The 56,629-nt window shown below is 61.2% G+C and carries 57 protein-coding genes and 1 other RNA gene (1 of these 58 cut by a window edge); 7 read left to right on the top strand and 51 right to left on the bottom strand.

What is annotated here, in order from left to right:
• The 5 genes from ACFPB1_RS03170 to ACFPB1_RS03150 form a co-directional block, all read right to left on the bottom strand.
• Positions 1-1,129: the 5' portion of an adenosylhomocysteinase gene (locus ACFPB1_RS03170; RefSeq protein ID WP_379221831.1), read on the bottom strand. 140 nt of this gene lie to the left of the window's left edge; the window shows 1,129 of its 1,269 coding nt (coding positions 1-1,129); its start codon is at positions 1,127-1,129; its stop codon lies beyond the left edge, outside the window.
• A 17-nt stretch (positions 1,130-1,146) separates the two neighbouring features.
• Positions 1,147-2,778: a bacillithiol biosynthesis cysteine-adding enzyme BshC gene (gene bshC, locus ACFPB1_RS03165; protein ID WP_379221829.1), complete on the bottom strand. Its 1,632-nt coding sequence runs from the start codon at positions 2,776-2,778 to the stop codon at positions 1,147-1,149.
• A 146-nt stretch (positions 2,779-2,924) separates the two neighbouring features.
• Positions 2,925-3,320, bottom strand: a complete 396-nt coding sequence (locus ACFPB1_RS03160; protein ID WP_379221827.1) for a DUF3397 domain-containing protein — start codon at positions 3,318-3,320, stop codon at positions 2,925-2,927.
• A gap of 23 nt (positions 3,321-3,343) precedes the next feature.
• The gene (locus tag ACFPB1_RS03155) at positions 3,344-4,288 is read right to left on the bottom strand and encodes a ketopantoate reductase family protein (protein ID WP_379221825.1); all 945 of its coding nucleotides are present in this window, start codon (positions 4,286-4,288) and stop codon (positions 3,344-3,346) included.
• Positions 4,289-4,405: 117 nt separating this feature from the next.
• Complete coding sequence (locus ACFPB1_RS03150) at positions 4,406-5,053, bottom strand: RsfA family transcriptional regulator (RefSeq protein WP_379221823.1); 648 nt, start codon at positions 5,051-5,053, stop codon at positions 4,406-4,408.
• 268 nt (positions 5,054-5,321) lie between these two features.
• On the opposite strand from ACFPB1_RS03150, the gene ACFPB1_RS03145 reads away from it, so the two are divergent.
• Positions 5,322-5,558, top strand: coding sequence for a DUF2626 domain-containing protein (locus ACFPB1_RS03145; protein WP_090638377.1), 237 nt, complete (start codon positions 5,322-5,324; stop codon positions 5,556-5,558).
• A gap of 91 nt (positions 5,559-5,649) precedes the next feature.
• On the opposite strand, the gene ACFPB1_RS03140 is transcribed toward ACFPB1_RS03145, so the two are convergent.
• Positions 5,650-6,825, bottom strand: a complete 1,176-nt coding sequence (locus ACFPB1_RS03140; protein WP_379221821.1) for a class I SAM-dependent methyltransferase — start codon at positions 6,823-6,825, stop codon at positions 5,650-5,652.
• A gap of 105 nt (positions 6,826-6,930) precedes the next feature.
• Between ACFPB1_RS03140 and ACFPB1_RS03135 the strand changes: the two genes are divergently transcribed.
• Positions 6,931-8,016, top strand: a complete 1,086-nt coding sequence (locus ACFPB1_RS03135; RefSeq protein WP_379221819.1) for a hypothetical protein — start codon at positions 6,931-6,933, stop codon at positions 8,014-8,016.
• Positions 8,017-8,051: 35 nt separating this feature from the next.
• Here ACFPB1_RS03135 and ACFPB1_RS03130 read toward each other — a convergent pair whose 3' ends face one another.
• Positions 8,052-9,395 (bottom strand): extracellular solute-binding protein, encoded by a 1,344-nt coding sequence (locus ACFPB1_RS03130; protein WP_379221817.1) that lies wholly within the window; start codon positions 9,393-9,395, stop codon positions 8,052-8,054.
• 154 nt (positions 9,396-9,549) lie between these two features.
• Here ACFPB1_RS03130 and ACFPB1_RS03125 point away from each other — a divergent pair, with 154 nt between their 5' ends.
• Positions 9,550-10,059 carry a hypothetical protein gene (locus ACFPB1_RS03125; protein WP_379221815.1) on the top strand — a complete coding sequence of 170 codons (510 nt, stop codon included), beginning with the start codon at positions 9,550-9,552 and terminating at the stop codon, positions 10,057-10,059.
• On the opposite strand, the gene ACFPB1_RS03120 is transcribed toward ACFPB1_RS03125, so the two are convergent.
• A complete protein-coding gene (locus tag ACFPB1_RS03120; RefSeq protein ID WP_379221813.1) occupies positions 10,056-11,387 on the bottom strand; it encodes a PhoH family protein in 1,332 nt (443 codons plus the stop codon). The genes ACFPB1_RS03125 and ACFPB1_RS03120 overlap by 4 nt on opposite strands.
• Positions 11,388-11,502: 115 nt before the next feature.
• Between ACFPB1_RS03120 and ACFPB1_RS03115 the strand changes: the two genes are divergently transcribed.
• The gene (locus tag ACFPB1_RS03115) at positions 11,503-12,039 is read left to right on the top strand and encodes a YhcN/YlaJ family sporulation lipoprotein (protein WP_379221811.1); all 537 of its coding nucleotides are present in this window, start codon (positions 11,503-11,505) and stop codon (positions 12,037-12,039) included.
• Positions 12,040-12,103: 64 nt separating this feature from the next.
• Here the strand turns inward: ACFPB1_RS03115 and ACFPB1_RS03110 are convergent, their stop codons facing one another.
• The 7 genes from ACFPB1_RS03110 to ACFPB1_RS03080 all read right to left on the bottom strand — a co-directional run bounded on the left by ACFPB1_RS03110 (position 12,104) and on the right by ACFPB1_RS03080 (position 17,549).
• A complete protein-coding gene (locus ACFPB1_RS03110) occupies positions 12,104-12,556 on the bottom strand; it encodes a pyridoxamine 5'-phosphate oxidase family protein (protein WP_379221809.1) in 453 nt (150 codons plus the stop codon).
• Positions 12,557-12,635: 79 nt separating this feature from the next.
• Positions 12,636-13,640 carry an LCP family protein gene (locus ACFPB1_RS03105; RefSeq protein ID WP_379221807.1) on the bottom strand — a complete coding sequence of 335 codons (1,005 nt, stop codon included), beginning with the start codon at positions 13,638-13,640 and terminating at the stop codon, positions 12,636-12,638.
• 14 nt (positions 13,641-13,654) lie between these two features.
• Positions 13,655-13,927, bottom strand: coding sequence for a hypothetical protein (locus tag ACFPB1_RS03100; RefSeq protein WP_379221805.1), 273 nt, complete (start codon positions 13,925-13,927; stop codon positions 13,655-13,657).
• A 4-nt stretch (positions 13,928-13,931) separates the two neighbouring features.
• On the bottom strand, positions 13,932-14,237 hold the full coding sequence (locus ACFPB1_RS03095) for a YlaH-like family protein (protein ID WP_379221803.1): 306 nt from the start codon (positions 14,235-14,237) through the stop codon (positions 13,932-13,934).
• Positions 14,238-14,369: 132 nt separating this feature from the next.
• Positions 14,370-16,211 carry a translational GTPase TypA gene (gene typA, locus ACFPB1_RS03090; protein WP_379221801.1) on the bottom strand — a complete coding sequence of 614 codons (1,842 nt, stop codon included), beginning with the start codon at positions 16,209-16,211 and terminating at the stop codon, positions 14,370-14,372.
• 88 nt (positions 16,212-16,299) lie between these two features.
• Positions 16,300-16,782 carry a hypothetical protein gene (locus tag ACFPB1_RS03085; protein WP_379221799.1) on the bottom strand — a complete coding sequence of 161 codons (483 nt, stop codon included), beginning with the start codon at positions 16,780-16,782 and terminating at the stop codon, positions 16,300-16,302.
• Positions 16,783-16,877: 95 nt separating this feature from the next.
• Positions 16,878-17,549: a TerC family protein gene (locus tag ACFPB1_RS03080; RefSeq protein ID WP_379221797.1), complete on the bottom strand. Its 672-nt coding sequence runs from the start codon at positions 17,547-17,549 to the stop codon at positions 16,878-16,880.
• A gap of 192 nt (positions 17,550-17,741) precedes the next feature.
• Here ACFPB1_RS03080 and ACFPB1_RS03075 point away from each other — a divergent pair, with 192 nt between their 5' ends.
• Entirely contained in the window at positions 17,742-18,446 is a 705-nt protein-coding gene (locus ACFPB1_RS03075) for a TerC family protein (RefSeq protein ID WP_379221795.1), read from the top strand.
• 131 nt (positions 18,447-18,577) lie between these two features.
• Here ACFPB1_RS03075 and thiI read toward each other — a convergent pair whose 3' ends face one another.
• The 6 genes from thiI to ACFPB1_RS03045 form a co-directional block, all read right to left on the bottom strand.
• Complete coding sequence (thiI, locus tag ACFPB1_RS03070) at positions 18,578-19,798, bottom strand: tRNA uracil 4-sulfurtransferase ThiI (protein ID WP_379221793.1); 1,221 nt, start codon at positions 19,796-19,798, stop codon at positions 18,578-18,580.
• 3 nt (positions 19,799-19,801) lie between these two features.
• On the bottom strand, positions 19,802-20,971 hold the full coding sequence (locus ACFPB1_RS03065; RefSeq protein ID WP_379221791.1) for a cysteine desulfurase family protein: 1,170 nt from the start codon (positions 20,969-20,971) through the stop codon (positions 19,802-19,804).
• Between the two features lie 191 nt (positions 20,972-21,162).
• Complete coding sequence (locus tag ACFPB1_RS03060) at positions 21,163-21,864, bottom strand: transglycosylase SLT domain-containing protein (protein ID WP_379221789.1); 702 nt, start codon at positions 21,862-21,864, stop codon at positions 21,163-21,165.
• Between the two features lie 195 nt (positions 21,865-22,059).
• Positions 22,060-22,470: a hypothetical protein gene (locus tag ACFPB1_RS03055; RefSeq protein WP_379221786.1), complete on the bottom strand. Its 411-nt coding sequence runs from the start codon at positions 22,468-22,470 to the stop codon at positions 22,060-22,062.
• Between the two features lie 6 nt (positions 22,471-22,476).
• On the bottom strand, positions 22,477-22,689 hold the full coding sequence (locus tag ACFPB1_RS03050) for a DUF1540 domain-containing protein (protein ID WP_379221784.1): 213 nt from the start codon (positions 22,687-22,689) through the stop codon (positions 22,477-22,479).
• A gap of 53 nt (positions 22,690-22,742) precedes the next feature.
• Positions 22,743-23,243, bottom strand: coding sequence for a YpuI family protein (locus tag ACFPB1_RS03045; protein WP_379221782.1), 501 nt, complete (start codon positions 23,241-23,243; stop codon positions 22,743-22,745).
• A 197-nt stretch (positions 23,244-23,440) separates the two neighbouring features.
• Here ACFPB1_RS03045 and ACFPB1_RS03040 point away from each other — a divergent pair, with 197 nt between their 5' ends.
• The gene (locus ACFPB1_RS03040) at positions 23,441-25,318 is read left to right on the top strand and encodes a S8 family peptidase (RefSeq protein ID WP_379221780.1); all 1,878 of its coding nucleotides are present in this window, start codon (positions 23,441-23,443) and stop codon (positions 25,316-25,318) included.
• An 83-nt stretch (positions 25,319-25,401) separates the two neighbouring features.
• Here the strand turns inward: ACFPB1_RS03040 and rnpB are convergent.
• The 28 genes from rnpB to ACFPB1_RS02900 all read right to left on the bottom strand — a co-directional run bounded on the left by rnpB (position 25,402) and on the right by ACFPB1_RS02900 (position 51,454).
• Positions 25,402-25,810: RNase P RNA component class A (rnpB, locus tag ACFPB1_RS03035), an RNA gene on the bottom strand.
• Between the two features lie 120 nt (positions 25,811-25,930).
• Positions 25,931-27,052, bottom strand: coding sequence for a Nif3-like dinuclear metal center hexameric protein (locus tag ACFPB1_RS03030; RefSeq protein WP_379221778.1), 1,122 nt, complete (start codon positions 27,050-27,052; stop codon positions 25,931-25,933).
• Positions 27,016-27,807, bottom strand: a complete 792-nt coding sequence (locus tag ACFPB1_RS03025) for a tRNA (adenine(22)-N(1))-methyltransferase (RefSeq protein ID WP_379221775.1) — start codon at positions 27,805-27,807, stop codon at positions 27,016-27,018. Before ACFPB1_RS03025 ends, ACFPB1_RS03030 begins: the two co-directional genes overlap by 37 nt.
• Before the next feature lies 1 nt (position 27,808).
• A complete protein-coding gene (locus ACFPB1_RS03020) occupies positions 27,809-28,297 on the bottom strand; it encodes a hypothetical protein (protein ID WP_379221773.1) in 489 nt (162 codons plus the stop codon).
• A 459-nt stretch (positions 28,298-28,756) separates the two neighbouring features.
• Positions 28,757-29,884 carry an RNA polymerase sigma factor RpoD gene (gene rpoD, locus ACFPB1_RS03015; protein ID WP_379221771.1) on the bottom strand — a complete coding sequence of 376 codons (1,128 nt, stop codon included), beginning with the start codon at positions 29,882-29,884 and terminating at the stop codon, positions 28,757-28,759.
• A gap of 33 nt (positions 29,885-29,917) precedes the next feature.
• On the bottom strand, positions 29,918-31,765 hold the full coding sequence (gene dnaG / locus ACFPB1_RS03010; RefSeq protein WP_379221769.1) for a DNA primase: 1,848 nt from the start codon (positions 31,763-31,765) through the stop codon (positions 29,918-29,920).
• 41 nt (positions 31,766-31,806) lie between these two features.
• Complete coding sequence (locus ACFPB1_RS03005; RefSeq protein WP_379221767.1) at positions 31,807-32,277, bottom strand: YaiI/YqxD family protein; 471 nt, start codon at positions 32,275-32,277, stop codon at positions 31,807-31,809.
• Between the two features lie 77 nt (positions 32,278-32,354).
• Entirely contained in the window at positions 32,355-33,173 is an 819-nt protein-coding gene (locus tag ACFPB1_RS03000; protein WP_379221765.1) for a pyruvate, water dikinase regulatory protein, read from the bottom strand.
• Positions 33,174-33,331: 158 nt separating this feature from the next.
• Positions 33,332-35,413, bottom strand: a complete 2,082-nt coding sequence (gene glyS, locus ACFPB1_RS02995) for a glycine--tRNA ligase subunit beta (protein WP_379221763.1) — start codon at positions 35,411-35,413, stop codon at positions 33,332-33,334.
• Positions 35,406-36,293, bottom strand: coding sequence for a glycine--tRNA ligase subunit alpha (gene glyQ / locus ACFPB1_RS02990; RefSeq protein ID WP_379221761.1), 888 nt, complete (start codon positions 36,291-36,293; stop codon positions 35,406-35,408). The genes glyS and glyQ overlap by 8 nt, the downstream gene beginning before the upstream one ends.
• 329 nt (positions 36,294-36,622) lie before the next feature.
• Entirely contained in the window at positions 36,623-37,369 is a 747-nt protein-coding gene (gene recO, locus ACFPB1_RS02985) for a DNA repair protein RecO (RefSeq protein ID WP_379221759.1), read from the bottom strand.
• Between the two features lie 32 nt (positions 37,370-37,401).
• On the bottom strand, positions 37,402-37,551 hold the full coding sequence (locus ACFPB1_RS02980) for a YqzL family protein (RefSeq protein WP_379221757.1): 150 nt from the start codon (positions 37,549-37,551) through the stop codon (positions 37,402-37,404).
• A gap of 105 nt (positions 37,552-37,656) precedes the next feature.
• Positions 37,657-38,583, bottom strand: a complete 927-nt coding sequence (gene era / locus ACFPB1_RS02975) for a GTPase Era (protein WP_379221755.1) — start codon at positions 38,581-38,583, stop codon at positions 37,657-37,659.
• 41 nt (positions 38,584-38,624) lie between these two features.
• The gene (gene cdd / locus ACFPB1_RS02970; protein ID WP_379221753.1) at positions 38,625-39,062 is read right to left on the bottom strand and encodes a cytidine deaminase; all 438 of its coding nucleotides are present in this window, start codon (positions 39,060-39,062) and stop codon (positions 38,625-38,627) included.
• A 21-nt stretch (positions 39,063-39,083) separates the two neighbouring features.
• A complete protein-coding gene (locus ACFPB1_RS02965; protein WP_379221751.1) occupies positions 39,084-39,434 on the bottom strand; it encodes a diacylglycerol kinase family protein in 351 nt (116 codons plus the stop codon).
• A gap of 1 nt (position 39,435) precedes the next feature.
• On the bottom strand, positions 39,436-39,933 hold the full coding sequence (gene ybeY, locus ACFPB1_RS02960) for an rRNA maturation RNase YbeY (RefSeq protein ID WP_379221748.1): 498 nt from the start codon (positions 39,931-39,933) through the stop codon (positions 39,436-39,438).
• Positions 39,930-42,176: an HD family phosphohydrolase gene (locus ACFPB1_RS02955; RefSeq protein ID WP_379221746.1), complete on the bottom strand. Its 2,247-nt coding sequence runs from the start codon at positions 42,174-42,176 to the stop codon at positions 39,930-39,932. Before ACFPB1_RS02955 ends, ybeY begins: the two co-directional genes overlap by 4 nt.
• Before the next feature lie 369 nt (positions 42,177-42,545).
• Positions 42,546-43,520 (bottom strand): PhoH family protein, encoded by a 975-nt coding sequence (locus tag ACFPB1_RS02950; protein ID WP_379221744.1) that lies wholly within the window; start codon positions 43,518-43,520, stop codon positions 42,546-42,548.
• 6 nt (positions 43,521-43,526) lie between these two features.
• Complete coding sequence (gene yqfD / locus ACFPB1_RS02945) at positions 43,527-44,720, bottom strand: sporulation protein YqfD (RefSeq protein WP_379221741.1); 1,194 nt, start codon at positions 44,718-44,720, stop codon at positions 43,527-43,529.
• A 12-nt stretch (positions 44,721-44,732) separates the two neighbouring features.
• Positions 44,733-45,011, bottom strand: a complete 279-nt coding sequence (gene yqfC, locus ACFPB1_RS02940; RefSeq protein ID WP_379221739.1) for a sporulation protein YqfC — start codon at positions 45,009-45,011, stop codon at positions 44,733-44,735.
• A gap of 144 nt (positions 45,012-45,155) precedes the next feature.
• Positions 45,156-45,734, bottom strand: coding sequence for a hypothetical protein (locus ACFPB1_RS02935; RefSeq protein ID WP_379221737.1), 579 nt, complete (start codon positions 45,732-45,734; stop codon positions 45,156-45,158).
• A gap of 46 nt (positions 45,735-45,780) precedes the next feature.
• Positions 45,781-46,767, bottom strand: coding sequence for a flotillin-like protein FloA (gene floA, locus ACFPB1_RS02930; protein WP_090638482.1), 987 nt, complete (start codon positions 46,765-46,767; stop codon positions 45,781-45,783).
• Positions 46,768-46,782: 15 nt separating this feature from the next.
• Positions 46,783-48,156, bottom strand: a complete 1,374-nt coding sequence (locus ACFPB1_RS02925) for an NfeD family protein (RefSeq protein WP_379221734.1) — start codon at positions 48,154-48,156, stop codon at positions 46,783-46,785.
• Between the two features lie 80 nt (positions 48,157-48,236).
• Positions 48,237-49,586: an MATE family efflux transporter gene (locus ACFPB1_RS02920; protein ID WP_379221732.1), complete on the bottom strand. Its 1,350-nt coding sequence runs from the start codon at positions 49,584-49,586 to the stop codon at positions 48,237-48,239.
• Between the two features lie 134 nt (positions 49,587-49,720).
• Positions 49,721-50,164 carry a GatB/YqeY domain-containing protein gene (locus tag ACFPB1_RS02915; protein ID WP_379221730.1) on the bottom strand — a complete coding sequence of 148 codons (444 nt, stop codon included), beginning with the start codon at positions 50,162-50,164 and terminating at the stop codon, positions 49,721-49,723.
• A 15-nt stretch (positions 50,165-50,179) separates the two neighbouring features.
• Positions 50,180-50,353 carry a 30S ribosomal protein S21 gene (gene rpsU / locus ACFPB1_RS02910; RefSeq protein WP_090573672.1) on the bottom strand — a complete coding sequence of 58 codons (174 nt, stop codon included), beginning with the start codon at positions 50,351-50,353 and terminating at the stop codon, positions 50,180-50,182.
• Between the two features lie 116 nt (positions 50,354-50,469).
• Positions 50,470-50,808 carry a histidine triad nucleotide-binding protein gene (locus ACFPB1_RS02905; RefSeq protein ID WP_379221728.1) on the bottom strand — a complete coding sequence of 113 codons (339 nt, stop codon included), beginning with the start codon at positions 50,806-50,808 and terminating at the stop codon, positions 50,470-50,472.
• Positions 50,809-50,953: 145 nt separating this feature from the next.
• The gene (locus tag ACFPB1_RS02900; RefSeq protein ID WP_379221726.1) at positions 50,954-51,454 is read right to left on the bottom strand and encodes a hypothetical protein; all 501 of its coding nucleotides are present in this window, start codon (positions 51,452-51,454) and stop codon (positions 50,954-50,956) included.
• 290 nt (positions 51,455-51,744) lie between these two features.
• Between ACFPB1_RS02900 and ACFPB1_RS02895 the strand changes: the two genes are divergently transcribed.
• Positions 51,745-53,067, top strand: a complete 1,323-nt coding sequence (locus ACFPB1_RS02895; protein WP_379221724.1) for an FAD-dependent oxidoreductase — start codon at positions 51,745-51,747, stop codon at positions 53,065-53,067.
• A 220-nt stretch (positions 53,068-53,287) separates the two neighbouring features.
• Here ACFPB1_RS02895 and ACFPB1_RS02890 read toward each other — a convergent pair whose 3' ends face one another.
• Together ACFPB1_RS02890 and ACFPB1_RS02885 are read right to left on the bottom strand one after the other, a co-directional pair.
• The gene (locus tag ACFPB1_RS02890; protein ID WP_379221722.1) at positions 53,288-53,896 is read right to left on the bottom strand and encodes a hypothetical protein; all 609 of its coding nucleotides are present in this window, start codon (positions 53,894-53,896) and stop codon (positions 53,288-53,290) included.
• 126 nt (positions 53,897-54,022) lie between these two features.
• A partial coding sequence (locus tag ACFPB1_RS02885; RefSeq protein WP_379221720.1) for an SbcC/MukB-like Walker B domain-containing protein occupies positions 54,023-56,629 on the bottom strand: 2,607 nt, incomplete at its 5' end.

The following is a 56,629-nucleotide window of genomic DNA, read 5'->3' as shown; positions in this document are numbered from 1 at the left end:
CCTCGTAGCGGTCGTTGACATACTTGAGCGACATCGCCTGCAGCGCGAACGTCATGTCCATGATTTCCGCCGGATGGCCGTCGCCCGCGGCGAGGTTCACGAGCCGGCCTTCCGCCAGCAGGTAGATGTTCCGTCCGTCCTGCATGCGGAATTCCTCGATGTTGCGGCGCACGACGCGCTTGGAGACGGACATCGCCTCGAGTTCCGGCTTGTTCACTTCCACGTCGAAATGGCCGGCGTTGGACAAGATCGCGCCGTCCTTCATGACTTCGTAATGCTCCCCGCGAATGACGTCGCGGTTGCCGGTGACGGTGACGAAGAAGTCGCCGAGCTTCGCCGCTTCGCGCATCGGCAGGACGGTGAAGCCGTCCATGTACGCCTCGACGGCGCGAATGGCATCGATTTCCGTCACGACGACTTGGGCGCCGAGCCCTTTCGCGCGCATCGCCACGCCTTTGCCGCACCAGCCGTACCCGACGACGACGACCGTTTTGCCCGCGACGACGAGGTTCGTCGTCCGGTTGATGCCGTCCCAGACAGACTGGCCCGTGCCGTAACGGTTGTCAAACAAATATTTGCAGTACGCGTCGTTCACCGCGACCATCGGGAACTTGAGCGAGCCGTCCTTCTCCATCGCCTTCAGCCGGATGATGCCCGTCGTCGTCTCCTCGGCACCGCCGCGAAGATTCGCCATCAGGTCGGGGCGCTCCGCGTGCAGGATGGTGACGAGGTCGCCGCCGTCGTCGATGATCAGGTCTGGCTTCGTTTCCAGCGCTCTGATCAGGAGCGCCTTGTATTCCTCGGGCTCCGGGTTGTATTTGGCGTAGACGGTGATGCCGTCCTCAACCAACGCGGCGCAGACGTCGTCCTGCGTCGACAGCGGGTTGCTGCCCGTGATCGTCACGTCAGCCCCGCCGGCCTGCACAACCTTCGCCAAGTAAGCCGTCTTCGCCTCCAAGTGCAGCGAGATCGTCACCTTCAGCCCCTTGAACGGCTGCTCCCGCTCGAACTGCTCCCGAATCCGGTTCAGCACGGGCATATGCGCCGCGACCCAATCGATCTTCAACCGGCCATCCGGCGCCAGCGCCATATCGCGCACGATGCTCTCTTGCTTGGCCTTCCCAGTCATGATCCTCTTCCCTTCGCTCATAAAAAAATCAAATAATGGCCTCCGGACCGATCGTACGGCGCTTCCAGCAGCTTCTCCAGCCACGCCGCCCCGAAGCGGTTCCAGAAGTCCGCCATGTTCAGCACCCGTTCCTGAGGACCGCCTTCCGGCCACAGCGCAAGCGCGACCCCGTCCTGCTGACGCAAGGCGGCGTCGAAGCGGCGTGCGTGCGCTTCCTTCGTCCGCTTCTCCAAATAAGCGATCTGGTCCAAAATGCGGCGCAAATTGTTCGCGGAGAGCTCTTCGAGCCCCTTCTCCACCGAAGCGGACAACCGCATGACCGGCGCGTACAACGCTTCGAACCGCGCGCCCGCTTCGGCGAAGCAGTCCTCGATGCCGAGCTCGTCGCGCTCCTTCAGCCAAGCTTCGCGCCGGTCGGCGTAACGGTGCACGACGTCGTCGAAGGAGAGTCCGTACTTGGCCATCTGCTTCTCCGTCGCGGCGTCCACCAGCGTATACGACATCCGCGGCAGAATCAGCGGCATTTCCATGCCCATGGTGCGGAACGCTTCGCCCGTCAGCGTCCAATAGGCGATCTCGCCCGGACCGAGCACGGCGCCGAGCACGGGCAGCAGGTAATCCTGCATGAGCGGCCGCGTCAGCACGTTGTTGCTGAGCCGCTGCGGTTCTTCCGCGGCGATCCGCAGAAGCTCGGCGCGCGTCAGGCGGCACGTCTCTTTGCGGTTGCGGAAGCTTCCGTCCGTTTCCTTATACAGCAGCGTCCGTTCGTCCTCGAACACGAACAGGTTCGCGCAGCCGTCGGCGACGTCCGCCGACGGCGCGAAGCCCAGCTCGCGCAGCGCCGCTTCGGACCGCTTGTACGCCGCTTCGAGCTCGTCGTTGCGCTCGATCATCGCCGTAAACATCGGCGCTTCGAGCCCGCGGATGCCGGCATCGTCGGAATCCAGCAGGACGAGGCCCTGCTTCCCGAAGAGCCAGCTCATGACGGCGGCAAACCAGCCGGACAGATTGTCGTGATCCGCCGCGAAGCGGCTCAGCGCGTCCAGCAGCTCGCGCTTGAACTCGCTGTCCGGCAGGACGGCGCCGAGCCGCTGCATCGCCTCCGCCATCGCCGGCTTCGCCAATTTCGTACGGCTGACCGACGTACGGCCTCCCGATGGACGGTCGATCGCGACGCGAACGAGCTTGTCTTCGGCGGCGCGGACGTAGGCATGGTTGGCCTCGTCCCAATCGTGGTCCTCGCCCGCGATCCAGAACACGGGCACCACGTGCCTGCCCGTCAATCCGGATGCTTCCCTGGCCGCGTTGATCGCGGTCACGGCTTTATGCAGGACGAGCAACGGTCCCGTCCATAATCCGGCCTGCTGGCCGGTGACGACGACCGGAGCGCCCGAGCGGATCGCTTCGATGTTCGCCAGGACGGCGGGCGCGGCATTCATTCGTTTATTGTACGCCAGCAGCGCATCTGCCAGACGTTCGGGCTGAACGCGTTTGTCCCCATGCGCTTCCAGCCAGTTCATGCGACGGTGCCAATGCGATTCTTCCGCGGGGTGGCTGCCGAACAACGCCTCCACGCCGGGATGGCTTCGCTTCGCGTAAGCCTCGGCGAGCGGCTGTCCGAACGGCAGTTGGACCGGTTCTGTTCTCATCAACAGTCTCTACCTTCTTTTCTCCGGTATACAAGCTCTATAATGACGTGCGTTTTTCTCATTCATTGTACACATTGTTTCGGTAACCGTCAAAATAAAAGACCCTCCAATTCCGAAGGGTCCGATAAAACCGCGGCGCTCGCGCCTTAAGCGGTGAACAAACTGATGCCGATGCCGACGAACATGAGAATCACGTAGCAGACGCTCATGAGAAAAAAACCGAGCCGCCAGATGGCGCGCGCGACGCGCCGGAGATCGAGACTGCCCTTCGAACGGACCTGCAGGTTCCCGAGCAGCCCGCCGCCGAGCAGCAGGATGAGCAGAATGCCGTACAGCCCGAAGCCGCTGTCGAAAATATCGTTGAACAGCACCGCCACGCAGCCGATCAGCAGGGCCGTCGTCACGTCCATGGCGAGGCGGAACGCCTTCTTCCGGTCACCGCTGACGGCGGCATAGCCGAAATAAACGAGCAGGAACGGCACGACGGGAATGACCGCCAACAGGGCGTATACATGCTTGATGCTCTCCCAGATCCAGCCCAACCCGCTCTCCTCCTCCCGAACAATTACGTCACGCGCAGCGCCTTCACGAGGGCAAGGACCGCGTCGTTCATCCGCGACGAAAGACCGAGACGCTTCGCGTACCCGGAGATGCCGCCGTTGATCCAATCGATTTCCGTCATGCGCCCGGCGCGCACGTCCCGCAGCATCGAAGATTCGTTGTCCGAGGTCGCCGCGCATACGCTAAGCAGGCGCTCCCAATGGGCCTCCCCGGACCGCAGACCCGCGGCGCGGAGAATCGCTTCGCTTTCGTCGTGAAGCGCCCGCATCAGCCGCAAGCGGTACGGATCGCGCGGAAGCTCGCCGTTCTTGACTTGGTAAATGGCCGTCAGCGGATTGATGACCGCGTTCAGCAATAATTTTAGGAAAACTTGATCTTTGATCTCATTCGACAGATTCGCCTCGATTCCTGCATCTGCCAGCGCATCAAGCAACATTTTTTGCGCCTCCGCGCCGGCGGCGCGCCGCCCGTCCCACGGGCCGAACACGAGCCGTCCCGCCCCGGTATGCCGGACCGTCCGCGTGTCCGTCTTGAGCGCGCCTTCCGTCGTCACGGCCGCGTAGACCGGCGAGCCCGGCAGCGCTTCCGCCAGCCGCTCCATATGCCCGACGCCGTTCTGGAGCGCGAGCAGCGGCACGCCGCCTTGGAGCAGCCGTTCCAGATCCGCGAGCAGCGCCGCGTCGATCTGCGGCTGCTTCACGGCGAGCACCGCCCAATCCGCGCCGAACGCACCGCGGGCTCCGGAGTCGGCAAACCGGCTCACGGACGCAGCCGGGACGCCGATCCGCGTCTCCGCGCCCGTCGCTTCCTTATATAAGAGCCCCTGCGCGTTGAGGATGGCTGCCTGCCCGTCCGATCGGGTGAGCAGGGCGACGCCGTGCCCCGCCCGCGCCAGCCTCGCGCCGTACAGCAGCCCCAGCGCGCCTGCGCCTACGATGATGATATTCACGCGTCCACCTCGCTTGTTCGGTATCGTGCTACCGCCATCGTACCAGAAGCAAACGAAAAAATCCCGCCGCGCCTGCATCAGGTACGGAGAGATTTTAAGGGTGCCGCACTGGCGGCCTTATTCGATGCGTTCCAAGTTACCGTTCGCGTCCATTTTGAAACGCGGCTTTGATTCGTCTTCCTCGGTCAGTACGGTCAGCCGGCGGGCGCGATCCATGATCTGGATCAGCGTCTTGTAGTCGTCGTTCACCGCGCGGTAATCCGTCTGCGCGTTGTTCACTTCGAGCGACAGCTTCTCATTGACCTCGCGCAGCGCCAGGAGTTCCTCTTCCCGCTCCCGCAGATCGCGTTCGAGCGATTTGATCTGCCGGTTCAGCTCCTGGTACGTTGCTTTCCATTGACGCAGGAACCGGATGACGGTATCGATCGAAAGCGATTCTTCCGTCAGCGGGTCGTTCTTGTAGGCGCGTTCCTCGGCATCCATCACGTTCAGGGAAGACACGTGGGGGGTTGCGGCGTACGTCTGTTTTTTCATATAATTCCGCTTTTGGCGCTGCTGTTTCGCGATCTGAATGGCATCTTCATAGCGCTTGCGAACACAGCTGTTCCAGCGAAAACCGCATGCCGCCGAAGTGCGGCCGATCCGCTCCCCCACTTCTTCGAACGCGGCTAGCTGCGTGCTGCCTTCACGGATATGCCGCAGCGTGACCTCGGCCAGAATGAGATCGTCATCCGGGCTCCAGGCATCTTGTCTCACTGCTGTCATGCAACCAAAACCTCCCAACATTAGGCGCTTACTTTATCTCTATGCCCTTGGTAGAGTTCATAGAATCTATCGGATACTAAATTGTATATCCATTTTTTTTTAGGCTCATACATGTTTTCAGGCAAATTGAAGCAAACTTGTATTATGGCGCTTGGCAAGTTAAAAAGTTTGCCAATTCGTCACGATTGAAATAGTTTACAGTCGTTACCTGAAACGTTATAATGGGCAATAGAAATCGGGTCGAGACTGACGAGAGGGGGAGAATTTCATGGCACGCATGTTCCGGGTGCTCGGCTTTTGGACGCTTGTGATCGCGCTGATGGCGTTCGCGGGACATATGAACGAGATGGCGCTCTTGTTCTTTATCCAAACCGCTGTGTTTGTCCTGTTAGGCTATTTGAATTTTTCCGAAAGAACCTATATGCTGATGTTCTGGGGATACATGTTTATCTCGTTCGTCGGCTTCACGTATTGGACGGTATTTGTAATGGGGAACCCATTCTAAATATACGGTCGGACGTTTCACCTTATAAAATAAGCAAAAGGCTGTTCCGGGAGACAAGCTCTCCGGAACAGCCTTTTTTCGACGGGCAGCGTTATTTGCGCAGCACGAGCACCTTGAACGTCTCGCTCATCGCGTCGCTGAGCAGCAGCTGGCGAATGGCGCGATTATGCCGCGCCGCCTCGCCGAACGGGTTCGTCCCGTCATGCGGGACGATATCCGCCAGCACGCCTTCGTCGACGAGGAATCGCTGCTGCGTATCGTAATACAGCCGCTCCCAGCCCGCCGCGGCGGCCGCGGCCATGCACGCGGTGAAGTTCACGTGAGCGGTCATGTCCTGGCGGCCAGGCTCGAGCAGCGGCTCGTCCCGGGCGACGTGATCCTTATAACAGAGCAGCGTGCCGCGCATCCGGTGCGGCGCCGCCAGCTCCCTCGCTTCGTGACCGTAATCGATCAGCACGAGGCAGCCGCGGCGAATTCGCGCGGCCATGTCCGCGAGCCAGTCCTCCGCATCCAGGTTCACCTCGAAAATCTGGCCCTCACGCAGCGCGATGCCGTCCCGGTGCAGCACGGCTTCGAGCCGGTCGTCCGACAGCGCCATCTCCGCATAGACGAACGCCGCCCCTTCCCCTTCGCCGTCCGCGGCCTCCGCGACGCCCAGCTCCCGCAAGACCCCGCCGCGCAGGACGACCCGGTGTACCGGAAACGCGTCGAGCAGCTCGTTGGCGATCACGACGACGCTGCGGTCATCGGCGCTCGCGCGCAAGGCGGTTTCCGCTTCGTCCGGCGCCATATAATCGACGGCCGTCCGGCCGGCCGCGCCCGATCCTTCCAGGCGCTCCCGCGCCGCCGCCAGATGGACAGGATTGCCGTCCACGAGCCAATACGCCTCCGGCTTCCATTCCGGACGGCCGGTCTCCCATGCCGCCAGCATGTCCAGCGCCAACGCGCCGGTGCCGGCTCCCCATTCCGCGACCGTGACGGGCTGATCCTGCATCCCGGCAAGCTTGGCAACGTATCCCGCCAGCTTGCCGCCCATGATCGTGCCGACCGCGGAACTGGTATAGAAATCGCCTGAGCGGCCCACGCGGACGGCGCCTGTTCGATAATAGCCGTCCCGTTCGTCGTACAGGCACATCGCCATATAATCGCGAAACGTCATCGCCGGCCGAACCGCTGCCGCGCGCGCGTCCGTACCGCTCACTTGCCCGCTGCGGCCGCCGCTTTCGATCGCCTGCGCGATCGCCGTTTCGAGCCGCGTTCTCCTCATGCGCGCCGCCTCCTTCTTCAGGGCAAAATTGCCGATACCAGGATATAATAGACTCCTCTTGCGCATATAGTAGGGCATGTACAACCGCCAGAAAGGGGGTTGACCGTGCAGGGCACCAAACGCCGCCGGGCCGCGTCGCTTGCCGCTGCGGCGCTCGCGTTATGGCTGACGATCTCTCCCGCGTTCGCCGAACCCGCCGTCCCGGCCGACGATGAGACACGAAGCGTCCTCGAGAAAAGCCTTTCCGTCGTCGAGATCGACAAGGAAATCGCGCGCATCCGGACGGAGCAAGCCGTCGTCAAAGCCAAGCTCACCGCCTCTCAGGCGGCGCTCGACAAGCAGGAAGCCAGCATCGACGAGAAGCGCGAGGAAGCTGGCAAGGTGCTCCGCGCCTACTATACCGGGGAACGCAGCTCGCTGCTGACGGCGCTGCTTTCCTCCCGCAGCTTGTCCGGCATGCTGGCCATCTTGGACTTTTTCGATCTAATCTTCGCGTCGGACCGCAACACGCTGAGCGATTACCAGGAACACTATCAAGCGTTGAAAAAGACCGTCGCCTCGCTGAACGACCAATCGGCGCGGCTCACCGAAGTCGAATCCCGGCTGAACACGCAGCGGGCCCGGGTCGTCGCGCTGCAAAGCGACGTCGATTCCGCCTTGAACAGCCGGGATGACGCGGACAAGCTGCGGTCGCTGATCGACGAATATACGGCCTATTGGCAGAACGTCGGGCTGGTCGAGGTGAACCGCTACTTCAACGCGCTGTCGAAGGCGATGGGCCAAATCCCGTCTTGGGTCGAACAGGACAACACGATGCTCAACATCGACGGCTTCAACTATACGCTGACGATTCCGGACGGCAAGCTGAACGCCTTTCTGCGCGAGCAGAACCCTATCTTCGACAATTTCGCGTTCGCCTTCCACGAAGACAAGGTCGTCATTACGGGCAAGAAGGACGATCTCGCGGTTGAGCTGTCCGGCCATTATACGCTGGAGCCGGCAGGCTCGATCCTGTTCCATGTCGACGAGCTGATCTTTAACGGCTTGGCGCTGCCCGATACGACGCGGAAGCAGCTCGAGCGGCAGTTCGACCTCGGCTTCTATCCCTCCGAAATCGTATCGTTTCTGAAAGCGAAATCGGTCTCCGTCAAGGACGGCGATCTGATCATCAAACTCTCGATCAGCCTGTAACGAGGGCCCGCCCAAGGGGCATATAAAGGTACCCGTTATGACGACGCGGGCGGCGCTTCGGCGCCGCTTTTTGCCGCGCCTGCCGGCTGTCCCAGCTCCCCGTTCCACTCAGCGATCATCCGCTCGGCCGCTTCGGCCGTGAAGGGACGGGCGTTGCCGCCGAGCGAGGCGCACAGCGCGGCCCACCGCTCCCATCGCTCCCGCCACGGAGGATCGGGCGCCGCGGCCGCGGCCTGCAGCATCGGCACCAAAAAATGCGGCGGGCGAACCGCGACCTCATTGAACCCGAATTCGCCCGTCATGACCGAGACGCGCGCCGGCAGACGGCCGAACGCGCGGTAACGCGCGAGCTGCGCGGCGGACTCCGTCATCGCCCGAATCCATTCCCGGACATCGGCAGGCTTGTCCGTCTCCGCCGTCAGCACGAAGCTTCGCCCGTTGCTGCGCACGACGGGGCCGTTTGCGGAGCCGATCGACAGCAGCGCGCGCTCGGCGTCGCTTAGGCGAAAATAGACGGTCCACGGAATGACCGCGCTCAGCAGCTTGTTCTCCCGAATGGCCCGAATGAGCTCGCTCCCCTGCAGCAGCGGATCGTACCGCGTCAGCTCCTTCCCGTGCTCGGCCGCATAGCGGAGCTGCTCCTGCTGGGCGGCGGTAAACGGCGACAGCTCCGCCGCCGGTTTCGCGTCCGCTTGGAACAGCCCGAGCCATGCGGACACATCCCGGGCATCCGCGCTGTTCAGATTGAACGGACTGATGCCCGGCTTCGATGCCGCGAGCGCCGCCGCCAGCGCCTTGAAGGCGGCCAAGTCCTTGGGCGGACCGGCCGCTCCGCCGTCCTTCAGCAGCTGCTTGGACCAGATGTTCAGCAGCGGATTGCTGTCCACGGGAACGCCCCAGAGCGAGCCGTTCCACTTCACCATGTCCGTGAGCGCTTCCAGCTGGTCCGCGGCGAAATCGCCCGTGACGATCTCGTCGACCGGCAGCAGCTCGCCTCGCATCGCGAATTCGCGGACGCGGTCGTTGTCGAGCAGCATGATATCGAAGGGCTCGCCCGCTTCGGACGCTTTCTTGCGCGCCGCGTCGGGATCTTCGTCGCGGATGTTCGTGAGATTGACCGTTACGCGCGGATGGGTCTGCAAATACCGTTCGTTGCTCTTGATCCAATATTGAAATTCCGTCTCGTCCATGGAGACGGCGATCGATAGCGTGATCGGCTCCTGGTCGTCGCCGTTCGCGACCTGAGGCAGCTGGCTGGAAGGCGTCCCGCCGCCTGACGGCGCGATGGGCGAGCCCGGCTTGCCCGACGTCGACACGAGCAGCGCCGAGCATATCGTGAAGACGCTCAGCAGCAGTATGACCACTTTTCTGCGTGACACCTTGTCCCTCCTCGCCGCTTGAATACGCTACCTGTTCATTGTAGCAAGAAAGCGTTTTTTTGTCGCTAGCCGCTGCGGCGCCGGATGCGTTGCGCCGCGGCGCGCGATCGTGCATACTAGCTCATAGACGCCGATGAGAAGGAGAATGTTGCCGATGAACACCGTTTACGGTCTTGAGCTGCACCTGCCGGAGGACAAGCTCCCTGGCTATTACGCGCAAATCGTCAAAGGCATCGCCGATGCCGTCACCTTGGTGGACCGCCACAAGACGCTGCTTTTCGTCGACGGCCCGGACGCGCGCGACGCCGTCCTGCGGCTCGCCGACAAGTACAACGTCGAGACCGAGTGCGGGCTGTGGCTCCAGCTGGAAGCTGCGTGGCAGACGAACGACCGCGTCTTCGGCGATTACGGCGTGACGACCCGCGAGGGCAACCGGTTTCTCGACCTCGGGCTCGCCTCCGTCGTCGCCTTGGCCGCCGCGGCCGGGGAACCGTCGGAGCTCGCGGCCGCGCTGACGCAGGCGGACGAGCATGCCATTGCCTCGGCCGAACGCGAAGACGGCCGCCGGCTGCTCGCCGTCGACCGTCATCAAGAAGCTTTGCTCGCGGGCATCGCCCGCGCTTACCGCTGTTCGTTCGCGACCGTCGTCCCGGCGGCCGGCTAGAGCAGATCCGCCGCCAACTGGGCGAGCTTGGAGCGCTCGCCCTTCTCCAGCGTCATATGGCCGCTGACGCCCTCCTGCTTGAACCGCTCCACGATATGCGTGAGTCCGTTGCTGATGGAATCGAGGTACGGATGGTCGATTTGCTCCGGATCGCCCATCAGCACGATTTTGCTCCCTTCCCCGACGCGCGAGACGATCGTCTTGACCTCGTGCCGGGTCAAATTCTGCGCTTCGTCGACGATGATGAACTGCCCCGGGATGGAGCGTCCCCGAATATAGGTCAGCGCTTCGACTTGGATGCTGCCGAGCCCCATCAGAATCTTGTCGATGTCGCCCGACTTCTTCGTATCGAACAGGAACTCCAGATTATCGTAAATCGGCTGCATCCACGGACGCAGCTTCTCTTCTTTCTCGCCCGGTAAATAACCGATATCCTTGCCCATCGGCACGACTGGCCGCGCGATGAGCAATTTTTTATATTTGTGCTCGTCTTCCACCTTCAAGAGCCCCGCCGCGAGCGCCAGGAGCGTCTTGCCCGTGCCCGCCTTGCCCGTCAAGGTGACGAGCGGTACGTCGTCGTTCAGCAGCAGCTCGAGCGCCATCCGCTGCTGGGCGTTGCGGGCGGTGATGCCCCACACGGGATCGTTGCTTAAGTAGAGCGGCTCCAGCCTCGCGGCGTCCTGGCTGACCTTCAGCAGCGCCGACTTCGAGGTGCCCATCTCGTCGCGCAGGATCACGAATTCGTTCGGATGCAGCCTCGTGCTGAGCTGCAGGCTCTTGATCGACAGGAACCGGTACGTATAGAACTCGTCGATGACCGACGGATGCACTTTCAGCGTCAGATAGCCCGCGTAAACTTCGGAAGGCGCCACGACCTGGTCGGACAAGTAATCTTGCGCTTCGATGCCGAGCACGTCGGCCTTGATCCGCACCAGCACGTCTTTGCTGACGATGATGACGGGACGCTGCGTCCCTTTATCCTGCTCCTCCAGGTGATAGTTCAAGGCCACCGCCAAAATGCGGTTGTCGTTCGTCATCTCCCCGAACATCTCCTGCACCCGCACGAAGCTCCGATGATTCAGCTCCACCTTGAGCACGCCGCCGCTCGCCAGCCCGATCCCTTCATGCAGATGTCCGCCTTCCCTCATGTTGTCCAGCAGCCGGGATACATGCCGGGCGTTGCGGCCGAGCTCGTCGGCAAGCCGCTTCTTCGAATCAATCTCCTCCAACACCACCGCGGGGATAATGACCTCGTTGTCCTCGAAGGCAAAGATCGCTTGCGGGTCGTGAAGCAGTACATTGGTGTCGAGCACGAATATTTTTTTCATCGTGAGCCCTCCTGGCGTTGGGAATTTCGTTCAAAGGCGTACATAGCGAAACCCTCGTCTAGGCAAACTAGGCTTGAACACAGGATGCAGACTTTAGAAAGGTCAGGTGGCGAATATGAGGAAATGGCTGGTGCCCGCTATGCTCCTTTGTTTGCTGGCAGCAGGTTGCAATACCGTCGCCCGCAATGAGACATCACCCTCTCCGCAAAATGATGACCGCGTTCGCGCGCAGCAGAGCTCGCCGCAGAAGAAAACGATCAGCAAACCCAAACAAGTGGCCGAGCATTTGGAAAGCTTGGCGCGCAAAGTGCCCGGCGTGAAAGGCGCGCACTGCGTGGTGTTTCAAAATACGGCGGTTGTCGGCATCGACGTCGCCGGCAACGTAGACCGCTCCCGCGTCGGCACGATCAAGTACGCCGTAGCGGAAGCGCTCCGGAAAGACCCTTACGGCATCAACGCGGCCGTCACCGCCGACGTGGATCTCTCCCACCGGCTGAACGAGCTCGGCGCTGATATTCGCCGCGGCCGTCCCATCGCCGGCTTCGCCGAGGAGATGGCGGATATCGTCGGCCGCATCGTGCCGCAGCTTCCGCGGGACGTGCAGCCGATGCGGCCGGAACCGCAAACCCCAGCGAAGCAAAAGCACCTGTAGGCGCGGGCCGCGCTTCGCTCCTCGGAACCCGTACGAGTACAGAAAAAGCCTAGTGAACGCATCACTAGGCTTTTTTCATAGCTGCAAACACCTGTCCATCCAGTCTGTCGGCGGCTCTTTGATCATACGTTTTCTCATGCTCCGGTCTTACGGACAAGCGTGCGCCGTAAAACATCGCATCGCGGATCGCAGCGATATCGAGGTCGAAGCAGACAAGCTTAAAGGGTACGTCTTCCAAAGCCTCCGTGACGAGCCGTGCCGTGCCGTGGATCGTTTGAACGGTTCCCGGCGCGAACAGCGTCACGCTCGCTTCGGCTGTCGAAGTCATGTTCACCGTCAAGCGCGAGCGGCCGTCGAGCGCGAAGCGCAGCGTGGCGCGGTCGACCGCATAGATCCACGAGATCGCATTCGACGTCGGTGCCCCGGTGTCTGCGTCGATCGTGTGCAGAAGAACGAACGGTTGCTCATTCAATGCGCCGTAAAGATCGTCAGAGAGTACCGTGACGGGTTCGGTCATCCGCATGCCCTCCTTGCCTGCAGTGTCATGAGTGCTCCGATGCCCCCATTATAGCATAGCCGCCATTGCTCTTCCACCGTCATTCCGCCAGTTTTGCGTGCAGCGCGTCTTTCGCGGCCTGCAGTTTCGCGTCGTCCAGATAGACATACGGGCTCTTCCACGTGCCTTCCAGCGGAATGAACGTAATGTCGGTCGCGCCAATGCCATAATACGTCTTCAGCATGTTCTCGATCTCGTTCGCCGGAATGTCCATCCGCAGGTTGTTGCCAACCGCCTTGATCACGCCGGCGATCTTCGGCACGCTGGAGAACGATTGCAGCTTGTCGGCGATTTGCCCGAGCACCTGGCTTTCGCGACGGTTCCGGTCGAAGTCGCTCGACATGTTCTTCCCGTCGTTCGATTTGCGGTAGCGTACGAAATCGAGCGCGTCTTCGCCCATCAGCTTTTGACGGCCTTTGGCCAAGTCGATGTTCGTGCCGTCGGCGTTGTCGACGTAATGCATGTCCATGTCGACGTCGACCGTCACGCCGCCCAGCGCGTCGACCACGTCCGCGAAGCCTCGGAAGTTGATCGTGGCGGTGTAGTCGATCGGAATATCGAAAAACTTCCCGAACATGGTCCGCAGGTCCTTCTTGGCTTGCTTCTCGGCCTCGGCGTTATCCAGCCCCTCGCCCTTCTCCAGCGCGCGGAACCTGGCAAAATAAGCGTTGGCTTTATTGATTTTGTAGCCGCTCAGCGCGATGCGGGAATCCCGCGGAATCGAGACGACGACGGCCGATTTGGTCGTCGGGTTGAACGCGGCGACCATCATGACGTCCGTGTTCAAACTCCCCGTCTCCTTGCGCGTGTCCATGCCGAGGAGCATGAACGCGACCGGCTTGACTTTCACGGAATTTTCGGGCGCCACGACGACCGTCGGATCCGCATCGGTCGCGATATCCTTCAGCGCATTTTTGGAAACGTACACCAAGTAGCCCAGGTAGCCGGCGACACCGACCAGCACGAGGAGCAGCAGAACCATGATGCGGCGCGGCCAGTAGTTTTTCTTCTTCGGTCGAACGGCGTGCGTAGCCTTCCTTGACATGTTTTCCACCTTCGTTAGTTGTATTTCGGGTTCGCGTTGATGTCGGCGAGCAGCTGTTCGGCGGCTTCCCGCGGAATCAGCTTCGTCTTCTGGCGCCCGTCCTTGTCGTACTTCACGTGAATCATCGTGTCGTCCGTCTTATGTACGAGCAGGTTGGCGAGGCCGTGATCTTCCGTCAGCATCTCGAGGAAAAAATCGCGTGTGTCCGCCGCGGCCCGGTCGTCCGGCCGCGCTTCGGCGACGAGCTGAATCTGAAGCCAGTTGAACAAGGTATCGTCCAGGCGCACGGCATCAGACCCCTTCCGCGTCGGAGCGGCCGGCGCTTCCGCGTCTCGCCTTGAACTTGTCGTACAGCTGGCGGCCGCGCAGCAGCAGCATCATGAAGACCGCTACCGCCATGCACTGCACGATCGGCAGCACGTCGTACTGCAGCACGAATAGGACGAAGGCGCCGAAGGCCATCAGCAGGTGAACCAGAATTTCTTTCAGGATCGGCAGCCGCTTCTGGGCGCGAAACACGGTGTTGAAGATATAAATCGTAAAGGCCAGGATCAACAAATACGTAAGGATGGGATGCGCATGAAACCAGCTTTGCATAATGCTTGCCTCCTTCTTTACTATAAATAGCATAACGATGCCCGCGAAGCAAATGCAGGGCAACGGTTCTCCCGAAGGAAATCCGCTGCCCTGCCTTGGTCAAAGCTACTCAAGCGGGACGCGCATTTCGGCTTATACGCCCGCTTGAGCGGTTTTGCGATGCTTCTCCGCGCGCTCGCGCTCGCTCTTGTTCAAGATCTTTTTGCGAAGGCGAATCGACTTCGGCGTTACTTCGCAGTATTCGTCGTCGTTCAAATATTCCAGCGCCTGCTCCAGGGAGAAGAGAATCGGCGTCTTCAGCCGGACCGTGTCGTCCTTGCCGGCCGAGCGGATGTTCGTGAGCGCCTTCTCCTTGCAGATGTTGACGATGATGTCGTTGTCGCGGTTATGCTCGCCGACGATCATGCCTTCATAGACGTCCGTACCCGGCTCCAGGAACAGGATGCCGCGATCTTCCACGCCGTTCATGCCATAGAAGGTCGAGACGCCGTTCTCGCTCGAGATGAGCACGCCTTGATGGCGGCCGCCGACGGACGTGCCGGCAAGCGGGCCGTAGCTGTCGAACGCGTGGTTCATGATGCCGTAGCCGCGCGTCAGCGTCAGGAAGTTCGTGCGGTAGCCGATCAGGCCGCGCGCCGGGATGATGAACTCGATGCGGACTTGGCCCGTGCCGTTATTGACCATGTTGACCATTTCGGCTTTGCGCGTGCCAAGGCTCTCCATGACCGCGCCCATGCTCTCTTCCGGCACGTCGATCAGGAGGCGTTCGTACGGCTCCATCTTCACGCCGTCGACTTCCTTCACGATAACTTCCGGTTTGGACACCTGAAGCTCGAAGCCTTCGCGGCGCATGTTCTCGATCAGGATGCCGAGATGGAGTTCGCCGCGGCCGGACACGATGAACGCGTCGGGGCTGTCGGTTTCGTCGACGCGCAGCGCGACGTCGGTCTCAAGCTCCTTGTACAGACGCTCGCGGAGCTTCCGGGACGTCACCCATTTGCCTTCGCGGCCCGCGAACGGGCTGTTGTTGACGAGGAACGTCATCTGCAGCGTCGGCTCGTCGATCTTCAGGACCGGGAGCGCCTCCGGGTTGGTCGGATCGGCGATCGTTTCGCCGATGTTGATTTCGCGGATGCCCGCGATCGCGACGATGTCGCCCGCGCCGGCTTCCTCGACTTCGATCCGCTTCAGTCCCTGGAAGCCGAACAGCTTCTCGATGCGGGCCTGCTTCGTCACGCCCTCGCGGTTGATGACCGCCACGGACTGGCCTTGGCGGATCTTGCCGCGGTTGACGCGGCCGACGGCGATGCGGCCGAGGTATTCGTTATAATCAAGCAGCGTCACGAGGAATTGCAGCGGCTCTTCGACGCTTTCCTTCGGGGACGGGATATGCTCGACGATCGTGTCGTACAGCGCCTGCATGTTCTCGTCCTGCTTCTCGACGTTCAGACTAGCAGTGCCCATCAGCGCGGATGCGTAGACGACCGGGAAGTCCAGCTGCTCGTCGTTCGCGCCGAGCTCGATGAACAGGTCCAGCACTTCGTCGACGACCTGCTCCGGACTCGCGTTCGGGCGGTCGATCTTGTTCAGGACGACGATCGGCGTCAGTTGGCTTTCGAGCGCTTTGCGCAGCACGAATTTCGTCTGCGGCATGCAGCCTTCGAACGCGTCAACGACGAGCAGCACGCCGTCGACCATCTTCATGATCCGCTCCACTTCGCCGCCGAAGTCGGCGTGTCCGGGCGTATCCACGATATTAATGAGGTAATCCTTGTAGTTGACCGCGGTGTTCTTCGCCAAAATCGTAATGCCGCGTTCCCGTTCCAAGTCATTGGAATCCATGGCACGCTCTTGTACAGTCTCGTTGTCGCGGAACGTGCCGGATTGCTGAAGCAGCTTATCGACAAGCGTTGTTTTACCATGGTCGACGTGCGCGATGATGGCGATGTTTCTGATGTTCTCTCTGGCTAGCATAGTACGTTATCCACTCCACTTTTTTTATTTGTCTGTTGTCTCTCGACTTGTTTCATATATCCGTTCCGTTATGCCGAACGGCCTTGCCTTACCAGCGGGCTCTGCGTCCCACGACCAGCCAGGCGCCGGCCGCGATCAGGAACGCCGCGATGATGTACAACCCCCAACCCCATACGAGCATGATGACGAAAAAGGATACCGCCGCCAACGCCAGGATGATCGCCAGCGTAAGCGGGAATTTCGGACGGTACGCGTCGAAAAGATGGTATTCGTACAGACCCGCCGCGGCGCTGAGGATGATGAACGGCCACAAGTATTGCATTTTGCTCCAGCCGAGCGCCATGCAAAAGAAAAAAATAAAGGCGTTGATCGTCAGAATCGCCCCGGGAATCAACACGAACGGAGGCAGCAGTCGTCCGAAAAACAGCACGTGCAGCAAAATGCCGGGAATGAGCAGAAACAGAGGCCAAAAGTTTGTGCCGATAAACGCAAACAGCCCCAGTTTTCCGAGCAAGATCACAACGCCGGCGACCAAAAACAGCAGCCCGACGGTGTATTGGTTTTTCGACATGCCTAAGTTCCTTTCTCTCGACACATTTTTAACATTTACTAGTGTAATGGAACGGAAGGCAAAAAACCAGTGAAAGTACTGCAAATTACTGAAAATTATAGGATTCGGTCCTTTTTCGCGCGCAGCACCGCCACGATGATGACCAGCGGAATGAGCAGGATCGGGATCGCCTTCGTCAACACCGCCGCATTTTGCGCCAAAAAGCCGTGGACGGCCGGATCGTGGACGAGCATCTCGCCCGAGGCGTAGCCAAGCAGGCCGCCCCCGATGTACACCAGCGACGGGAATCGCCTCAGCATGCCGCTCAGCAGCTGGCTTCCCCAGATAATCATCGGAATGCTGAGCACGATCCCGAGCAAAATAAGGACAGGCTCTCCCTGCGCGACCGCGGCGATGGCCAGCACGTTGTCGAGGCTCATTATGAAATCCGCGACGACGATCGTCCGCACGGCGCCCGCGAGCGAGCCGACCTTGCGCATCGCGTGGTATTCCTCGGCATGGTCGGAAGCATCCATGATGAGCTTGACCGCGATCAGGAACAGCATTACGCTGCCCGCGGCTTGCAAATACGGAATTTGCAGCAGATAGATCGCGACCAGCGTCAGCGCGCAGCGGAGCCCGACCGCGGCGACGGCTCCCCACAGCACCGCCCGCTTCCGCTGCTTCGCCGGCAGCTGCTGGCTCGCTAACGCTATGACTACGGCGTTATCGCCGCTTAACAGCACGTTGATAAACATGATTTGGATAAACACGATCAAGCTGTCCACTTTCGTCCGCCTCCTTCGGAAGATGCAGCGGCCGCGCCGCTTCCGGCAAGTTCCTCAAACCGGGAAAAGCCCCGTCTATGAACGGTATGTCCCGGGCGGACAGGATATGTTTGCGATTTTTGAATCTTTTCGGCGATTCGTCCGTATGAACGATCAAGTTTACGTGGGATCAGAAAGGGTGTTGCGGAAATCATGGAATTCTTTTCGGTTGAATTTTTCACCGCGCTCGTCACGATCATCTTCATCGACTTGATCTTGGCCGGCGACAACGCGATCGTTATCGGCCTCGCGGCCCGAAAGCTGCCGAAAGATCAGCAGAAGAAAGCTGTTATCTGGGGAACCATCGGTGCGGTCGCCATCCGGGCCGTCGCGACGGTGCTCGTCGTTTATTTGCTGAAGGTGCCTTGGCTGATGGTCGTCGGCGGCGTGCTGCTGCTGTGGATCGCCTATAAGCTGCTCGTGGATGCGGAGACCCACGACGATATCCAGGCCGGCAACACGCTGTGGCAGTCGATCCGCACCATCGTCATCGCTGATGCCGCGATGGGCATCGACAACGTCATCGCCGTCGCCGGCGCCGGACACGGCAGCATTCTCCTCGTCGTCCTCGGCCTCGTGATCAGCATTCCGATCGTCGTATGGGGCAGCACGCTGTTCATCAAGCTCATTCAGCGCTTCCCGTGGATCGTCTATATCGGCTCCGCGGTCATCGCGTACACCGCGGCCAAGATGATTACGCACGAGAAGCGGCTGGAGGACGTCTTCAATCACAATCCGTTCTTCGAGTGGTCATTCATGATCCTCGTGGTCATCGCCGTCATCCTCATCGGGCTCCGTCAAAATCTCCGTCGTGCCAAAGCGGCGCGGCATGTGCAAAGCGGCGGAGACACGCACTAAATTCCAGCGATGCAAAGCAGCGCCCGGCGCATACGAAAGGTCGCCCTCCCGGTCAACAGCGGACTGTTGCCGGAGGGCGACCTTTTTCGCTTTCGGCGTATAGGCCAATTTCATAGTCGTGTAACCCATCGTTAAAACCAGTCGTCCTCGCCGGCGGACTGCGCCGCGGACCGGAATTCCGGCGTAATGGACAGCGTTTCGACGGAGGCGGCTGCCGTGGCGATCCGATCCTCCAAATCCGCGATGCTTGCCTCCGCCTTCTCAACCACCCCCAAATTCGGATTGGTGGACGGATTCCTCGGCACGAAGAGCGTGCAGCAATCCTCGTACGGCAAAATCGACGTGTCGTACGTGTCGATGCTTCGCGCGATCCGAATAATCTCGTTCTTGTCCATCGTCACGAGCGGGCGCAGCAACGGAAGCTCCGTCGCCCGGCCGATGACGTTCATGCTGCTCAGCGTCTGGCTCGCGACCTGGCCGAGGCTGTCCCCCGTCACCAACCCGAGCGCCTCCCGCCCTGCTGCCAGCCGATCGGCGATGCGCAGCATCGAACGGCGCATGAGCGTAATGATCAGCGACTGATGGCCGCCCTGCGCGATGGCCGTTTGAATATCGGTGAACGAGACGAGATGGAGCTTAATCGGCACCCCCGTATAATGAGATAGCTTGCGTACGAGTTCGATGACCTTCTCCGTGGCCTGCTCGCTGGTATACGGATAACTGTGAAAATGAACCGCCTCCAGCTCCAAGCCCTGCCGCATCGCCAAATAGCCGGCGACCGGGCTGTCGATCCCCCCGGAGAGCAGCAGCAGCGCCTTGCCGTTCGTGCCGTAAGGGAACCCGCCGGCGGCAGGCTCCACGCGGCTGAACACGTACGTCCCTTCGGGCTGGATCTCGACCTTCAGCTCCACCTCCGGATCCCGGACGTTCACCTTCAGGCCGGGGAGCTCGCGAAGAACGTAACCGCCTACCAGGTGATTCATTTCCTGCGAATCGTGCGGGAAGCTCTTGTCGACGCGGCGGACGGAGGCCTTGAACGTCTCCGGCAGCTTATCCAGTCCGCGCATAACGTCCAGCGCCGCGCTTCGGATTGCCTCGAGCTCGCTTGGTACCTTGCGCACGGGGCTGAAGGACACGATGCCGAAGACGTCCCGGAGACGGACCGCCATCTCTTCATAGGGCTCGCCGTTCAAGGCGACGTAGATGCGCCCGAACGTGCGCTCGATTCCGGCGCGCGGAAAATCAGAGAGCGCCCGCCGAACCTGTTCCCACACCCGCTTCTCGAACCGCTCGCGGTTTCTCCCTTTCACGGTAAATTCGCCGAAGCGAAGCAATATCATATCCGGATTCATCTGTCACTCCCCTTTGCGTTCCAACGGTTTTAGCTTGTGCACAACCTTCTCCAGCATCTCGCACAGCAAGGCCACCTCGGCCTCACCGTGCTCGTCGCCGAAGCTAATGCGGACCCCGCTCGAGGCCCGATCCCGGGACAGGCCCATTGCCAGCAGCACCCGGCTCGGTTCGTCGCTCTTCGAGGAGCAGGCCGACTTGGTGGACGCCAGTATACCGTGCTTCTCGAGCATATGCACGATCACTTCCGGCCGCATGCCGGGATACGAGAAATTCACGATGTTGGGGGCGGCTCCCCCGCCGGCGCCCAAGTCCGGACTTCCGTTCGGGACCAGCTCCGGGATGGCCGCGATGCCCGCCAAGAGCTTCGCCCGCAGCGCGTGCATGCGCGCGGCCCGCTCCGGCTGGCTCTCGACGGCGAGCCGGAAGGCTTTCGCCGCCGCGACGATCGCCGGTACGTTCTCCGTGCCGGGACGCAGTCCCCGCTCCTGGCCGCCTCCGCCGTATACGCGCCCGAGCTGCAGGTCCCGCTGGACATAGAGCAGCCCGACGCCGCGGGGACCGCCCAGCTTGTGCGCCGCGGCGGAGAAGAGATCGACCCGGCTGCCGGCGAGATCCACCGGCACCTTGCCGACGCTCTGCACGCCGTCCACATGGAAGGCAATATTGCCCCGGCGCTTCAAGCGGGTGCCGATGTCCGCGATCGGCTGGATCGAGCCGACTTCGTTATTGACGTGCATGACGCTGACGAGCGACGTGTCGTCCGTCAGCGCCGCTTCGACCGCCTCGGCGGACACGACGCCCGTCTCGTCGGCAGGCACGTACGTGGCTGTCCATCCCTCGTGCTCCAAGCTGCGGACTGTATCGTAGACGGACGGATGCTCGATAGCGGTCGTCACGATATGTTTGCCTTTCTTCGCGAGGCTTCGCGCCGCCCCGAGTATGGCTATGTTATTGCTTTCCGTGCCGCCGGAGGTGAACAGCCATTCTTCCGCGGCCGTACCCGGGAAGAGGCTTGCGACGACGGCGCGGGCGCGCTCAAGGATATGCTTCGCTTCCTGCCCGCCGCGGTGAAGCGAGGACGGGTTCGCGTAATGCTTGGCCATGACCTCGGCCATCGTCCGGATAACGTCCTCCAGCGGAGGCGTCGATGCGCAGTGATCGAAATAATGCATGCTGCCTCGTCCTTTCGCGTCGCTGATGTGCGTTTCCTAATAGTATCGCATAGCGGCGAAAAAGATCAACGACCGAAGGCCGGAGCGGCAGGATTTGCCGCTTCGGCCCGGGTGGAGGAGCTTGATGTCCGCGATCGAATTTCGTTTCGAGTCTCAATTGGAATCAACAAATTGGAATCAACCGCTAGTGATCAACCGATATCGCTTGATCGGGCGTTCAGCACCTTCGTGACGTAGTTCCGCGTTTCTTCGGGCAGCCGCTCCATCAGCGCTTGAAAGTCGGTGTTCGTCCGGATGCCCGCGCGGTCCACCCGGCCCGGCCCCGCGTTGTACGCCGCCAATGCCGCTTGTTCGTTGCCGTCGTATTTCTTCATCAAATACGCGAGGTATTTCGTACCGCCCTCGATGTTTTGAGCGGGATCGAACGCGTCCGTCACGCCGAGGCTCCGGGCGGTGCCGTCCGTCAGCTGCATCAGCCCTTTGGCCCCCGCGCCGGATTCTGCGCTCGGATTATAGGACGATTCCGTCCGGATCACGGCTTTGATCAGCGACGGGTCGATGCCGTACTTGGCCGCGGCCGTCTGGATCAGCGGCTCGTACTCGCCCGCTTCGCCTACGCCCGCCGCTGTCGTCTCGCCCGAACCGCCGAGCATCGGCAGCAGCGCGCTTAGACCGCCGAGCGCCGACAAACCGGACATCGGTGCAAGACCGTCCGTGCCCGCAGGGTCGCTGCCGGAACCGCCGGCCATATATTGCTGCAGCAGCGTGTCGAACAGTGATGAGCCGTCCGTGCCCGCCGCCGCGGACAGGACGTTTTCGTTGCCGTTCAGATCGAGGCTCGGCATGAATTGAAGCTGCAGGAGGGAACTCATGATACGGGGATCGATGCTCATTCTGGATTGACCTCCACGGGTTAAGGCTTGGTTTCGACAAGGTTTAACATCATTTTACATGGATGCACCCCTATTCACCAATGCGTCTTAAGACCTAGTAACGCGCCATGTTGCCTACACCCGCGCACAGCAACCGGGACGCCATCGCCCGCTATGTAAAAAACCGGCGAAGAGTCCTGCTCTTCGCCGGTTCCGTCAAGAAATTGCATAATAAAGAGGTACGAGGACCAAATACGCCAGCACGGCGATGAAACCGAGCGTAATGGACGTTACGCCGAGTCCGCGCGCGCCTTGCCAGTACGCGATGAAGCCGACGACGACCGCAGTCGCCCCCAGCACGATCGGCCAGACGATCCAGGACATGAACGCCAGGATCAGGGCCGCCCATCCGGTCGCCACGCCCGCGGATTTCGTTGTCCGCACGACGTCGTTCGTTTGCTTGGTGACGCTGCGGTCCGGGTAGTAGTCGGGCATGGAACGCTGCGGCACGGCGATTTCCGCCGCCGCTTCTTCGTGATAGGCTTTCATGTCGGGATGGTACAGCGGATTCGTTGCCGAATCGTCATGCGGGCTGTGCTCGAAACGATGCTCGGATTCGCGTTCCATTTCGCTTCACTCCTTCGGTTTAAAGGTATGGCAGCAGGTGGACGCACTGTTCATCGCTTGGTCTTGATGGTCGTGGCCAAATCCTTCTCCGGCGAATTCGGATCCGTATTCGACTCCGGCGTGGCGGTCGATATCGACTTGAATGTTGTCGGCGGCGCATTTGTTGCCTTCTTCCCAGAAGGAACAGTTCGCGACGCTGCAGCTAACGCCATTCGGCATAAAAATCACCCCCGGTATCAAGTTGCCCGCACCGGGGGTGAGTTATGTCTGCCTTATTTTTGACCTTGCATGCGCCGCTGCGTCATGTAATCACTTTCGTAATACGACAGGTCATCGCGCAGCTCTTCGAAAACTTTGGATACGGAGAGGACGATGTCGCGACCCGCGCGCACCGGCTTCTTCCGAAAGCGGATCGCGTCTTGCCCTGTGTACGCGTAACGGCCGTCTTCGGAGTAGCACTCGTTCTTCGGATAGAAGAAGGCGTTGACGCATTGATGGTAGACTTCGTAAAGCGCGCGTTCCGCGAAATCCGTATCGAAATTCGGCCTTCTCAGCGCCACGCCGAGCTTCTCGTACGCCACCTCGGAGAATACGAGCATGTGGCGGAGATCGGACAGCAGGCCTTTATAAAAAAGCGCCGATTCACTGTCTTGATCTTCGGCGAGAAGTTGGGGCAGGGCGTTTTCGTTCAGAAACGCTTCCAGCTGGCTGATGGCCATTTTCAATTTGTCCCGGGTCGATTCGCTAATCGCTTTTACGTTAGTCGAAGGCATGATTGGTAGATCCCCTTTCATCATCTGCAAACAATACTTAAATCATCAACATCGTACCACAAAATTGAAACAGATGGTACTGCCGTTTGGACCGGCCGGCCGTATATTTTGCTCCGGCGCACGCTACCCTAAAGACGAGTTGACGACAGGCCCGCGGCTTCCCGCATGCGGCGCCGATCAGGGAGGATATGACGATAATGACTCGACGTAAATGGATCGGCTGGTTCGCCGTGCTGGCCGCGCTGGCGTTCCTCATCCCGCTGACGCCGTGGTTCGGCGGCGGACCGGTGAAGGCGCCGTCGAACAAGGACAGGATCAGCAGCACGCTGTCGGCGCACAAGGAACGCCAGATGAAGCTTGCAACCGTCAAATCGGATATGGACGCGACCGCGCTGCTATGCACGACGGAATGCGCCCGCAACTTCCAGAAATTAATCAAGCACGAAGCGTCCATGCCGATGAACAAGCGGCACCTCCAGCATATGATGAAGATGCACAAGCAGATGGTCTACGTCTGGTGGCATCATCAAGGCGGCAGCATCGCGCTGGGCGGCAAACCGGCGTCCGCGCAGCTGGACGGACTGATCGACCAGGCTCAGAAGCGCGTCATGGCCGGCCAGGACTACGCGTCATCGCCGCTCCACGCGAACGGGCACCGGTACATGGTGATCGGCGAAGCCGACCGGAAGCACCGCGGCGACGGCATCGTCGGGGTACTGCTGCAGGATATCGTCATGAAGGTGAAAGGCCATCAGCAGCGGAACCTGCGCCTCGTCCCCTACCCGGCCGAGGGCAAATACAAGATCGAATCGGTGAAGCCGAATTCCACGACGGACATTACGGTCGACAGCGGCGAGGATAACGGCAACGCCAGCCACTACCATATCAACGAGGTCGTGGTCCGCTTCCGGCAGCAGCCGACCGGCGACGAGATGGCCCGCATCCAGCGCGACATCTCCGCCATTTCGGCGAAAAAGCTGGGCTACACGTACGTCTTCCGCTCCCGGGTCATGGAGGCCGACGATATGATGCGGTATTTCAAGCGCAATTGGCACGTCGCCTACGTCGAGCCCCATTATCTGTACATGACCAACGACGTTCCGTCCGCCGGCGCAAATGCCGACTCCGGCGCGTCGATCGTGCCGAACGACGCATTGTACGCCCGGTATCAATGGAATTTGCCGAGCATCGAGACGGAGAAAGGCTGGACCGTCTCCAGAGGCGACAACCAAGTGCGGATCGGCGTGCTGGACACGGGGGTGCAGGCCGATCATCCCGACCTGGCCGGCAAAATCGAGGCAGGCACCAATCTCGTCGACGAGACCGCCCCGCCGGATGACGACGTCGGCCACGGGACCCACGTATCCGGCATTATCGCCGCCTCCGTGAATAACGGCGAAGGCGTCGCCGGCCTGACCTGGTACAACAAGATCGTGCCGGTCAAGGTGCTCGACGCAAGCGGCGCCGGCTCGACGTATACCGTCGCCGAGGGCGTCATCTGGGCCGCCGACCACGGCATCAAGGTCATCAACATGAGCCTTGGCAACTATGCGGAAGCGCAATTCCTTCACGATGCGATCAAATACGCGTATGACCGGGACGTCGTGCTCGTCGCCGCCAGCGGCAACGACAACACCGAACGGCCGGGCTATCCGGCGGCGTATCCGGAAGTGCTCGCGGTCGCGTCCACCAACGCCGACGGCACACGCTCGCCGTTCTCCAATTATGGCGACTACATCGACGTCGCGGCGCCGGGTATGACGATCGCAAGCACGTACCCTGGCAGCCAATACGCGGCCCTGTCCGGCACGTCGATGGCCAGCCCGCACGTCGCGGCGCTCGCGGGGCTGATCCGCTCCATCAATCCGGATCTCTCCAACGTCGAGGTCATGGACATCATTCGTAGGTCCGCCAAAGACCTAGGCAATAGGGGCAAAGACAAATACTTCGGCTACGGCCAAATCGACATCGACCGCGCGCTGCTTGCCGCGCGCCAGTCCACCACCGCATCGCTGCAGCACTTCCCGCAGCAGGTCGAGCGCCGGCTCGCCCAAATCGCCCGCAAATACAGCTGACCCGCCGCCCCGAGAAGCGCCGGCGGACCGGCAAACACGAAATAACCCGCAAGGCACGAAGCCTTGCGGGTTATTTGAGCAATATGGAAAGCTTGCCGTAAGCCGGGTTCTGTGCTTCGCGTGGTCGAACGGGAACTACCCTCCCACTTATGAAGCGACAATCATCTATCTAGGCCGGCCATTGCTGACAGGCTCAAGCGACCAACCCGAACGCTCCCCGGGCAAGGGTTGCAGCGCGAAGCTGCCGCGTTCTCTCGGTCTTGCTCCAGATGGGGTTTACCAGCACCGTTGTCGCCAACGGTCCTCGTGGTCTCTTACACCACGGTTCCACCCTTGCCTGTGCCGCGTCGTTATCGCAGCCATCGGCGGTCCATTTCTGTGGCACTATCCTTCGGCTCGCGCCGACTGGACGTTATCCAGCATCTTCGCCCTACGGAGCCCGGACTTTCCTCTCGCGGCAACAAGGCCGCCAGCGATTGTCTGTCAAACTTTCCGCGTAATCAATAGTATACTAAGAACGCGGCCAAACCTCAAGGCGGAATCGCGGATTGGCCCCATTTACTTGTGCAGGGCAACTGCGGCAGCGCTGTTAGCGGCTTCCCGCGGCGGTGCCTACAGGAACCGGAACGGCTCCGTATCGACCTGTGATGGCATCGTTTCCGTCGTGTAACCACGCCGCTGCAGCTCCTGCCGGAGCCAATCGGCCAGCCGCGGCTTCATCAGCTTCTCGATATTGTGGCCGGGATCGATAATCGCGAGCCCGGCTGCCAGCGCGTCATGCGCGGTATGGTAATCGATGTCGCCGGTGACGAGCACGTCGGCGCCCGCGAAGGACGCGTGGCGGATATACCGCGAACCTGAGCCGCCCAGCACCGCTACCTTGCGGATCGGCCGTTCCGGATCGCCGACGAGGCGAAGCATCGGCACGTCGAAGGCGGCCTTCGCTATTGCCGCGAGCTCGCCCAGCTTCACCGGCTCCGGCAGCTTGCCGACGCGTCCGAGCCCGAATACGCGGCCTTTCAGCTCGACGGCGTAGAGATCGTACGCAACCTCCTCGTACGGATGTGCCTTCAGCATCGCCTGCACGACTTTGCGGTGGCTGCTGTGCGGCACGATCGTCTCGATCCGGACCTCTTTGACCCGCTCCAGCCGTCCGGCTTCGCCGATGAACGGCTGCGCGGCCTCGCCCGGCTTGAACGTGCCGACGCCGTCGATGTTGAAGCTGCAGTGGCTGTAGCCGCCGATCTGGCCGGCGCCGGCGTTCCAGATTGCCTGCAGCACCTGCTCATGATGCGTCTCCGGCACGAATACGACGAGCTTGTACAGCTTGTCCGTATGGACGTCCTCCAGCGCCGAGCGACCCTCCGCGGGCACGCCGAGCATGTCGGCCATCCAATCGTTGATGCCGCCGTCCGCGACGTCAAGATTCGTATGCGCGATGTAAACCGCGATATCGTGCTTGATCAGCTTCTCGTACAGCTTGCCCGCGGGCGTCGAGGTGTCGAGCTTCGCCAGCGGCCGGTAGATGATCGCATGATGCGCGACGATGAGCTCGGCGCCGGCCGCGATCGCCTCGTCGACGACCTCCGGCGTGACGTCGAGCGCCACGAGCACCTTCTTCACTTCCTTCTGCAGCGTTCCGAGCTGAAGGCCGATCTTATCGTTCTCCATGGCGATATGCTTCGGCGCCAGCTGCTCTATAAGCTGGACGACGGTTTGACCGTTTGCAAACAAGACAGCACCTCCTCAATCGCTTCCATTTCTTCGCGCAGCTGCGCTTCCTTACCGCGTGATTCTGCAAGCTCGGACTGTTCGAGCTGCGCGCGGATCCGCCTCAGCTTGTCGTGTTCCTGCCGCCACTTCACCGGCAGCAGCTCCGCCTGCCCGCGCAGCAGGTACGGCCCCATGCGGAACAGCCAGTGTTGCTTCCGCTCCGCGTCCATGCCGGCCGGCAGGAAATCCGGATCGTACACCTGCTCGTTCGTAACGTCCTTCGGGCTGTCCGCTTCGCGAAGCGCGTGCAGTACCTCGTACAGCTTTCCGTCCTCCTCCAACAGCCATTCGCCCTGCAGCACGTAGCCGTGTCCGAAGAGCCACCGGCGAACGAGCTCCTCGCCGACGTTCGGCTGCAGCACCAGCTCGCGGACGCCTTCCAGCTTGCCGGCGAGTCGGCCCGTCTCCAAAATATCCGCCATCAGGCTGCCGCCCATCCCCGCGATGGTGACGGTATCGGCTTCGCCCGGCTCGAGGACGGCCAGTCCGTTCCCTTTGCGCGCTGCGACGGCCTTCGACAAGCCGGCTTCGGCGATCTGGCGCTTCGCCGCCTGCAGCGGTCCGTCGTTCAGCTCGCCGGCAATCGCCGACGGGCACTTCCCGGCCTGCACCAGATAGACCGGCAGCAGCGCATGGTCGGAGCCGATATCGGCGGCGCGCGAACCCGCGGTCACGCGGTCCGCGATCGTTTGTAATCGTTTCGACAGCTTGATCATGTTAAGCCACCCACGCAATCCATTGTTTTCGAAGCGAGAAGAGCAGCGCCCCTCCCGCGATAATTTTGACGATCAGCTGCAGTTGAATGCCGCCCGCCGCCTCCGCGAACAGCGCTGCGTACAGCTCCGGCATGAACCAGGCGAACGCGCCGGTCACGAACAGAATTGAAGCCGCCGGCTTCGTCCACCGCTGCACGAACCAGCTGAACCAGCCGAACGCGAACGACAGCGGCACCCAGTACAGCTGAATCTCGTACCAAGCCGGGGCCTCCGTCTTGTTGGCCAGCAGCCAGGCGTACACGAGGAACGACGCCAGCCAGCCGCACAGGTGAAGCAGCGGGATGCGGGCGCCGATGCCGAACGCGACCCAGACGAGCGCGCAGACCGACAGGAGCCCGGCTTTCAAGCCCCAAGCTTCCCAATCATGCAGCTGCAGCATGTACAGCCCCGCGCCGAGCATGAGCAGCATTCCCCCGCCGATTAATCCCAAGCCGGCGGATTCGCTCCTTTTCCGGTACTTTTGACCTAGATAGAGAAGGGTACAAACGCCCGTCAATATGACCGCCATTTGCAATGCCGGATGAAAACCGTTAAAATAAAGAACAATAAAACAAATCAAGGAAAATATTCCAAAAGTAAGCAGCCATTGTTTCGCCGATGCTTCCTTGACGACGATCGCCGCTCTTCCGGCGAACGAGGCCGGCTTCCGGGATTCTCCTTCTTCCAGATACAGATTAAGCAGAAAGTCGCAATACTGCTCAGGCAGCAGTTTGGTGCGCCGCCAATGCTCGATCTCTTTGACAATCGTTTTACGTCGTTCCTGATCCATGGCAGTCGTGTCGTCCCTCGCTTAACGTCAAGTTGGCTTTCATCGAAGCGGCGACGGTATTCCATTTCGTCCCTTTCTTCAAAAAAGACCTTGCTGCACGAAGCAGTAAGGTCCCGGAATTTATTCGAGAAAATCCTTCAAGCGTTTGCTGCGGGACGGATGCCGCAGCTTGCGCAGCGCCTTCGCTTCGATCTGGCGAATCCGTTCGCGCGTGACGCCGAACACTTTGCCCACTTCCTCCAGCGTGCGGGTACGGCCGTCATCCAGGCCGAAACGAAGCCTCAGCACGTTCTCTTCGCGCTCGGTGAGCGTATCGAGCACGTCCTCCAGCTGTTCCTTCAGCAGCTCGTACGCGGCGGCGTCCGCTGGCGCGAGCGCCTCCTGATCTTCGATGAAATCCCCTAAGTGCGAGTCGTCTTCTTCCCCGATCGGCGTTTCGAGCGACACCGGCTCTTGCGCGATTTTCATGATTTCCCGGACTTTTTCCGTGCTCAGATCCATTTCCGCGGCGATTTCCTCCGGACTCGGTTCGCGGCCCAGCTCCTGAAGCAGCTGACGGGATACCCGGACGAGCTTATTGATCGTCTCCACCATATGCACCGGAATTCGGATCGTCCGCGCTTGGTCGGCGATCGCGCGGGTGATCGCTTGTCTGATCCACCACGTGGCGTACGTGCTGAATTTATAGCCCTTCGTATGGTCGAACTTCTCGACGGCTTTGATCAAGCCCATGTTGCCTTCCTGAATCAGATCCAAGAACAACATGCCGCGGCCGACGTAGCGCTTGGCGATGCTGACGACGAGCCGAAGATTCGCCTCAGCCAGTCTGCGCTTCGCTTCTTCGTCGCCGTGTTCGATGCGCTTGGCGAGTTCGACTTCGTCATCCGCCGACAGCAGCGGGACGCGGCCGATTTCCTTCAAGTACATCCGTACGGGATCGTTTATCTTAATGCCGGGCGGGAGCGCCAAGTCATCGTCGAAGTTAAATTCGTCCTGATCCCGCTCCTGATCATCCCTGCCGCCGAGCGGAAGATCTTCGTCGTTCTCGTTCACCACTTCGATGCCGATATCGTCAAGCTGTTCAAAAAACTCATCGATTTGTTCCGGATCCTGATCGAACGGCGAAAGCTTCTCCATAATTTCTTTGTAGGTTAAGGAGGATCTCTTCTTACCGTGTTCAATCAGCTGTTCCTTGACGAGTTCCAGCTTCTGTTCCGTATCCAGTTCAGTATGTTGATCATTCGCCATATTCCGACTCCCTCCTCCCTAGAAACGATCATCCTACCGACCTTTAAGCTGTCTCTCTAGGGCTATAATCTCACTTGCAATTTGTGCCGCTTTCAGCATATCGCCGGACCGCTCCGCCCGAACCATGGCTTCTTTTTTCTCTTCGACTTCCCGCAGTTTCGGCACCTTGACGATTTCGTTGACATAATCGTCGAGCAGCTGCTCGTCGAAAGGCATGTCGTCGTCCGTCATCAAGATCGAAGCGGCCGTCCGTTCCAGACGGTCATCCTGAAGCGATGCAATAAACCGGCTAACATCCGGATCATGGCCTTGCGCATAATAAGCATATAAATAAGCAGCAAGCGCTGCGTGATCCTCCACATGAAACGATTCCCCGAGCTTCCGGTGCACCGCGCTCGCGATATCCGCGCTTTGCAGCATTTGCGCAAGCAGCTTGCGCTCGGCTACTTGGTACGCGGGCAGCACGGGCGGGGCCGAGGACTTCCGGCGGTTTTCACGGTTTTCATTCCTACCATTATTCCACGAATTGTCGTTATTATCCCTTTGCGGTTTCATTTTTTGAAGCTGCTGCCGTTCGTTAAAACAGTCTTGCTTCAGCGAATCCAAGGACATATCGAACTCCCGGGACAGCTCCTTCAGGTAAAATTCCCGCTCTGTCGGCGAATCCAGCACGGCGATGATGCGTACGGCTTCAAGCAAGTAATTTTTCTGTCCCTCTTCTTCTAGGAGTATATGGTTTTTCTTTGCATATAATAATTTAAATTTTGTGGCGGACACCGGATGTTCGATGATTTCGCGCATGAAGGCATGCGCGCCATTCGCCTCGATGAATTCGTCCGGGTCCAGGCCCTTCGGCAGCATCGCCACTCGTACTTTCAGACCGGCCTTCTCCAGAATCGGAATCGACTTCAGCGCTGCGGCTTGTCCCGCGTTGTCTCCGTCATAGCAGATTACCGCTTCGTCCGCGTTGCGCTGCAGCACCGCCGCATGCTCCTCCGTCAAAGACGTCCCCATCGAAGCCACGACGTTCTGCACGCCGGCGCTCCATGCTTTCACGACGTCCATGTACCCTTCAAACAAAACGACGCGCCTGTTCTTGCGCATCGCCGCCCTGGCATGATGAAAATTGTACAAGTTCCGGCTCTTATTGAAGAGCATCGTCTCCGGGGAATTCAAATACTTCGGTTGACCCTCGCCGAGCATCCGTCCTGCGAGCGCGATCGCCTTGCCGTCGCGGTTCCAGATCGGAAAGATGATCCGGTCCCGAAAACGGTCGATGTACCCGCTCTTGTCCTGCTTGCCGATGAGCAGGCCGCCCTTCTCCAGCAAAGCCGGGTCGAATTCCCGCTTCTCCAGAAAGCGCGCGAGCGTGTCCCATTCTGGCGGCGCGTAACCGATCAAAAAATGGTCGATCTGTTTGTCGGTTACGCCGCGCGAACGCAAGTATTGCAGAGCCGGCTGTCCGTGCGTCGTGTTCATGAGCACATAATGATACAATTTTACCGCCAGTTCATGTGCCTGAACCAGCTTGTCGCGTTCTCCGTTCCCTTCGTCGCTGCGCTGGCCTTCCGGCGCGCCGCCCCACGTGATCGGGATTCCGGCTTCGTCCGCCATGAAGCGTACGGCCTCGGGAAACGAATATTCTTCGATTTCCTCGATGAACTTAATGGCGTTGCCGCCCTTGCCGCAGCCGTAGCAGTAGAATATCCCTTTCTCGGGGGTGACCGTGAACGACGGCGTCTTCTCCGAATGGAACGGGCAAAGCCCCTTCATGTATTTCCCGTGCTTCGAGAGGTGAACGTATTTCGCTACCGTTTCGACGATATCGTGATGCCTGAGCACCGCTTCGATAACGGAATCCGGTATTTTCCCGTAAGCCATACTCTTTCACCTTCATCCTGAATAACAAGTAATACTATTCGCTACGGTTCACCATTCTCCTGCCGAGATTCCAAAACTTTTGTCAGCTTTTGCTGAAAGCGGAACCGGTCCTCGTCCGACATCGCCTTGGGCCCTTTCGTTCTTCCGCCTCCCCGGCGCCGTTTCGCAAGCGCGTGCCTGCGTTCCATCAAATAATCGATGTTGCCGGCGTGATACTCCTCCCCCCTCGGGGAAAGGGCGACCGCGCCCCGGGCGAGCGCGATCGTGGCCAGTCCGAAATCCTGCGTGACGACGATGTCGCCGCGCCGCACGCGGTTCGCGATATACAGATCGACCGATTGGTCGCTGCGATCGACCTGCATGATCTCGACCCCGGCCTCTTGCTGAAGCCGGTGGTCATGCGAAGCGACCATCAGCACCGGCACGCCGTGCGCCCGGGCCGCTTCGACAATTTCCCGCTTAACCGGACACGCATCGGCATCGACTACGATCGTTGGCTCCGCCGTCACCATAGCACCACCGCATCTTCTCATGTAACTTCCGTACTATTATATACGGCAAATAACCAAAAAATCCTGCTTCCCCGCGGTCAAACGGATTCGATGTGCTCGAGGATCAGGCTGGCCGTCTCTTCGACCGCCTTGTGGGAGACGTCGATGACGAGGCAGCCGATTTTCTCCATGACCGACGCGGCATACTGCAGCTCGAACTCGATCCGGTCCTCCTTCGCGTACGAAGCGCTATCCGGCAGTCCGAGCGCCTTAAGCCGTTCCTTGCGGATGCCGTTCAAGTAATGCACGTCGATGGTAAGGCCGACGACCTTCTCCTTCGGGATTTGGAACAGCTCCGGGGGAGGCCCGACTTCCGGAATGAGCGGCACGTTCGCGACCTTGAACTGCTTGTGCGCCAAATACATCGACAGCGGCGTCTTGGACGTCCGTGACACCCCGACGAGCACGATGTCCGCTTTCAGGATGCCCGTCGTGTCGCGCATGTCGTCGTACTTGACGGCGAACTCGACGGCATCAACCTTGCGGAAGTAGTTTTCGTCCAGCACGTGGTTCAGTCCCGGCTCTTGGCGCGCCTTGCGGTCCGTCTTCTGCTCCAGGCTTTGGATCAGCGAGCCCAGCAGGTCGATGGCCGTCACCGCGTGCTTCTCCGCCAGCTCGAGCATCGCTTCCCGCAAGCCGGGAAGCACGAGGGTGTACAGCATGATCGCGCCGTGCTGCTTCGCCTGCGCGACGTAGCGCTCGAGCGAGCCTTCGTCGTGCACGAACGGCACGCGGCGGATTTCCGTATGAATGGGATGAAATTGGGCTACCGCAGCCCTGACGACAAGCTCGCCGGTATCGCCGGCGGAATCGGAAACGACATAAATGATCACTTCAGGCTGCGTATCGGCTGGCATTTCGATCCCCTCTCCAAAGATAGTCGGGTTACTAATACGCGAATCCGCGCCTAAAGTTGCGGTGTGCTTGCCGGCTTCTCCTAAGACGTGTCCGCTAACGCGAAGCGGCTCGTTGAAGCCTGCACGGAACGCTTCATTCTAACCGCGAGGCGGTTCGCTTACCATACCAGCTTGGAGAAATCCGCCACCTGCGTGACGCTGCCCGCGATCGAAGCCAGCGTCGCCAGACGATTCGCCCGCACCGCCTCGTCCTCGGCCATAACCATGACGCGGTCGAAGTACGCGTTGATCGGATCCTTCAAGGCGGAGAGCTTCACGATCGCGGCGGCCGCATCGCCTTGCGCGACGAGCGACGCGATGCCTTCGCGTACCGAAGTCCAAGCGCCGTACAGCTCGCCTTCCACCGCTTCCGCAAACAGGGACGGCTTCACTTCGCCGGACGATGCCTTCGCCGCCAGGTTGCAGACGCGGTTCAGCGCGTCCACGACGAATTTGAACTCCTCGCGGCGCTCGCCGGCCGCGGCGGCGGTCAACGCGGACGCGCGGTCGACCGTCTGCCGAAGGTCGTTGTAGCCGACGGCCATAACGGCGTCGATGACGTCGTAGCGGACGCTCTGCTCCGTCAGCACGTTCTTCACGCGCAGCGCGAAGAATTCGTAAAGATCCTTGCGCACGTCTGCGGCGGCGCGCTTCATGCCGCGGGCGGCATGGACCTCGAGCGACAGGTCGAACAGCGTGCCGAGCGGCAGCTTCAAGCCGTGCGCCAAGACGATTTGCACGATGCCCGCCGCCTGGCGGCGAAGCGCGTACGGATCTTGGGAACCCGTCGGAATGATCCCGATGGAGAAGCAGCCGACGATTGTGTCGATTTTATCGGCGAGGCTGACGATGGCGCCCGCGACGGAAGCCGGCGCCCGGTCTCCGGCGAAGCGCGGCTGGTAGTGCTCGTTGATCGCCCGCGCCACGGCTTCGCGTTCGCCGGCTTTGCGCGCGTAGTCTTCTCCCATGATGCCCTGAAGCTCGGGGAACTCATAGACCATTTGCGTTACGAGATCGAACTTGCAGATCTCCGCCGTGCGCGCGGCGTCCGCCGCGTCCTGCGCGTCCAAGCCGAGTACGGCCGTCAGCTTGCCCGTCGTATCCACGATCCGGCGGACCTTGTCGGCGACCGTACCGAGCTCCTCGTGATAGACGATCGTCTCCAGCTTCGCCAGCGCGTCGCCGATGGCGAGCTTCTGATCCTCGGCGTAGAAGAACTTCGCGTCGGACAGCCGCGCGCGCAGCACCTTCTCGTTCCCTTTGGCTACGTTCTCGATGGACGTCCGGTCGCCGTTGCGCACCGTCACGAAGTACGGCAGCAACTTCCCGTTGTTGTCCAGCACCGGGAAATACCGCTGATGCTCGCGCATCGACGTGATCAATACTTCCTGCGGAATGTTCAGGAACGATTCATCGAACGTGCCGAACAGCGCGTTCGGGTATTCGACGAGGAAGACGACTTCCTCCAGCAGGTCTTCCTTAACGGCGATGTGCCAGCCCTTCTCGGCGGACAGCGCGTTGATCTGCTCCACGATCAGCGCCTCGCGCTCGGCCGCGTCGACGATAACGTGCTGTTCCTTCAGACGCGCGGCGTAATCGGCCGGCACCGGAATGTCGGTAGCCGCGCCGAGGAAACGATGGCCGCGCGTCGTCCGGCCGCTGCGCACTGCCGTGATTTCGAGCGGCACGATTTCGTCGCCGAACAAGGCGACGAGCCATTTGATCGGGCGCACGAAGCGCAGGTCGTTGCTGCCCCAGCGCATGTTTTTCGGGAAGGACATCGATGTGATGAGCGACGTCAGCCCTTCCGGCAGCACGTCGGCCGTCGCCGTACCGATGCTGCTCTTGTTCGCGTACACGTATTCGACCCCGCCGAGCTCCTTGAAGAAGAAGTCGCTCGGATCGACGCCTTGGCTGCGGGCGAAGCCGAGCGCGGCCTTGCTCCATTCGCCGTTCTCGCCTCCCGCGATTTTGCGGGACGGCCCTTTCACTTCTTCGTGGACGTCGGCTTGCTTCTCCTCGACGGCGCGAACGAGCACTGCGATGCGGCGCGGCGTGCCGTACGCCTCGATTTCGCCGTGCGCGATGCGGCTCGTTTCCAGCCATTTCGCGGTCTTCTCTTTCAATTGGTTCATGGCGCCGCGCACAAAGCGGGCCGGCACCTCTTCCAGTCCGATTTCCAGCAGCAGATCCTTAGCCATTGGCGTTCGCTCCTTTCTTAAGCATCGGGAAGCCGAGACGCTCCCGCTCTTCCAAATACGCCGCCGCGCACGCGCGCGCCAGGTTGCGCACACGCATGATGTAGCCCGTCCGCTCCGTGACGCTGATCGCGCCGCGCGCGTCCAGCAGGTTGAACGTGTGGGAACATTTCAGCACATAATCGTACGCTGGGAAGACGAGCTTGTGCTCCAACGTTTTCTTCGCTTCTTCCTCGTACATGTTGAACAGCGAGAACAGCATCGCCGTATCCGACGTTTCGAACGTATATTTCGAATGCTCGTATTCCGGCTGCAGGAAGACGTCGCCGTAGGACACGCCGTCCACCCATTCCAGATCGAACACGTTTTCCTTCTCCTGAATATAGGACGCGAGGCGCTCCATGCCGTACGTGATTTCCACGGCAACGGGATTCGCGTCGATGCCGCCGACTTGCTGGAAGTACGTGAACTGCGTAATTTCCATGCCGTCGAGCCACACTTCCCAGCCGAGGCCCCACGCGCCAAGCGTCGGCGATTCCCAGTTGTCTTCCACGAACCGGATATCGTGATGCAGCGGATCGACGCCGAGCCGCTTCAGGCTTTCCAGGTACAGCTCCTGGATGTTGTCCGGCGACGGCTTCAGAATCACCTGGAACTGATGGTGCTGGTATAGCCGGTTCGGATTTTCCCCGTAACGGCCGTCCGCTGGGCGGCGGGAAGGCTCGACGTACGCGACGTTCCACGGCTCGGGGCCGATGGAACGCAGAAACGTCATCGGATTCATCGTGCCGGCGCCTTTCTCCGTGTCGTACGGCTGGACAAGAATGCAATTTTGTTCCGCCCAGAATTGCTGCAGCGTCAAAATCATGGTCTGAAAATTCATGCGCTTCTTCTCTCCTTCATTCATAGTGAACGTCAAAAAAAGCTTCCGTCTCTACGTCTGGCTCCAGACATAGGGACGAAAGCTTGTGCTTCCGCGGTTCCACCCTACTTGGCTCACTGCCGGCGCGTCATGGAGACGGCGGCGATAAGCCCGCTTTTCAATACGGTAAACTCCGGAGCGCCCTTCGCCGCGCAGGTCCGTCCGGGCTTCCACCATCCCCGGCTCGCTTCAATCGGACGACATGCCGACTACTTTCTCCATCATCGTCTATACACATAAATAATAACCTATCTTATCAATTCCAGGACGCCGTGTCAATCGCAGCCATTTCAAATTGAATACTTGTCCATTTGGTCCAGGAACGCGCGCGACTTCAGCGGAATGCCGATATGCGTATCCATCAGGAGCCGCATCGCCGTCTTCAGCTGCTGCTTCGTCTCATCCTTGAGCTGAACATTACCGAGGCGTCGAAGATCCATGCCCTGGTAGACGCGCAGCAGCTTGAGCGCGCTTTCGCCGAGCGGCATCGCCTGCGGATCCTTATAAGCGCAGCGGCTGCACAGGATGCCGCCACTTCTCGCGGTCAGCGCCATAGGTCCCGCTTCGTTGCCGCATGACGCGCACGCGGCGAAGTCCGGTCCGTACCCGGCCGCCTGCAAAATCTTCATCTCGAACAGCTGCGTCGTCACGAGCGGATCCTTGCCTTCGGCGAGCGAGCCGAGGCACGCCTTCAGCTGCTCGAACATGAACGCGCCGGCGTCCTCCTCCTGCAGCGCGCGGTCTACCAGTTCCGCGGCATAGGACGCATAGGCCGCCATATCCAGCTGCTCACGCAAAACATGGTGAGATTCGATGATCTCACCATGCGTCAACGTTCCCAAGCCGCTGCTGCGAAAAAAAAGATACTCCCCATGCGTGAACAGCTGCGACAGGGAGCCGTGGCGGCTTTTCAGTTTCTTCGCGCCGCGGACGACGACCCCGGCTTTGCCGTGCGTATTCGTCAGCAGCGTGACGATCTTGTTGCCTTCCCCATAATCGGTGCTTCGAATGACGATCCCTTCGACCCGGTACTGCATGAGCCTCTCCCCCAACTCGCTCCGTGTACGGGCTAGGTGACGCCTTCACGTTCGGCCGCAGGCTCCCCTTCCTCTTCTTCGGAAACGGATTCGGCCGGCGCGTGGCGCTCCATCTCCCGGTACAGCAAGAAAGCTTCCACATCCCCGGTCAGCGTAAAATACTTCCACGAAAAATTTCGCATTCGTATTCATCCTTTCCGCTCAGAAATGTTGCTCACGGATTAGGATGCGATGATCGGGTAGCCCTTATCCCAGCCAAATTATTGCTTGTCCGGCGGCGGCCGGCGTCAATCGTTGCGGAAGCCGAGGTCCTTCAGAACCCGGTCCTGGTTGCGCCAATCCTTCTTCACCTTGACCCACAGCTCCAGAAACACGCGGGAGCCGAGCAGCGTCTCGATATCGCGCCGCGCTTCTTTGCCGACCTGCTTCAGCAGCGCGCCCTGCTTGCCGATCACGATGCCCTTCTGCGAGTCGCGCTCGACGAAGATCACCGCGCCGATATAGACGACGCCGTTGTCCTGCACGCGCATGTCTTCGATGGTGACGGCGATGGAGTGCGGCACTTCTTCCCGGGTGAGGTGCAGAATCTTCTCGCGGATGAGCTCGGCGCAGACGAATTGCTCCGGATGGTCCGTCACCTGATCCGCCGGGTAATACTGCGGGCCTTCCGGCAAATAATCGCCGAGCACCTTCAGCAGCGTGTTGACGTTGTTGCCTTGCAGCGCGGAGATCGGAATGACTTCGGCGAAATCGTACAGCTCTTTATATTGCACGATGAGCGGCAGCAGCGCGTCCGGCTCGATCTTGTCGATTTTGTTCATGACGAGGAACACCGGCGTCTTGACTTTCTTCATCGCTTCGATGATGAAGCGGTCGCCTCCGCCCAATCCCTCGGAGACGTCGATCAGGAAGAGCGCCGCGTCCACTTCGCCGAGTGTGCCGATGGCCGACTTCACCATGAAATCCCCCAGCTTCGAGGTAGGCTTATGGATGCCCGGCGTATCGAGGAACACGATCTGCGAATGGTCCGTCGTGTACACGCCGTGGATCTTGTTGCGCGTCGTCTGCGGCTTGTCCGACATGATCGCGATTTTCTGACCGATGACTTCGTTGATCAGCGTCGACTTGCCGACGTTCGGACGTCCGACGATCGCGACGAAGCCGGAGCGATATTTATCTTTGGATCCTTTGGACCCGGTCGTAGTTGCATTCATAGGTGGTCTAATGTCCCCTTCCAGGCATTACGCTAGCTGTCTTATACATCTTCCAGCTGCTTCGACGAGAATGCGCCGGGCAGCAGTTCGTCCACGGTCAGTATGTTCCAGTCGCCCTTCGTATTGCCCATGATAACGGGCATGTCGGGCGCGCAAAGCTCCACGAGCACCTGGCGGCAGACGCCGCACGGCGTAATCGGCAGATCGGTGTCCCCGACGACGGCGATGGCCTGAAAGCTCTTCGCCGCACGGCCGTCCGCGATCGCCCGGAAGAGCGCGGTCCGTTCGGCGCAGTTCGTCGGGCTGTACGCCGCGTTCTCGACGTTGCAGCCGAGGTGGACGCCGCCCTCCGCGTCGAGCAGCGCCGCACCGACTTGAAACCTCGAATACGGCACGTACGCGTTGCGCTTCGCTTCGATCGCTTGCTCCATCAGCTGCCGATACTGCTCCGGCAGCGGTTGTTTGGTGATATCGGACATGGCGGTCCTTCCTTTCTCTTGTTAAGGCACGATATGCGGGCCGAACACAATCAGGCCGACGATGAGCGCCATGACCGCGGTCACGAGCACCGCGCCCGCGGCCGCGTCCTTGGCGGCCTTCGCGAGCGGATGCGGATCCGGGCTGACCAGGTCGACGACGCGCTCGACGGCCGTGTTCAGCAGCTCCGCCGCCAGCACCGCGCCCTGCGCGATGACGATCGCCAGCCATTCCGGCCGCGATAGCCCCGCCAGCCAGCCGGCGGCATTGACCAAGGCGACCGCGGCGAGATGGAGGCGCATGTTCGCTTCCGTCCGGACGGCAGCGCGGACACCGGCCCACGCGTAGGCGACGCTGCGGAGGAACCGCCGCATCTTAGCGGGTCAGGCCTGCCTGCTGCAGCACCGCTTCCTGCTTTCCGGTCATGACGGCTTCGCTCTCCTCGTCCTGATGGTCGTAGCCGATCAGATGCAGAAATCCGTGCACGAACAGAAAACCCAGCTCCCGCTCCAGCGAATGGTCGTACTCTTCGCTCTGCAGCTTGGCGCGTTCCGCGGAAATGATGATGTCGCCGAGCATGCCGTCGTACGGAATCGGATCGCTCTCGTCGTCCACTTCGTAAATAATGTCCAATTCTTCGTCCGTTTCTTCCTGCATCGCGAAGGACAGAACGTCCGTCGGACGGTCGATGTTGCGGTATTCCTTGTTCAATTGGTGGATTTGCTCGTCGTCGACGAACGAAAGGGCCACTTCCCCTTCCGTTATGCCTTCCGCTTCTCCCGCGAGCTGCAGCAGCCGCTCTAGCACGCCGACGAACGCTTCGGAGATGACCACCTTGTCTTGATCGTTGCTCCAGTCCAACTGCAAATTCATGCCAGCCGCTCCTTTGGTTTCGCGTCTTCCGGATATTCGATGCGCGAATGAAAAATGCCCACGATGGTTTCTTTCAACGTCTGCGCGATTTTCTCAAGTTCTTTCAGCGTCAGGTCGCATTCGTTGAATTGATCGTCGTCGAGACGCCCTTTGATAATCTTGTGAATCATCGATTCCACCTGCTCCATGGTCGGGCTGCGCATGCTGCGTACCGCCGCCTCGACGCTGTCGGCGATGCCCACGATGGCGGCTTCCTTCGACTGCGCTTTCGGACCAGGGTAGCGGAAATCCTCCTCGGTGAAATCGGGCTCGACGCCAGCCTCTTCCGCCAATTTGAGCGCCTTATGGTAGAAAAACTTCAAGAACGTCGTGCCGTGATGCTGCTCCGCGATGTCGCGGATCGGCTTCGGCAGCTTGTGGTTCTTCAGCATCTCCACCCCGTCGCGCGCATGCGCGATGATAATGGATTTGCTAAGCTTCGGATCGATGGAATCGTGCGGATTCTCATAGTTTGTCTGATTCTCGATAAAATAACTGGGCCGCTTCGTTTTCCCGATATCGTGATAAAACGAGCCGACGCGGCACAAGAGGCCGTTCGCGCCGATCGCTTCCGCCGCCGCTTCGGACAGATTGCCCACCATGACGCTGTGATGATACGTGCCCGGCGTTTCGGTCAGCAGCTTGCGCAGCAGCGGGTGGTTCGGGTTTGACAGCTCGACCAGCTTCAGCGCCGACAGAATGCCGAACGTCACCTCAAAGAACGGCATGAGGCCAACCACGAGAATCGCCGTCAGCAGCCCGCTCGCGAACGCAAAGGCCACGGTCATGATAAGATCGGTCTTGGCCGGCAGCTCGCCGAGCAGAATGATCGCGAGCGCCGAAGCCGACCCGAACAGGCTGGCCATGATGCCGGCCTTGAGAATCGTCGACCGCTGGCTCGCCCGGTGGATGGCGAAGATCGCCGCGAACGAGACGACCGCCGTCGTAAAGCCGTAATCGAAATCGAAAATCCGGCCGGAGTCGTTATTGAAAATGATGCTGCCCATGATTGCGAACACGAACGAGCTCACGACCGCCAGCTGCACGTCGAGCAGCAGCACGATCAGCATCGCGCCCATCGCCGTCGGTGCCAAATACCCAACATACGGCATCGCCGCCGTCTGGGTCAGCTCCACGATATGCATTGCCAGAATGTTTAGCAGATAGATCAGCAGCAGCATGCACAGCTGCGCGTTCGTGTATCCCGTCCGCGTGCCGCCGCTCAAATTCGACGCCTTCTCCAGATAACCGTAGATGACGATCAGAAACAGCGCCGAGAACAGCAGCAGGCCGAGCTGCGGCCAATAGTTTTTCTTCGTCTGCAGCAAGCCGAACGAGGCGAGCCGGTCGTACATCTCCTTGTTGATTACGTCGCCTTTATGAACGAGGACGTCGCCCTGCTTGATGACGACCGGCGGCGTGTTCTCCTTGGCCGCCACGCGGGCGTCGTTCGTCGCCTGCTTGTCGAGGAATTTGTTCGGCATGATCGCGTAGCGCGCCAGCTCCTGCACGATCTCCCTTGACTTGCGCTCGCTGAGCGAGCTGGCGTTGACGAGCTCCGCGACCTTCGTGCGGGCCGTCTCCGCCTCCCGCAGCGAATCGCCCATCAGTTTATGGACGATCGAGACCGCCACGACCTGCATCTCGTTCAGCTGCGTCGGCGTCAGCTGCGGCATTTTGTAAAACGTCTCTTCCGGGATGCGGTACGCCTGCTCCTTGACGACGTTCGCCATTTCTTCCAGCAGCGAGTCGTTATAGGTGCCGTTCCCTTTGTTCGTCCGGACGAACTGGTCGACGTAGTCGATGTACATCTGCGGAATCTCGCTGCGGTAGATCGCCACTTTGTTCTCGAGCGAGACTTGATCGTCCTGATTCAGCTGTTCCATCCGGGCGAACACTTGCTCCAACAGCGTTTCGTTGCGGAGCGCGACGATGGAATAGATCGGTTCCACCTGTTCGGCCGCCAGCTCCTGCGCCTGCAGCGTCGCTTTCTCGTCCTTGATTTCCATCGGTGCTTCGATATCGCGGTCGCTCGCCTTGTTCAGCTCGATGTGATATGTCTTCGGAAGCAGATGCGGCGCCAGACTGAAATAAAAAAGCAGCACGAAGAGCAGCAGCAGCACCCAGCGAACGGCACCGCTGTTCTTCCATTTGCTCCAATCGAACGACTTCGCTTCCTCTTGAACGGTCTGCTGATTATCCATCGTTGCTATCCTCCTAGAGCGTGCATCCCTCAAAATCCCCCGAACCTCGCGGGACCTCCAGGGACTGCGTCCCTTGGACCCTATCTCAACCCTGCGTGCAGTATGATGCGAATTCCAAGCGCGTCTCGGAGCCCGGCCTCCCGCTTAACACGGGAAAACGCAGGCCTTGCCGGCCCTTCAAACCCGATAAGGCTTGCCGTCCGGCGGCTTGAAGAGATTTTATACCTTCCGGCTGTCCGAACACAAGCCCATTAAACGAATTTCATCTTTCCCGGCCTCCGCTTCGCGCGCGGGGGCCGAGCGGGCGAGCCCGCCGGAAAAAAGAACGAGCAAAGCGCGTGCGAACGCTTTGCCGTTCAAGCCGTATGCTTATTCGTCCCGATTCTCCGCGTCCAAATTGTAAGCGGTAATGATTTTTTGCACCAGCGAGTGCCGGACCACGTCCTGTTCGCCGAAGACGATGAAGCCGATTTCCGGGATGTCCCGCAGGATCCGCTGCGCCTCGATGAGGCCGGAGCGCTTGCCCCGCGGCAGGTCGATCTGGGTGACGTCGCCGGTGACGACCATCTTGGAGCCGAAGCCGAGCCGCGTCAGGAACATCTTCATCTGCTCCGGCGTCGTGTTCTGCGCCTCATCCAGGATGATAAATGAGTCCTCGAGCGTTCGTCCGCGCATGTACGCGAGCGGCGCGACTTCGATCAGGCCGCGCTCGAACGCTTTCGTCGTCTGATCGGGACCCAGCACGTCGTGCAGCGCGTCGTAGAGCGGCCGCAGATACGGATCGACCTTCTCCTGCAGATCGCCCGGCAGGAAGCCGAGATTCTCGCCCGCTTCCACGGCGGGGCGGGTCAGGACGATCCGTTTGACCGAGCCTTCCTTGAGCGCCGCGACGGCCAGCACGACGGCCAGGTACGTTTTGCCCGTCCCGGCTGGTCCGATGCCGAAGACAATATCCATTTTTTTGATCGTTTTGACGTAAGTCCGCTGGCCGATCGTCTTGACGCGAATCGGCTTGCCGCGGAACGTCGTCGTGATTTCCGCCTTAAACAGGTCGAGCAGCTGGTCGGCCTGCAGCGTGCGGGACAAGTCGAGTGCGTACGCGATATCCCGCTCCGACGGCGAGTACCCGCCTCGGACGAGCTGCTGGAGCACCGTGTACAATTGCTCAAGCGATTCGACCTCGTCGGCCGGGCCGGAGATCGCGATCTCCGCCTCGCGCGACATGATGTCGGAGGACGACTGCTGCTGCACGAGCCGCAAATATTTATCCTGCGGGCCGAACAGCGCCAGCCCTTCCGCCGCGTTCGCGAGCGGAATTTTGACTACCTTGAATTCATTCGGCAAACATTCTCAGTCCCCTTGCATTTGAACTAAAGGTCTCTCTTTCACGATCGACTGGTCCACTTCGAAAAACACTTTCAAATAAACTTTACCATTGTCCGTCTTTTCATGCAAAATGTTTTCCGCGAGAATCTGCGCGCCAGGCCCGACTTTGGCCAGCAAATCGGCCTTCGCCTGCTCGATGCCCTCCGCTCTGGCCTGCTCGGCGCTCACCGTCTGCTGCTGCATCTTGACCTCCAGAATCGTCTCCTTCATTCGCCCGAACGGCAGCTTCAGCGTCCGCCACGCCGCCCGGTCCTCCTCCGTCACGCGCTCGTACATGGCGTACGGGATTTTGCCGAAGCCGCTGACCTGAAGGCCCCGGCCGCCCGCGACGCCGTACCAGATCACTTTCTTGTTGCCCGTGTATACTTTCGTCGTCCGCGTCAGCGGCGATACGATGTCGTATTCGTGCCAGACGAGCCCCTTCACCTCGCCCTTGGCCACGACCGCCTTGCCGTTCGCCGCGTCGCCGAGCAGGCCCGAGATCAGAATATCGCCCTGCTTGACCTTCATATTCGGCCGGACCATCGGGTTTCCGGTCTCCGCCATCACTTTCGTGACGACCGCGTCCGTGGAGGCGACGAGATGGCGGGGATTGAGCAGGGGCTTGGGTTCCGGCGTGGCCGATTCCACGATCCGGATCGTCACGTGCGTGCCTCTCTTCTCCACGCCGATCCAGGCCGCTCCCGGCAGCTTCTGCGCCAGATGGCGCGATAGGACGGACGAGTCCTCCAGCCGGAACGACCATTGGAATGGATACAACCCCTCCGCCTTGGCCGCTTGCAGGATTTGCTCGTCCGACAGCTTGTCGTTGCCCTGCACGTCGATCGACCAGACGAGCGAGGAGAGCAAGTACATCCCGACAAAGAACAGGACGAGCCCCGCCGCAAAAAAAACGCGCTTCCGCATCCGCTGCAGCCAGAACGGCATGCCGAGCCGCTCTTGGACATGCACCCGGCAGCCTGTCCGCTTCAGCAGCGGCCGCAGCCGGAAATAATCGCCCAGGACGACGAAGCAGCCCAGCTCGCCTTCCTTCGTGCGGCGAATGGACCACAGCCGCAGCCCATCCGCGAGCGCTTCGTTCACGAGCCGCTCCAGCTCCCGGCCGCGTATGGTGACCGCGACGAAGCCCCGCAGCCATTGCATCCATGTCGCATCCATCCGTATGCCCCCTTATTCTCGGACCTCGATATTTTTTATGATGCCTTCCACGAATACTTCTTCCGTCCAAATGGTGCGAATGACCAGGTCGCTCCCGGTCACTTCGAGTTCGCCTTTGCTCAGGGCCAGTCGCAGCTTGTCGCTGGAGAAATGCAGGACGCCGCGATGGTTCTCAATATACAGCTGCCGGTCGCCGATCATCGTGAGACGGGGCAAATCCAAAACGACGTCCTGCGGCAGGTCCAGCAAATCGGCAGCCATTTTTCGAAGTTTGCGATTGATGCGGCGCATCCTGGCAGAGGCCCCCTTCCCGTACTGTACCAAACTATGCGGGAAGGACTGGAAATATGAGAACGCCGGGGCCGCTCCCGCGGCAGACGCGCAAATTAAAAAAGCACCCGTTCCGAAAGGAACGGATGCTTGCGGCAATGCCGCTTACTTCTGCTTGAGCGGCCGCTTCGATCTGGGCGGTCCAAGCACCTCGGACATGACGAACGCCTGACGGAGGTCTTGGCCGCGCGGCGCGCGGAACGCCGCACTGCCCGTCTGCGGACGAGCGGATGCCGGAACCGGCGCGCTTTCGGACGGCTTCGGGAACGCCCCGGAGGCGCGCTCCGCTTCGAGCGCGCGCGCCAGCAGCGTGCCGCCGGTAAGCTCGGCGCTGACCGACTCCTCGCTAACGCTTGCGCCGGACGGATTCATCCGCGACGTATACACCGACCCGCCCAGCGGACCGGCCGTTTCCGGCGGCGGTGCAGCCGCGCTCGCTGGCTCACCGCCTTCCTGCCGCGGCATCGCCTGCTGCTGCGCGCTTCGGGCTTCCGGCCGCTGCGGCGGGCGGCCGGCAAGCGGCCGGGGCAGCGGACGTCCGGCGGAGCCTCCGCCGAAGGGCGGCATCCGGTTGCTGCCGGAACCTTGCTTGCCGCGCGCCTTGTTCAGCAGCGACAGCACGATGCCCGCGATGATGATGACGACGTAAATATTCGAGAACAGCAGCTTCAGCAGCTCTTCCATGCGGTCACCTCCCCGTTCGGATCAACCGGCAAGCGGCCGCCGGCCATTACCGCTCATCCTTCTCGGTCCCGTCTTTGCCGATCGAATTCCGCATGCTCGTATCGGCTTCGATATTTTTGAAGTTCATGTAATCCAGCACGCCGATTTTGCCGGACTTGAGCGCCTCGGACATGGCGAGCGGCACTTGGGACTCTGCTTCCACGACGAGCGCGCGCATCTCGACGACGCGGGCTTTCATTTCCTGCTCCTGCGCGACGGCCATGGCGCGGCGCTCTTCCGCCTTCGCCTGAGCGATCCGTTTGTCGGCTTCCGCCTGCTCCGTCTGCAGATGGGCGCCGATGTTTTTGCCGACGTCGACGTCCGCGATGTCGATGGACAGAATCTCGAACGCCGTGCCCGCGTCGAGCCCTTTGCCAAGCACCGTGCGGGAAATGAGATCCGGATTTTCAAGGACGTCCTTGTGCGACTCGGAGGAGCCGACCGTTGTGACAATGCCTTCGCCGACGCGGGCGATGATCGTTTCTTCGCCGGCGCCGCCGACGAGCCGGTCGATGTTCGCGCGCACGGTGACGCGGGCCTTAACCTTTACTTCGATGCCGTTCTTCGCGACCGCGGCGACGATCGGCGTCTCGATGACGCGCGGGTTGACGCTCATCTGCACGGCCTGCAGCACGTCGCGTCCCGCCAGGTCGATAGCGGCGGCGCGCTCGAATTCCAGCTCGATGTTGGCGCGCTGCGCCGCGATCAGCGAATTGACGACCCGGTCGACGTTGCCGCCGGCCAGGAAGTGGCTTTCCAGCTGATTGATCGTGAGGCCGAGCCCGGCCTTGGTCGCCTTGATCAGCGGATTGACGATGCGGCTCGGGACGACGCGGCGCAGCCGCATGGCGACAAGCGTAATAATGCCGACGCGAACGCCGGACGCGAGCGCGGAAATCCACAGCATGATCGGGAAGAAGCTTAAAAATACGGAAATAGCGATTACGGCAAGCACGACGATGATGATGATCGTTACGGTCGGATCAAGCGTCACTGAAATCCCTCCAAATTATTCATTCTCGCCTTTCGGCCTTACAACGACGCGGGTGCCCTCGACTTTGACGACGACCACTTCCGAATGCGGCGCGACGAACTCGCCGGACGTTACCACGTCGACGCGCTCGTCGCCGAAGCGCGCCGTGCCGGCCGGCCGCAGTGGCGTCAACGCGACGCCGCTGCGGCCGAGATAGTCCGCTTTGTTCGCTGAGGAAGAATACCCCTTGTCGGTCGTGAGCTGGTCCCGCAGGATGAATTTGTTCCACACGCCCTGATGCGCGAAGCGCCTCGCGACCAAGTAAACGATGACGGCCGCGGCGACGAGCGCGACGACGAGCGAGAGCAGCGCGGACTTGGGACTCGGCGAAGCAAGCAGGACGCCCGCGACGAGCGCGGAGGACCCGAGAATGCCGAGGATGCCGAAGCTCGGCAGGAAGAACTCCGAGACGAGCAGCAAGAGACCCGCGATGAACAGCGCGACGTCCTCGAAGCCGGCGAACCCCGTCACGTAATGGCCGAAGAAGTAAAGCACGAACGCCAGCGCGCCGATAACCCCGGGCACCCCGAAGCCGGGCACCAGGAATTCGACGGCGATGCCGGCGATGCCGATGATCAGCAGAATCGTCATGACGGCGGGATGCGTCAGGAAATCGCCGATCTTCTCCAGCACGCTCGCTTCATAATGGACCACGTTCGGCTGATCCAGCTTCAAGCCGTCGATCGCCGCTTGCTCCGTCTCCGCCGTATACTCGGCATAGCCGGCCTTGACCGCTTCCTGGGCGGTCAGCGCCAGCACCTCGCCCTTCTCCTTCGTGCGCCCTAGCTCCTTCAGCTCGACCGTCAGTGACGGATTGACCATGGCCGCGGCGATGTCGGGGTTGCGCCCGTTCAATTCCGCCGCGGACTTCATCGTCTCCGTCCAAAACGACACCGTCTTCGGATTGTCGACGAGCGTTCCGGTTTCGTCCACGACGGCCGCCGCGCCGATGGTGCTGCCCGGCTGCATGACGATCTGCTTCGCGTTCAGCGCGATGTACGTGCCGGCCGATACGGCCTTGCCCTGCACGTAGGCGGCCGTAGGCACCTTGCTTTCGCGGACCAGCTCCCCGATGTCAAGCGCGCTGTCGACCCGCCCGCCGAGCGTGTCGAGCACGAGCAGCACCCGGCTCGCTTTCGCCTCCTCGGCTTCCTTATAAGCCCGTTTCAAATGCTGGTACAGCCCGGTTTCCACCGACCGGTCTGCTTTGACAACGTAAACCGTCGAGCCGACGGAATCGCCGGCGGCCGCGGCTTTCGGCACTGCGGCCGCCGTTCCCGCGAGCACGAATCCGAGCAGCACGGCGACGGACAGCAGCCACCTGGAGTTCCAACGCTGGACTTTCCGCACACTAGCCCCTCCTTTGTACGCCTATCGCACGACGCAACCTACTCCTCTAGTACGGATGCGGCCCCGACATGTTTCAACCCTTACGCATGCGCGGCTTCTTTCAGCCGGACCGCAGTCCAGTCCGTCCGGTAGAACCGGACCATGACCGACAAGCCGAATACCATCAGGAACGTGTACAGCGCCAGCCAGGCGCCCATGCTCCCCCAATGGAAGACGAAGATGAACAGGTAGGCGAGCGGCACGAACAGAAACCAGCTGACGATGAACGAAACCCGCAGCAAAAACGTCGTGTCGCCGATGCCGCGCAGCCCGCCCGCGTAGAAGTTCAGCAGGCCGTCGAAGATTTGCAGGTACGCGGACGCCTTGATCAAGTAAGCGGCGAGCTGGTACACCTCGGCGTCGTTCGTATACAGATGCGTAATATGCTCGGCGAAAATAAATTCCCCCGTTCCGAGCAGCACGAGGAACGTGCCGCCCAATATCGCCGTGTCCGTGCCGACGCGCCGGCCGAGCAGCGGCGTCCCTTTGCCCACGAACTGCCCGACGAGGATCGTCGCGGTCGAGCCGAACGCGAAGGCCGGCATGAAGCCAAAGGACATAATGCTGAGCGCCACTTCGTTGGCCGCCAGCGCCTGGTCGCCGAGCCGCGCGACGAACGCCGTGAAGATATACATCGAGAGGCTGAGCGAAAATTCCTGCATGCCGAGCTTGCCGCTCTCCTGCGCGATCAGCTTCATTTCGACCCACTTGAACGTCAAGGTCAAGTAACGCCGGGTCTGAAACTTCTTGTTCAGCACGAAGAAGAAGATGAACGCGCAAATAAGCGTCTGAGCGCTTTCGCCGATTAGTATGGCGTACCCCGCGCCCTTTAACCCGAGCTCCGGCAGGCCGAGCTTGCCGTACGTCAGCAGGTACGTGAGGACGAGGATCGGCACGTTCGCCATCAACGAGACGATCATGGACATTTTGGTCGCCCCGATGCCGCGCAAAAAGCCGTGAAACGCGAAATTGACGATGCCAAAGGACATGGCGTAAAACCGCAGCTCCAGATAGAAGGTGCCCGTGTGCACGAGCTCCGACGAGCCGCCGGTCCACCGCAGCACGTCGTCGGCGCCGACCAGGCCGACCAGCGCGATCAGCAGTGCGAACGTCAGACACATGTACATCGCGATGTAGGTCCGCTGAATGCCCCGCTTCATGTCGCCCGCCCCGTAATTTTGCGCGACGAGATAATTGACGGTGTGCCCGATGCCGGAGAACAAGGCGAACGCATTGTACATAATGATGTTGGATACGCCGACGATCGCGATGATGAGCGAGCCGAGCTGCCCGACGATGATCAGATTGATGGTGCCGACGACGGTAGCGCTTGCAAAGGAAACCAAGGATGGAATGGCGAGCAGTAAAATGTCTTTCCAATTTCGCAGCATGGACGCGGAGCCTCGTTTCGGTAGGTTAGCCCTAATTGTCGCCCACCCGAAGTCGCCGTGTCAATAGGGGCCGGGCCGGCGGCAGCACGAAAAAACACTCCCCCGAAGGAGGAGTGTTTGGCTGTCAGCCTATGTTATTGCAGAAATTGCTGCACAAATGTGTTTACTAGTTTACCATCAGCACGCCCTTTGACTTTCGGCATAAGAGCGCTCATGACTTTCCCCATCTCGGCTTTCGAAGAAGCACCGGTTTCCTGGATGGTCTGCTGAACAATCAACTTGATCTCTTCTTCGGTCAGCTGCTGAGGCAGGTATTCACTAATAATTTCAATTTCTGCTGCGACGCCTTTCGCAAGCTCGTCGCGGCCGGCTTTTTCAAATTCTTGGAGGGAATCTTTACGTTGTTTGATCTCACGACTTAAGATATCAAGCACTTCGGCGTCTTCAAGCGGACGTTTCAGCTCGATCTCCTGATTCTTGATGGATGCGCGGAGCATCCGAATCGTCGTGAGCTTGAATTTGTCCTGGCTCTTCATCGCCTGCTTCATATCGTCGTTCAATCGTTCGCTAAGGTTCATCGTGGAAGGATCCTCCTAAAACTTTCTCTTGCGCGCAGCCTCGGACTTCAACTTACGCTTGACACTAGGCTTCTCATAATGCTTGCGTTTCTTCACCTCGGCCAATACGCCATCCTTTGCGATGGTACGTTTGAAGCGGCGGAGTGCAGCATCGATCGTCTCGTTTTTGCGAACTTTTGTTTCAGACACCAGTTTTCCCTCCCTCCGAATCAGACCGTCCAAGAAAGTTAACACGGTTCATCAAATTTAATTATAGTTGATAACGAAAGGCAGTGTCAACTTGAACGGACAAGCTATTTTTTTACCTAATTGAGGCCCTTCAGCTTCGTCCCGCCGAGCAGGTGAAGATGCAGATGATACACGACTTGTCCGCCGTCGCCGTTCACGTTGTTGACGAGACGGTAGCCGGATTCCGCGATGCCGAGCTCCCCCGCGATCTGCCGGGCGGCCGCGAACAGCTCCGCCATCAGCGCGTCGTCCTCGGACGTCACGTCGTTCATCGTCGGGATATGCTTCTTCGGGATGATGAGGATATGTACGGGCGCCGCGGGCTGAATGTCGCGGAAAGCCACGACGCGGTCGCTTTCGAACACTTTGTTGGACGGAATGCTGCCCTCAATGATGCCGCAAAAAATGCAATCCATGCTTAAAGCTCCTTTCCCGCCGATATCGGTGCTACCTGCTATCCATCATATCGAAAAAAAGTAAGCAAGTCCAATGCGAGGAACCAGCGTCCGGTCGTTGAACGCTGGTTCGTGCGGACGGGGCGGCAGCGAAGGCCGCCAAGGCTTAATAATACGGCAGCAGCGACAGGCCGACGAGCGCCGCGAGCGGGAATACCTGCCGGTAGAAACGGCGTCGGGGGAAGAACGGATACGGGTACAGCGGCGGGAAAAACGGTCCTGGGAAAAACGCGCGGTCCATGCCGCCGCAATGGGGCACCGCCAGGCAGACGACTTCGTCGTCGATATGCTCGATGAAGCCGTCGCAGCACCAGCCGTCGTGCGTATGCGCGAGCACGTAGCGGTGCATGTGCTCGTGGCACCAATGCTTCATTTCATGCTTATGGACGTGATGCGTGCTCGGCTTTGGCGTCCCGATCGGCGCCGTCGGCGTCTTCGACGGCGGGGCCGGGATCGTTCCGGTCGACTTTTTGCCGGTCGCGCCTTTGGATGCCTTCCCCAGCTGGAAGGCGGCGATTCCCTTCGACGACGGTTTGCTCGCCGGGGCAATCGTCGCGCCTTTCGAGGACGGCTTGCCGACCGGGGACGTTGTCACTTTCTTCTCCATCTCTTCACATGACCTCCTTCAATCTATTACCATGATATTCGCCCGTGGGCAAATGGCGCCTATGGGCGGGCAAAATGGGCGTTTATCCCGAGTGCGGATCGATGCCGATTCGATGGGAATATCAGCCGAAAACGAGATAGATCGGCCATCTTGCCGCGCGTATAATGGAAAAAGCAAGAGCGCGCGGCGACGCAGCGCTCCAAGGAGACAGGCCGAGCCGGGGGGCTTCGGGGGGCTTCGGGCCGCTTAGGCCGGCTTGGCCGTCGATTCGTTGGGAGGAGGCAAGCAGCATGAGAGTGGCGATTATCGGAGGCGGACTCGCCGGATTGACGGCGGCCGCGTACCTATCAGTCCAGCCGGACGTCGAAGGCGTGTTGTTCGAGAGGAGCCCGCAGCTGGGCGGACGCGCGTTTACCTACGAGAAGGCCGGGTTCACGCTCAATTACGGCGCGCACGCCGTCTACGGCCTCGACCGTCACACCCTCACCGTGATGGAGCGGGAGCTGCATCTGCGCTTCGGGAGCAAGCAGGTCGACAAGCGGAAGGTCATGTACGAGAAAGGCGAGCGGCTGACGCCGGCGCCGCTCGATTTCATCAACCTGGTCAAGACGGATATTTTGAGCGCGATGCAGAAGGTTCGGTTCGTCGGGGAGATCACGGCGATCATCGCGAACATCCACCAGTTGAAGCATTACGCGACGCTCGGGGATTACCTGCGGGAATCCGGCGCGGGCGAGGACGTCAAGGAATTATGGGAGCATCTGGTGTGCAGCAACTTCTTCATCACGCCTGAGGACGCGCGCCGCGTGCCTGGTCCCGTCATCGCCGACTATTACCATAACCTGTTCCTGTCCCAGCGTCCGGTCAATTACGTGCTCGGCAGCTGGGCTGTCATCACCGATCAGCTGCGGGACAAGATCAGCCTGTCCACGCGCTGGACGATCGCCCTGCAGGAAGGCGTCGACGGCATCCGGTACGAGCACGGCCGATACGTCTTGACGACGAAATCGCGCGAGGAAGCATTCGACCGCGTCGTCTTCGCGATGCCGGTCCAGCAGGTCGTCAAGCTGCTGCGCGGCACGCCGTGGGAACCGTTCCTCGAGCCGTACGAGCGCAATACCGCCACGGAAGCGATGGTCTACGACGTCGGTCTGCATCAGGTCATCGCCCGGCCGTTCAGCTATATCAGCGACATGAACCATAAGCTGTTCATCTCGGACGTGTCCGCGACGGATCATACCCTCGTGCCGGAGGGCGGGCAGCTGCTGCAGGGCATCGCCTACCTCAGCGACGAGCGAAGCGGCGGCGAAGCTGACCGGAAAGCTTACCTCGAGGAGCGGACGGCACAGATGGAAGCGCTGTTCGACCGCCACTATCCGGGCTGGCGGGACGCCGTTGCCGTCAAGCGCGTCTCGAAGAAGGCGATGGTGCAGAGCGTCAAAAACGTCGCGGGCAACAAGCTGTTGCCGATACGGATCGAAAGCATGCCGTTTTATTTTTGCGGGGACGGCTGCGAGGGCAAAGGCGAGCTGGCGGAACGCGCCTTCTCGAGCGGCCGTCTGGCCGCCGGACGGCTCATCGGCGAGTTGGAAAAGCTGCAAGCCAGGGTTTGACGGATCGGTAGTCCGGAGTGGGCTCGGAAGGACGATCGAATTGCATCGAGCAGCGATCGAGTTGATCGAGTTGCATCGAGCAGTGATCGAGTTGCATCTAGAAGGGATCGAGTCGCATCTCGAAGCGATCTAGATGCTGCGAGAAGCATACATGCAAAAGACCGGCCGCGTTCCTAGGCAAAAGGAACCGTGGCCGGTCTTATTATTCATCTCGATTCATTCAACCCTTGTACGCGAGGTCCGCGGGTTTGTTCATTTCCGTCAGCACGCTGCCGGCGACGGACAGCCAGCTGGCGTCGACCAGAATGGCAAGCGACTGCTCCTTGTTGATCGTCTCGTGCTGGAAGGCCGACAGCTCCTGCCGGCAGGCGTTGAATACATGAAGCAATTCATTCAAGTATGCCTGCTCCCCTGAAGTGAGCGGCCCCTCGTGATTGCCGATCGCTTGCAGCGACGCGAGCGATTGATCCAGGAACTCATCCGCGCCGCGCCGCGCCGCAAACTTCCTGCCGTTCGCGTCTTCGGCCGCCCGGATGAAGTCCGCCGCGGACGAAGCTTGCCGGTAGGCGGCCAGCAGCTTGCTCTTCGCCAGCATGCGGCCCGCGATGTCTCCCTTCGCGAGCAGGTCGCCTGTATCGGCGGCGGCTTCGTCGAAGAACGCTTTCGCGCCGTTGCCGGAGCGAATGACCGCCGCGCCGCGGTCTTCCTTGGACGTCTGGTCGTTCTGAATGAGTTTGGAATATAAGAACACGTTGCCGATTAAGCTGACGGTCAGCAATAACAGCACGATCGGCGTGAAAATCGGCCGTTTGGCCTGCTGCTCTTCCACAAGACTGCCCCCTACGCACGCAAGTTCCGCCAGTTAGACCTATAATGGCTCCCCTGGCATTCTCTCCCTACGTTAGCGGTTTCCCGCACAGAAAGCAACCGGACGCGCCCAACGTTAACAGTTCCGTCACATCGTCTCCAGCTCGACCGTGCTCCCCCGGCCGAACGGCTCCGGCGGGGTGACGATCAGCCGCCGCGGCAGCCTTGCCCGCAGCTCCGGCACGTGGCTGATAACGCCGACCGCGAGCGTCTCGTGGTGCAGCTTCTCGAGCGCGGTGATGACCGTGTCCAGCAGCTCGGGATCCAGCGTGCCGAAGCCCTCGTCCAGGAAGAAAAACTGAAGCGGATACTTGCCCCGCAGCTGGATTTGGCCCGACAGCGCGAGCGCAAGCGCAAGCGACGCGAGGAACGTCTCCCCGCCGGAGAGCGTCGATACCGGACGCCGGATGCCGCCCGCGGCATCGTCGCGGATGACGAAGCCGCCGCCGGAATCGACCTCAAGCGCGTAACGGCGCTTGGTCAGGAAGCCCAGCCGCTCCGAAGCGGCCCGGCACACCTGCACCAGCTGCTCCTCGGCGACGTATTCCACGAACGCATTGCCGCGGAAGACGGTCTGCAGCGATTTCAGCCGATTCGTCAGCCGCTCCATGTCCGAGCGCTTCTCCTCCAGCGCGAGCCATCGTTCCTGCTTGCCGCGCAGCGACTCCAGATCCCGTTCCGCCTTCGCGGCCTCCTGCAGGCCAAGCTCGCTTGCCGCGCGCCGCGAAGCGAGCTCCGCGGCGGATGTCTCCCATTCCTCTTCCGTCAGTGTGCGGCCGCCGAGCTGCTCGCGCAGCAGGGACGCCTGTGCCGCTAGCTGCCGCTCTTCTTCCCGGTGCTTCGCCACGAGGTCCGCGATCGCAGCCTGCCGATCCAGCATCGGCCTGAGGGCGTTGACCTCCTCCTCGCTCTCGAACGGCGACCGCTCCAAGGCGGCCGTCCGCTCGGCGTCGGCTTCGCGCCGGCGCTCCTCCGCGGCGCGTTCGGCTTCCATGGCCCCGGTCCGCTGCTCAGCCGCCTGCTGCAGCTCCCGCTGCGCGTCTTCGTGACGCCGCGAGCGCTCGGCGGTCCGGGTCCGCAGCTCGGCGAGCTCCCGCTCCGCCTCGCGAAGCAACGAAGCGGCCGGCTGTCCGCCCGTGATGGCAGCCAAATGCTGCCGCTTCTCGTCCAGCTGCTCACGCCGGGCATGAAGCGACGCTTCCAGCCCGACGGCTTCCAGCTCGGCTTCGTTGGCGAGCTTCTCGCTCTCATCCTTCGTCCGCGTCGTCTCCTCAATGTACGTGACGCTGCGGTCCAGACGGCCGCGCAGCTCGTCCGCGGCGGCTTCCCGCCGGTCGAGCGCGTTCAGCGCCGCTTCCGCCGTATCCGGGTTCAGCTCCGGCCCGAGCTCGGCCGTCCACTCCGCGAGCTCGCGCTCCAGCGCTTGCCGGCACTGCGCTTCATGCGCCCGCGCGCGGTCGGCCAGCGCTTCCTGCGTCGCGCAGGCCGCCGCGCTCTGCTCGAGCCGGCGCTCCGTCTCCGCGCAGCGGGCGCGCGCGGCGGCCGCGGCCTTCTCGCCGGCCGCGAGCCGCTGGCCGGCGGCGGCCGTCAGTTCGCGGACCGCGTCCAGCGCCCGCGCGCAGCGGTCCAGCGCTTCCGCCGGCGCCATTTCAAGCCCGGCCGGCGCGAGCGCGGCGAGCGATTCCGCCTGCGCCGCGACCGCCGCTTCCGCCGCGGCCGCCACCTCCCGGCGGAGCCTCTCCGCGGCACCGAGCGCGGCCGCGGCTCCGGCGTCCTGCCCGGAGGCGGCATCCTGTCCGGAAGCCGCATCAGCCGCTTGGCCGGAACCGTGTGCGGCGCCGAATTCCCGCTCGGCACCGGACGTCGCCGCTCCCGCGTTCGCTTCCTCGAAGCGGCTAGCTTCGAGTGTCTCCAGCAGCCGCTCCGCGGCGGCTTCCGCCCGCGCCTGCAGCGGCGAGAGCTCGAGCTGCAGCCGCTGGCAGCGGACGTTCAGCTCCTCCCAGCCGCGAAGCAGCGCGTCCGCGCGTTCCTCCGCCGCGAACGGCGCGCGGTGCCGCGCATGATGCTCGCGCGACCCGCAGACGGGACATGCATCGCCGTCCCGCAAATCCGCAGCCAGCTGCGCGGCGAGCTCCAGGCGCGCCTGCTCGCGCTGCGCCTCCCGCGCGCGTTCCGCCCATATCGGAATCGCGGCCGCGGCTTCCCGCAGCTTGCCGGCCGCGTGCGCCAGCACGCCGCCGGCCGGCAGCAGCTCGGCCGCCTGCGCGGCCAGCGCCTCGCGCGCCGCCCGATGCTCGGCCCGGGCCGCCTCCCGGGCTGCCTGCGCCTGCGCCAGACGCCCGGCGGCCGCGTCCAGCTCCGCCCGCGACGCTTCCGCCTGCGCGGCCAGCTGGCCGTGCTGCTGCAGCCGCTTCGTCAGGCGCGCGCGCCTCTCGCGGTCCGCGGCGGTCAGCTCCGCTGCCTTCAGCTCGGCGCGCAGCTCCGCCTGCTTGGCCGCCGCGCGGCCAAGCATTTCCTGCGCCTTCGCGGCCTGCTCGCCGTAGGCGCGCCGGCGCTCCGCGGCATCGCGGGCACGCGCCTCGCCGGCCGCGACGCCCGCCGCCAGCTCGGCGGCTTCGCCCTCGAGCCGCTGCGCGCCGGCGAGCTGGTCGAGCCGCAGCGCCAGACGCGGCTCGCCGGCCGCAGCCTTGGCGGC

The sequence above is a fragment of the Paenibacillus sp. GCM10023250 genome (assembly GCF_042653205.1).
Taxonomy (GTDB): domain Bacteria; phylum Bacillota; class Bacilli; order Paenibacillales; family Paenibacillaceae; genus Paenibacillus_Z.
The sequence above is the reverse complement of the archived record's forward strand: the minus strand, read 5'-3'. Positions and strand labels throughout refer to the sequence as shown.

Excerpts from the sequence above, each read along its gene's own strand:
- dnaG (WP_379221769.1), bottom strand. The coding sequence starts at position 31,765 with ATGGCTTACGGGAAAATACCGGATTCCGTTATCGAAGCGGTGCTCAGG.
- ACFPB1_RS03110 (WP_379221809.1), bottom strand. The coding sequence starts at position 12,556 with ATGACCGAACCCGTCACGGTACTCTCTGACGATCTTTACGGCGCATTG.
- bshC (WP_379221829.1), bottom strand. The coding sequence starts at position 2,778 with ATGAGAACAGAACCGGTCCAACTGCCGTTCGGACAGCCGCTCGCCGAG.
- ACFPB1_RS03045 (WP_379221782.1), bottom strand. The coding sequence starts at position 23,243 with ATGCCTTCGACTAACGTAAAAGCGATTAGCGAATCGACCCGGGACAAA.
- ACFPB1_RS03075 (WP_379221795.1), top strand. The coding sequence starts at position 17,742 with ATGGAATTCTTTTCGGTTGAATTTTTCACCGCGCTCGTCACGATCATC.
- ACFPB1_RS03145 (WP_090638377.1), top strand. The coding sequence starts at position 5,322 with ATGGCACGCATGTTCCGGGTGCTCGGCTTTTGGACGCTTGTGATCGCG.
- ACFPB1_RS02965 (WP_379221751.1), bottom strand. The coding sequence starts at position 39,434 with ATGCGGCGGTTCCTCCGCAGCGTCGCCTACGCGTGGGCCGGTGTCCGC.
- ACFPB1_RS03000 (WP_379221765.1), bottom strand. The coding sequence starts at position 33,173 with ATGCCAGCCGATACGCAGCCTGAAGTGATCATTTATGTCGTTTCCGAT.
- ACFPB1_RS02905 (WP_379221728.1), bottom strand. The coding sequence starts at position 50,808 with ATGGATTGCATTTTTTGCGGCATCATTGAGGGCAGCATTCCGTCCAAC.
- ACFPB1_RS03120 (WP_379221813.1), bottom strand. The coding sequence starts at position 11,387 with ATGAAAAAAATATTCGTGCTCGACACCAATGTACTGCTTCACGACCCG.
- ACFPB1_RS03150 (WP_379221823.1), bottom strand. The coding sequence starts at position 5,053 with ATGACAGCAGTGAGACAAGATGCCTGGAGCCCGGATGACGATCTCATT.
- typA (WP_379221801.1), bottom strand. The coding sequence starts at position 16,211 with ATGCTAGCCAGAGAGAACATCAGAAACATCGCCATCATCGCGCACGTC.
- ACFPB1_RS03005 (WP_379221767.1), bottom strand. The coding sequence starts at position 32,277 with ATGGTGACGGCGGAGCCAACGATCGTAGTCGATGCCGATGCGTGTCCG.
- yqfD (WP_379221741.1), bottom strand. The coding sequence starts at position 44,720 with ATGGATGCGACATGGATGCAATGGCTGCGGGGCTTCGTCGCGGTCACC.
- thiI (WP_379221793.1), bottom strand. The coding sequence starts at position 19,798 with ATGAATCCGGATATGATATTGCTTCGCTTCGGCGAATTTACCGTGAAA.
- ACFPB1_RS03140 (WP_379221821.1), bottom strand. The coding sequence starts at position 6,825 with ATGAGGAGAACGCGGCTCGAAACGGCGATCGCGCAGGCGATCGAAAGC.
- ACFPB1_RS02955 (WP_379221746.1), bottom strand. The coding sequence starts at position 42,176 with ATGGATAATCAGCAGACCGTTCAAGAGGAAGCGAAGTCGTTCGATTGG.
- era (WP_379221755.1), bottom strand. The coding sequence starts at position 38,583 with ATGAATGCAACTACGACCGGGTCCAAAGGATCCAAAGATAAATATCGC.
- ACFPB1_RS03040 (WP_379221780.1), top strand. The coding sequence starts at position 23,441 with ATGACTCGACGTAAATGGATCGGCTGGTTCGCCGTGCTGGCCGCGCTG.
- ACFPB1_RS03065 (WP_379221791.1), bottom strand. The coding sequence starts at position 20,971 with ATGCATTATTTCGATCACTGCGCATCGACGCCTCCGCTGGAGGACGTT.
- ACFPB1_RS02900 (WP_379221726.1), bottom strand. The coding sequence starts at position 51,454 with ATGGAGAAGAAAGTGACAACGTCCCCGGTCGGCAAGCCGTCCTCGAAA.
- ACFPB1_RS03025 (WP_379221775.1), bottom strand. The coding sequence starts at position 27,807 with ATGATCAAGCTGTCGAAACGATTACAAACGATCGCGGACCGCGTGACC.
- yqfC (WP_379221739.1), bottom strand. The coding sequence starts at position 45,011 with ATGCGCCGCATCAATCGCAAACTTCGAAAAATGGCTGCCGATTTGCTG.
- ACFPB1_RS03105 (WP_379221807.1), bottom strand. The coding sequence starts at position 13,640 with ATGTCAAGGAAGGCTACGCACGCCGTTCGACCGAAGAAGAAAAACTAC.
- ACFPB1_RS02915 (WP_379221730.1), bottom strand. The coding sequence starts at position 50,164 with ATGAACCTTAGCGAACGATTGAACGACGATATGAAGCAGGCGATGAAG.
- rpoD (WP_379221771.1), bottom strand. The coding sequence starts at position 29,884 with ATGGCGAATGATCAACATACTGAACTGGATACGGAACAGAAGCTGGAA.
- ACFPB1_RS03095 (WP_379221803.1), bottom strand. The coding sequence starts at position 14,237 with ATGCAAAGCTGGTTTCATGCGCATCCCATCCTTACGTATTTGTTGATC.
- ACFPB1_RS03050 (WP_379221784.1), bottom strand. The coding sequence starts at position 22,689 with ATGCCGAATGGCGTTAGCTGCAGCGTCGCGAACTGTTCCTTCTGGGAA.
- ACFPB1_RS02980 (WP_379221757.1), bottom strand. The coding sequence starts at position 37,551 with ATGCGAAATTTTTCGTGGAAGTATTTTACGCTGACCGGGGATGTGGAA.
- glyS (WP_379221763.1), bottom strand. The coding sequence starts at position 35,413 with ATGGCTAAGGATCTGCTGCTGGAAATCGGACTGGAAGAGGTGCCGGCC.
- ybeY (WP_379221748.1), bottom strand. The coding sequence starts at position 39,933 with ATGAATTTGCAGTTGGACTGGAGCAACGATCAAGACAAGGTGGTCATC.
- ACFPB1_RS03055 (WP_379221786.1), bottom strand. The coding sequence starts at position 22,470 with ATGGAACGCGAATCCGAGCATCGTTTCGAGCACAGCCCGCATGACGAT.
- glyQ (WP_379221761.1), bottom strand. The coding sequence starts at position 36,293 with ATGAATTTTCAGACCATGATTTTGACGCTGCAGCAATTCTGGGCGGAA.
- ACFPB1_RS03115 (WP_379221811.1), top strand. The coding sequence starts at position 11,503 with ATGAGGAAATGGCTGGTGCCCGCTATGCTCCTTTGTTTGCTGGCAGCA.
- ACFPB1_RS03125 (WP_379221815.1), top strand. The coding sequence starts at position 9,550 with ATGAACACCGTTTACGGTCTTGAGCTGCACCTGCCGGAGGACAAGCTC.
- ACFPB1_RS03060 (WP_379221789.1), bottom strand. The coding sequence starts at position 21,864 with ATGAGCATCGATCCCCGTATCATGAGTTCCCTCCTGCAGCTTCAATTC.
- ACFPB1_RS02935 (WP_379221737.1), bottom strand. The coding sequence starts at position 45,734 with ATGGAAGAGCTGCTGAAGCTGCTGTTCTCGAATATTTACGTCGTCATC.
- ACFPB1_RS03085 (WP_379221799.1), bottom strand. The coding sequence starts at position 16,782 with ATGTCGAAAAACCAATACACCGTCGGGCTGCTGTTTTTGGTCGCCGGC.
- ACFPB1_RS02920 (WP_379221732.1), bottom strand. The coding sequence starts at position 49,586 with ATGCTGCGAAATTGGAAAGACATTTTACTGCTCGCCATTCCATCCTTG.
- recO (WP_379221759.1), bottom strand. The coding sequence starts at position 37,369 with ATGCAGTACCGGGTCGAAGGGATCGTCATTCGAAGCACCGATTATGGG.
- ACFPB1_RS02895 (WP_379221724.1), top strand. The coding sequence starts at position 51,745 with ATGAGAGTGGCGATTATCGGAGGCGGACTCGCCGGATTGACGGCGGCC.
- cdd (WP_379221753.1), bottom strand. The coding sequence starts at position 39,062 with ATGTCCGATATCACCAAACAACCGCTGCCGGAGCAGTATCGGCAGCTG.